The organism is Duodenibacillus massiliensis, assembly GCF_900128485.1.
In the GTDB taxonomy this organism is placed as follows: domain Bacteria; phylum Pseudomonadota; class Gammaproteobacteria; order Burkholderiales; family Burkholderiaceae_F; genus Duodenibacillus; species Duodenibacillus massiliensis.
Window position 1 is genome coordinate 139,281 of sequence record NZ_LT635859.1, and the last position, 57,523, is coordinate 196,803.

48 protein-coding genes, 4 tRNA genes, 2 rRNA genes and 1 other annotated feature (2 of these 55 only partly in view) are annotated in these 57,523 nt (G+C 58.0%); of the genes, 14 read left to right on the plus strand and 40 right to left on the minus strand.

Annotation, left to right across the window (positions count from 1 at the left end; all coding sequences use genetic code 11):
- Positions 1-2,514, plus strand: the 3' portion of a protein-coding gene (locus tag BQ7486_RS03620; protein ID WP_074009010.1) for a [protein-PII] uridylyltransferase. The gene continues 51 nt to the left of window position 1, outside the view; the window shows 2,514 of its 2,565 coding nt (coding positions 52-2,565); its start codon lies beyond the left edge, outside the window; the stop codon is at positions 2,512-2,514.
- Between the two features lie 58 nt (positions 2,515-2,572).
- Here BQ7486_RS03620 and BQ7486_RS03625 read toward each other — a convergent pair whose 3' ends face one another.
- The 6 genes from BQ7486_RS03625 to BQ7486_RS03650 all read right to left on the minus strand — a co-directional run bounded on the left by BQ7486_RS03625 (position 2,573) and on the right by BQ7486_RS03650 (position 8,694).
- A complete protein-coding gene (locus tag BQ7486_RS03625) occupies positions 2,573-3,889 on the minus strand; it encodes a citrate synthase (protein WP_022373088.1) in 1,317 nt (438 codons plus the stop codon).
- A gap of 337 nt (positions 3,890-4,226) precedes the next feature.
- A 5S ribosomal RNA gene (rrf, locus tag BQ7486_RS03630) occupies positions 4,227-4,341 on the minus strand.
- 158 nt (positions 4,342-4,499) lie between these two features.
- Positions 4,500-5,836: a sequence feature (23S ribosomal RNA rRNA prediction is too short), on the minus strand.
- A 265-nt stretch (positions 5,837-6,101) separates the two neighbouring features.
- Positions 6,102-6,177: transfer RNA gene (locus BQ7486_RS03635), tRNA-Ala, on the minus strand.
- Between the two features lie 21 nt (positions 6,178-6,198).
- Positions 6,199-6,275 (minus strand) — tRNA-Ile (locus BQ7486_RS03640).
- Positions 6,276-6,361: 86 nt separating this feature from the next.
- A 16S ribosomal RNA gene (locus tag BQ7486_RS03645) occupies positions 6,362-7,895 on the minus strand.
- Positions 7,896-8,247: 352 nt separating this feature from the next.
- The gene (locus BQ7486_RS03650; RefSeq protein WP_022373690.1) at positions 8,248-8,694 is read right to left on the minus strand and encodes a DUF1178 family protein; all 447 of its coding nucleotides are present in this window, start codon (positions 8,692-8,694) and stop codon (positions 8,248-8,250) included.
- 345 nt (positions 8,695-9,039) lie between these two features.
- Between BQ7486_RS03650 and BQ7486_RS03655 the strand changes: the two genes are divergently transcribed.
- On the plus strand, positions 9,040-9,501 hold the full coding sequence (locus BQ7486_RS03655) for an META domain-containing protein (RefSeq protein WP_074009011.1): 462 nt from the start codon (positions 9,040-9,042) through the stop codon (positions 9,499-9,501).
- A gap of 55 nt (positions 9,502-9,556) precedes the next feature.
- Here BQ7486_RS03655 and polA read toward each other — a convergent pair whose 3' ends face one another.
- A complete protein-coding gene (gene polA, locus BQ7486_RS03660; protein WP_074009012.1) occupies positions 9,557-12,307 on the minus strand; it encodes a DNA polymerase I in 2,751 nt (916 codons plus the stop codon).
- A gap of 230 nt (positions 12,308-12,537) precedes the next feature.
- Between polA and BQ7486_RS03665 the strand changes: the two genes are divergently transcribed.
- The 3 genes from BQ7486_RS03665 (at position 12,538) to BQ7486_RS03675 (ending at position 14,850) form a co-directional block, all read left to right on the plus strand.
- Positions 12,538-12,966: a hypothetical protein gene (locus BQ7486_RS03665; RefSeq protein ID WP_074009013.1), complete on the plus strand. Its 429-nt coding sequence runs from the start codon at positions 12,538-12,540 to the stop codon at positions 12,964-12,966.
- A 22-nt stretch (positions 12,967-12,988) separates the two neighbouring features.
- Positions 12,989-13,966, plus strand: a complete 978-nt coding sequence (locus BQ7486_RS03670) for a homoserine kinase (RefSeq protein WP_074009014.1) — start codon at positions 12,989-12,991, stop codon at positions 13,964-13,966.
- Between the two features lie 62 nt (positions 13,967-14,028).
- Entirely contained in the window at positions 14,029-14,850 is an 822-nt protein-coding gene (locus BQ7486_RS03675) for a BPSS1780 family membrane protein (protein WP_074009015.1), read from the plus strand.
- On the opposite strand, the gene rfbB is transcribed toward BQ7486_RS03675, so the two are convergent.
- Genes rfbB through BQ7486_RS03690 form a run of 3 tightly spaced genes read right to left on the minus strand, consistent with a single transcriptional unit; the run spans position 14,820 to position 17,111 of the window.
- The gene (gene rfbB, locus BQ7486_RS03680; RefSeq protein ID WP_074009016.1) at positions 14,820-15,830 is read right to left on the minus strand and encodes a dTDP-glucose 4,6-dehydratase; all 1,011 of its coding nucleotides are present in this window, start codon (positions 15,828-15,830) and stop codon (positions 14,820-14,822) included. The two genes, BQ7486_RS03675 and rfbB, sit on opposite strands and share 31 nt — an antisense overlap.
- Positions 15,831-15,840: 10 nt before the next feature.
- Positions 15,841-16,533, minus strand: a complete 693-nt coding sequence (locus BQ7486_RS03685; protein WP_074009017.1) for a SagB/ThcOx family dehydrogenase — start codon at positions 16,531-16,533, stop codon at positions 15,841-15,843.
- Between the two features lie 11 nt (positions 16,534-16,544).
- Positions 16,545-17,111, minus strand: a complete 567-nt coding sequence (locus BQ7486_RS03690; protein ID WP_022373698.1) for a nitroreductase family protein — start codon at positions 17,109-17,111, stop codon at positions 16,545-16,547.
- Positions 17,112-17,260: 149 nt separating this feature from the next.
- On the opposite strand from BQ7486_RS03690, the gene rfbC reads away from it, so the two are divergent.
- Positions 17,261-17,815 carry a dTDP-4-dehydrorhamnose 3,5-epimerase gene (rfbC, locus tag BQ7486_RS03695; protein ID WP_074009018.1) on the plus strand — a complete coding sequence of 185 codons (555 nt, stop codon included), beginning with the start codon at positions 17,261-17,263 and terminating at the stop codon, positions 17,813-17,815.
- Here the strand turns inward: rfbC and proC are convergent.
- On the minus strand, positions 17,812-18,618 hold the full coding sequence (gene proC, locus BQ7486_RS03700) for a pyrroline-5-carboxylate reductase (RefSeq protein ID WP_074009233.1): 807 nt from the start codon (positions 18,616-18,618) through the stop codon (positions 17,812-17,814). The two genes, rfbC and proC, sit on opposite strands and share 4 nt — an antisense overlap.
- Before the next feature lie 139 nt (positions 18,619-18,757).
- Between proC and BQ7486_RS03705 the strand changes: the two genes are divergently transcribed.
- Positions 18,758-19,612, plus strand: coding sequence for a sulfurtransferase (locus tag BQ7486_RS03705; RefSeq protein ID WP_022373700.1), 855 nt, complete (start codon positions 18,758-18,760; stop codon positions 19,610-19,612).
- A gap of 6 nt (positions 19,613-19,618) precedes the next feature.
- Here BQ7486_RS03705 and dusA read toward each other — a convergent pair whose 3' ends face one another.
- From dusA to BQ7486_RS12095, 11 genes are all read right to left on the minus strand, one after another.
- On the minus strand, positions 19,619-20,656 hold the full coding sequence (gene dusA / locus BQ7486_RS03710; protein WP_074009019.1) for a tRNA dihydrouridine(20/20a) synthase DusA: 1,038 nt from the start codon (positions 20,654-20,656) through the stop codon (positions 19,619-19,621).
- Between the two features lie 32 nt (positions 20,657-20,688).
- Positions 20,689-21,093 (minus strand): YchJ family protein, encoded by a 405-nt coding sequence (locus BQ7486_RS03715; protein ID WP_074009020.1) that lies wholly within the window; start codon positions 21,091-21,093, stop codon positions 20,689-20,691.
- A gap of 9 nt (positions 21,094-21,102) precedes the next feature.
- On the minus strand, positions 21,103-22,950 hold the full coding sequence (gene typA / locus BQ7486_RS03720; protein ID WP_022373703.1) for a translational GTPase TypA: 1,848 nt from the start codon (positions 22,948-22,950) through the stop codon (positions 21,103-21,105).
- A 29-nt stretch (positions 22,951-22,979) separates the two neighbouring features.
- Positions 22,980-23,894: a tRNA pseudouridine(55) synthase TruB gene (gene truB, locus BQ7486_RS03725; protein ID WP_022373704.1), complete on the minus strand. Its 915-nt coding sequence runs from the start codon at positions 23,892-23,894 to the stop codon at positions 22,980-22,982.
- A 10-nt stretch (positions 23,895-23,904) separates the two neighbouring features.
- Complete coding sequence (gene rbfA / locus BQ7486_RS03730; RefSeq protein ID WP_074009021.1) at positions 23,905-24,294, minus strand: 30S ribosome-binding factor RbfA; 390 nt, start codon at positions 24,292-24,294, stop codon at positions 23,905-23,907.
- Between the two features lie 11 nt (positions 24,295-24,305).
- On the minus strand, positions 24,306-27,266 hold the full coding sequence (gene infB, locus BQ7486_RS03735) for a translation initiation factor IF-2 (protein WP_074009022.1): 2,961 nt from the start codon (positions 27,264-27,266) through the stop codon (positions 24,306-24,308).
- A gap of 125 nt (positions 27,267-27,391) precedes the next feature.
- Positions 27,392-28,876: a transcription termination factor NusA gene (gene nusA / locus BQ7486_RS03740; protein ID WP_074009023.1), complete on the minus strand. Its 1,485-nt coding sequence runs from the start codon at positions 28,874-28,876 to the stop codon at positions 27,392-27,394.
- Complete coding sequence (rimP, locus tag BQ7486_RS03745) at positions 28,876-29,448, minus strand: ribosome maturation factor RimP (RefSeq protein ID WP_022373708.1); 573 nt, start codon at positions 29,446-29,448, stop codon at positions 28,876-28,878. The genes nusA and rimP overlap by 1 nt, the downstream gene beginning before the upstream one ends.
- 369 nt (positions 29,449-29,817) lie before the next feature.
- Complete coding sequence (rluB, locus tag BQ7486_RS03750; protein WP_074009024.1) at positions 29,818-31,608, minus strand: 23S rRNA pseudouridine(2605) synthase RluB; 1,791 nt, start codon at positions 31,606-31,608, stop codon at positions 29,818-29,820.
- Entirely contained in the window at positions 31,601-32,245 is a 645-nt protein-coding gene (gene scpB / locus BQ7486_RS03755; protein WP_235836722.1) for an SMC-Scp complex subunit ScpB, read from the minus strand. The genes rluB and scpB overlap by 8 nt, the downstream gene beginning before the upstream one ends.
- 331 nt (positions 32,246-32,576) lie before the next feature.
- On the minus strand, positions 32,577-33,422 hold the full coding sequence (locus BQ7486_RS12095) for a hypothetical protein (RefSeq protein WP_074009026.1): 846 nt from the start codon (positions 33,420-33,422) through the stop codon (positions 32,577-32,579).
- A gap of 516 nt (positions 33,423-33,938) precedes the next feature.
- Between BQ7486_RS12095 and BQ7486_RS03765 the strand changes: the two genes are divergently transcribed.
- Positions 33,939-34,029, plus strand: a tRNA-Ser gene (locus tag BQ7486_RS03765).
- 603 nt (positions 34,030-34,632) lie between these two features.
- Here BQ7486_RS03765 and BQ7486_RS03770 read toward each other — a convergent pair.
- Positions 34,633-35,067, minus strand: a complete 435-nt coding sequence (locus BQ7486_RS03770) for a hypothetical protein (protein WP_074009027.1) — start codon at positions 35,065-35,067, stop codon at positions 34,633-34,635.
- A gap of 245 nt (positions 35,068-35,312) precedes the next feature.
- Between BQ7486_RS03770 and BQ7486_RS03775 the strand changes: the two genes are divergently transcribed.
- From BQ7486_RS03775 to BQ7486_RS03790, 4 genes are all read left to right on the plus strand, one after another.
- On the plus strand, positions 35,313-35,549 hold the full coding sequence (locus BQ7486_RS03775; protein WP_074009028.1) for a terminase small subunit-like protein: 237 nt from the start codon (positions 35,313-35,315) through the stop codon (positions 35,547-35,549).
- 79 nt (positions 35,550-35,628) lie between these two features.
- The gene (locus BQ7486_RS11890; RefSeq protein ID WP_154666306.1) at positions 35,629-35,781 is read left to right on the plus strand and encodes a hypothetical protein; all 153 of its coding nucleotides are present in this window, start codon (positions 35,629-35,631) and stop codon (positions 35,779-35,781) included.
- 3 nt (positions 35,782-35,784) lie between these two features.
- A complete protein-coding gene (locus BQ7486_RS03785) occupies positions 35,785-36,873 on the plus strand; it encodes a PBSX family phage terminase large subunit (RefSeq protein ID WP_204206987.1) in 1,089 nt (362 codons plus the stop codon).
- 146 nt (positions 36,874-37,019) lie between these two features.
- A complete protein-coding gene (locus BQ7486_RS03790) occupies positions 37,020-37,475 on the plus strand; it encodes an anti-CBASS protein Acb1 family protein (RefSeq protein ID WP_074009030.1) in 456 nt (151 codons plus the stop codon).
- A 19-nt stretch (positions 37,476-37,494) separates the two neighbouring features.
- Here the strand turns inward: BQ7486_RS03790 and rlmB are convergent, their stop codons facing one another.
- Both rlmB and BQ7486_RS03800 read right to left on the minus strand, forming a co-directional pair.
- Entirely contained in the window at positions 37,495-38,238 is a 744-nt protein-coding gene (rlmB, locus tag BQ7486_RS03795; protein ID WP_074009031.1) for a 23S rRNA (guanosine(2251)-2'-O)-methyltransferase RlmB, read from the minus strand.
- A gap of 14 nt (positions 38,239-38,252) precedes the next feature.
- Positions 38,253-40,760 (minus strand): ribonuclease R family protein, encoded by a 2,508-nt coding sequence (locus BQ7486_RS03800; RefSeq protein ID WP_074009032.1) that lies wholly within the window; start codon positions 40,758-40,760, stop codon positions 38,253-38,255.
- A gap of 57 nt (positions 40,761-40,817) precedes the next feature.
- Here BQ7486_RS03800 and BQ7486_RS03805 point away from each other — a divergent pair.
- Together BQ7486_RS03805 and BQ7486_RS03810 are read left to right on the plus strand one after the other, a co-directional pair.
- A tRNA-Leu gene (locus tag BQ7486_RS03805) sits at positions 40,818-40,902 on the plus strand.
- A 249-nt stretch (positions 40,903-41,151) separates the two neighbouring features.
- The gene (locus tag BQ7486_RS03810; RefSeq protein WP_074009033.1) at positions 41,152-42,765 is read left to right on the plus strand and encodes a vWA domain-containing protein; all 1,614 of its coding nucleotides are present in this window, start codon (positions 41,152-41,154) and stop codon (positions 42,763-42,765) included.
- 62 nt (positions 42,766-42,827) lie between these two features.
- On the opposite strand, the gene BQ7486_RS03815 is transcribed toward BQ7486_RS03810, so the two are convergent.
- From BQ7486_RS03815 to ndk, 15 genes are all read right to left on the minus strand, one after another.
- A complete protein-coding gene (locus tag BQ7486_RS03815; RefSeq protein ID WP_022373715.1) occupies positions 42,828-43,352 on the minus strand; it encodes a phosphoribosyltransferase in 525 nt (174 codons plus the stop codon).
- 105 nt (positions 43,353-43,457) lie between these two features.
- Entirely contained in the window at positions 43,458-44,750 is a 1,293-nt protein-coding gene (locus BQ7486_RS03820) for an adenylosuccinate synthase (protein ID WP_074009034.1), read from the minus strand.
- Positions 44,751-44,762: 12 nt separating this feature from the next.
- Positions 44,763-45,944 (minus strand): ATP phosphoribosyltransferase regulatory subunit, encoded by a 1,182-nt coding sequence (locus BQ7486_RS03825; RefSeq protein WP_074009035.1) that lies wholly within the window; start codon positions 45,942-45,944, stop codon positions 44,763-44,765.
- A gap of 1 nt (position 45,945) precedes the next feature.
- The gene (locus BQ7486_RS03830; RefSeq protein ID WP_074009036.1) at positions 45,946-46,137 is read right to left on the minus strand and encodes a DUF2065 domain-containing protein; all 192 of its coding nucleotides are present in this window, start codon (positions 46,135-46,137) and stop codon (positions 45,946-45,948) included.
- Between the two features lie 27 nt (positions 46,138-46,164).
- Positions 46,165-47,040: a protease modulator HflC gene (gene hflC, locus BQ7486_RS03835; RefSeq protein ID WP_022373719.1), complete on the minus strand. Its 876-nt coding sequence runs from the start codon at positions 47,038-47,040 to the stop codon at positions 46,165-46,167.
- Positions 47,041-47,058: 18 nt separating this feature from the next.
- Positions 47,059-48,549, minus strand: a complete 1,491-nt coding sequence (gene hflK, locus BQ7486_RS03840) for an FtsH protease activity modulator HflK (RefSeq protein ID WP_074009037.1) — start codon at positions 48,547-48,549, stop codon at positions 47,059-47,061.
- Positions 48,550-48,630: 81 nt separating this feature from the next.
- Entirely contained in the window at positions 48,631-49,842 is a 1,212-nt protein-coding gene (hflX, locus tag BQ7486_RS03845; RefSeq protein WP_074009038.1) for a GTPase HflX, read from the minus strand.
- A 1-nt stretch (position 49,843) separates the two neighbouring features.
- A complete protein-coding gene (hfq, locus tag BQ7486_RS03850; protein ID WP_022373722.1) occupies positions 49,844-50,083 on the minus strand; it encodes an RNA chaperone Hfq in 240 nt (79 codons plus the stop codon).
- Positions 50,084-50,328: 245 nt separating this feature from the next.
- Entirely contained in the window at positions 50,329-51,669 is a 1,341-nt protein-coding gene (gene der / locus BQ7486_RS03855) for a ribosome biogenesis GTPase Der (RefSeq protein WP_074009234.1), read from the minus strand.
- 30 nt (positions 51,670-51,699) lie between these two features.
- Positions 51,700-52,833 (minus strand): outer membrane protein assembly factor BamB, encoded by a 1,134-nt coding sequence (bamB, locus tag BQ7486_RS03860; RefSeq protein WP_143183033.1) that lies wholly within the window; start codon positions 52,831-52,833, stop codon positions 51,700-51,702.
- Between the two features lie 45 nt (positions 52,834-52,878).
- Positions 52,879-53,520 (minus strand): YfgM family protein, encoded by a 642-nt coding sequence (locus BQ7486_RS03865; protein ID WP_022373725.1) that lies wholly within the window; start codon positions 53,518-53,520, stop codon positions 52,879-52,881.
- Between the two features lie 60 nt (positions 53,521-53,580).
- Complete coding sequence (hisS, locus tag BQ7486_RS03870; RefSeq protein ID WP_074009039.1) at positions 53,581-54,861, minus strand: histidine--tRNA ligase; 1,281 nt, start codon at positions 54,859-54,861, stop codon at positions 53,581-53,583.
- 13 nt (positions 54,862-54,874) lie between these two features.
- Positions 54,875-56,116, minus strand: a complete 1,242-nt coding sequence (ispG, locus tag BQ7486_RS03875; RefSeq protein WP_074009040.1) for a flavodoxin-dependent (E)-4-hydroxy-3-methylbut-2-enyl-diphosphate synthase — start codon at positions 56,114-56,116, stop codon at positions 54,875-54,877.
- 17 nt (positions 56,117-56,133) lie between these two features.
- A complete protein-coding gene (gene rlmN, locus BQ7486_RS03880) occupies positions 56,134-57,297 on the minus strand; it encodes a dual-specificity RNA methyltransferase RlmN (protein ID WP_074009041.1) in 1,164 nt (387 codons plus the stop codon).
- An 18-nt stretch (positions 57,298-57,315) separates the two neighbouring features.
- Positions 57,316-57,523, minus strand: the end of a protein-coding gene (ndk, locus tag BQ7486_RS03885; protein ID WP_074009236.1) for a nucleoside-diphosphate kinase. Its footprint extends 218 nt past the window's final position; the window shows 208 of its 426 coding nt (coding positions 219-426); the start codon falls outside the window, past its right edge — the gene reads right to left on this strand; the stop codon is at positions 57,316-57,318.

The window sequence follows — 57,523 nt, forward strand, 5'->3', positions numbered from 1 at the left end:
CTCGGCGAGCAGTTTTTAAAAAACGGACGCGTCTCCGCCTATCTCAAATGCCACACAACGATCATTGACCGTTATGTGGCCGAGTGCGCGCAGAAGGCGGGCCTCACCGACGCCTGCGCCGTTGTCGCCGTCGGGGGCTACGGGCGCGCGGAAATGTTTCCCTTTTCCGATATCGACGTCCTCGTTTTAATGCCCGAAGGGCACGATGCGGCCACAGACCTTGCAACGGAACACTTCGTCACCGAACTCTGGAACCTGGGGCTTACGGTGGGAAGCGTTGTGCGTACACCCCGGGAAATGCGCGAAGAGGCTAAGGGCGATATATCCGTTGCAACCGCCTTTCTTGAAGCGCGGTTTCTCTTTGGTAACCGCGCGCTTTTTGACGAAGTGAACTCCGCTTTTCTCAAGGAGCTTGACGCGCGGGCGTTTTTCCGCAGCAAGATGCTTGAGATGCGGCAGCGGCACTTAAGAAGCGAAGACAGCCCATACGCGCTCGAACCCAACATCAAGGAAAGCCCCGGGGGCTTACGTGACCTTCAGGTCTTTTTGTGGTGCGCGAAAGCTGCGGGCTGGGGCGCCAACTGGCGGCAGCTTGCAGCCGCGGGCCTTATCACCGAAACCGAAAGCTACCATCTCGGGCAGTGCCAGCACTTTTTAAATGCCCTGAGAATCCGGCTGCATCTTCTCGCCAACCGTCACGAAGACCGGCTCGTGTTTGACGTGCAGACGCAGCTTGCGGTAAGCGCAGGCTACAAAGACACTGCGGGTTTGAGCGCAAGCGAAGAGCTCATGAAGCGCTACTACCTCAACGCCAAAAACACGGTGCAGTTAAACGCGGTGCTGCTGCAGGCAATTTCCGACAAGCTCTTTGACCGCGGGGAAATGAAGGCCGTTGCAATCGACAGCGTCTTTACCGCGCGCGGCATTTATCTTGACATTGTCTCGGAAGACGCTTTTTACGGCGATCCCCGCAATATCCTCAAAGCCTTTTACGTCTACGCGCAGCACCGGGAATTAAAGGCGATGTCAACGCGGCTGTTGCGTGCGCTCTGGCACTCCCGCTACAAAATCGATGCGGCCTTCAGAAACGACCCCGAAAACAAGGCGCTCTTTATTTCAATTCTGAAGCTGCACTACGGGCCGTACCACTGCCTCAAAAACATGAACACCTGGGGCATTTTGGGGCGGTTTCTCCCGGTCTTCCGGCGCATCGTGGGGCAGATGCAGCATGACCTCTTTCACGCCTATACGGTGGACCAGCACACTCTGCTCGTCGTCAAGAACTTAAGGCGCTTTGCCCACTCCTCCTACGCGCATGAATTTCCGCTCTGCTCCCAGGCAGTAAGCGAACTCCCCGAGCCCTGGCGGCTTACGGTTGCGGGGCTTTTTCACGACATCGCCAAGGGCCGCGGGGGAAATCATTCCGAACTCGGCGCAAAAGAAGCGGAGAGCTTCGGCGTGAGCTTTGGGCTGACGCCCGAAGACACCGACTTTATCGTCTTTCTCGTGCGTGAGCACCTCACGATGAGCCACACGGCGCAAAAAGAAGACATCAGCGATCCGGAGGTGGTGCAGCGCTTTGCGGCGCTTGTGAAGACCCCGGACCGGTTAAACGCGCTTTTTGCGCTTACGGTTGCTGACATCCGCGCCACGGGCCCCAAGGTTTGGAACGCCTGGAAGGAGCAGCTATTGGAGGACCTTTACCGCAGCACGATGCGGGTTCTCTCGGGTGAAGCCAGGGACTCAAGCCGCGCCACGGTCTTTGCCCGGCGGCGCGATGAGGCCTGCCGGCTGGTGGACGCCGAAGGCATTCCCGCCTTCGTGCGCGACGCCTTCTGGAAGGAATTAAACATCGTTTACTTCCTGCGCCACAGCCCCGAAGACATTGCCTGGCACGCCAAGGAACTGGCCTGGGCACCGAGCCTTCCCTACCCCGTGGTGCGCTCGCGGGTTGCACAAAACGGTGCAGGCATTGAAGTGCTCGTTTACGTCAAGGACCAGGAAAACCTTTTTGCGCGCGTGGTCTCCTACTTTGAGCAGCAGGGCCTCTCGGTTCTTGACGCCCGCATTCACACCACGGCCCACGGCTGGGCGCTGGATACGTTTCTTGTGCAGGACCGCAGAAACCGCAGCGACATCGACTTTTTCGTGAGCCAGCTGCAGGTGAGCCTTGCGAAGGTCATAGCAGATGCCAAGCCCCTGCCGGGACCCAAGACCGGGAAACTCTCGCGCAGGGGCCGCAACTTCCCTGCGCCCCCCTACGTCTCAATTGAACGCGATGAATCCAACCACGGCTGGATTCTGCAGATTGCCGGCAACGACCGCCTGGGGCTGCTCTTTGCCATCGCGGTTGTCTTAAGCCGGAACGGCGTAAGTCTTGCGACCGCCAAGATCGCTACGTTAGGAGAGCGCGTTGAAGACGTCTTTCTCATTAACGGCCGGGTGCTTGAAAACGAAGAGGCCTTAATCCGCATCGAAAACGAACTCATCGATGCGCTCAATAACGCCAAATAGCAAAAAGGCAGAGATCAGAAAAATCTCTGCCTTTTTCGTTACCGGTTAAACCTGCCGGTTACTTACGGTCCGCAAGATCCGGAACGTCGCGTTCCGTCGCACCCGTAAAGAGCTGACGCGGACGGCCGATACGGTAAGCCGGATCGTCAATCATCTCATTCATCTGGGCGAACCACCCCACGGTGCGGGCGAGCGCAAAGATAGCGGTAAAGAGCGGCACCGGAATACCCAAAGCCTTCTGCACGATACCGGAGTAGAAGTCCACGTTCGGGTAGAGGTGACGCGAGATGAAGTAATCGTCTTCCAGAGCAATCTTTTCAAGCTTCATCGCGAGGTTAAAGATCGGATCGTTGTGAAGGCCCAGTTCATCGAGCACCTCGTGGCAGGTTTCACGCATGAGCTTGGCGCGCGGGTCGTAGTTCTTGTAGACGCGGTGCCCGAAGCCCATGAGGCGCACGCCGGAGCTCTTATCCTTCACCTTATTAATGAAGTCACCGATCTTTTCCACACCGCCTTCGGCCTGGATCTTATAGAGCATGTTAAGCGCCGCTTCGTTGGCGCCGCCGTGCGAGGGCCCCCAGAGGCACGCCACGCCGGCCGCAATCGCCGCAAAGGGGCTTGTGCCGGAACTTGCGCACAGACGCACGGTCGAAGTGGAAGCGTTCTGTTCGTGATCGGCATGCAGAATAAAGATGCGGTCAATGGCGCGCGTCATCACATCGTTACCTTCGTATTCCTCACAGGGAATGGCAAACATCATGCGCATGAAGTTGGCGGAATAGGAAAGACCGTTCTTCGGATAGACGTACGGCTCGCCGATCGAGTACTTGTAGGCCATGGCGACCAAAGTCGGCATTTTGGCAATCATCTGCACGGCAGCCATACGGCGCTGGTCATCGTCCAGAAGGTTGCTGCTCTTCGGGTAGAACGCGCTCATAGCGCCCACCAGGCCCGTTAAAACAGCCATCGGGTGCGCGTCACGGCGGAAACCGCGAAGGAAGAACTGCATCTGCTCGTGAATCATCGTGTGATGCATCACGAGGTCGTTGAATTCAGCCTTCTGATCGGCGTTGGGGAGTTCCCCGTTTAAAAGCAGATAGCAGACTTCCAGGAAGTCGCACTTTTTGGCGAGCTGCTCAATGGGATAGCCGCGGTACAGGAGTTTGCCGGCATTACCGTCAATGTAGGTAATCGAACTGCGGCAGGCGGCGGTAGCCATAAATCCCGGATCGTAGGTGAACTTGCCGGTCTGCTTGTAAAGAGTCGAAATATCGATTGCATCAGGGCCGACACTGCCCGTCAGAACGGGAAGAGTTACGGACGGTGTACCGTCAGAGAACTCAAGTTTGACGGACTTATCACTGACCTCTGCCATGGACTGTTTCCTCCAAATAAATAGCGTGGGGCATTCCGGTGAACGCGCCCCGTTTCACCAAACAATAGAGATATCGGCCGCAAACGCAAGAGCCTTTTGAAGCTCGTTACGAATTTAGAAAGAATCTTCTAAGCGTTATCCCGATAAAAAAGTGACGATCTCCGGGGCATGGGAGGAAAGCTGTAGGAAGGTCTGCAACACTTTTGAGTGACCGGCACAAGACAAAAATACACCGTAACCTCTGGACTTGCTGCGGGGAAAATCCGAAGAAGGAAAAAGTGCCAGGCAAAGAAAAACCCCCGAGACCGTTTTGATCCCGAGGGTTTTAAATGGTAAAGCCCGGCAGTGTCCTACTTTCACTGGAAATACAACCAACTATCATCGGCCCAGAAGCGTTTCACTGTCCTGTTCGGAATGGGAAGGAGTGGTACCGCCACGGTATGGCCGCCGGGCAAAGCCTGTTGTCTCAGAAGTTCATCAATTGAACTCCCGTGACGAAGTCTTTGCAAAAAGAAGTAAGCGTCGGAACGCGATTATTTGCATTCACTGCGCTTCAAAATCCATTGTCCGTTTCTCAACTGCCTTACATTAGGCTAGGCAGCACGGTTATAGGATCAAGCCTCACGAGCAATTAGTATCAGTCAGCTCAACGCCTCACAGCGCTTGCACTCCTGACCTATCAACGTCCTGGTCTCGAACGACTCTTCTGGGAGGTCTAGCCTCCGGGAAGACTTATCTTCAGGCAAGTTTCCCGCTTAGATGCTTTCAGCGGTTATCTCTTCCGCACATAGCTACCCGGCTGTGCCACTGGCGTGACAACCGGTACACCAGAGGTGCGTCCACTCCGGTCCTCTCGTACTAGGAGCAGCCCCCGTCAATCTTCCAGCGCCCGCGGCAGATAGGGACCAAACTGTCTCACGACGTTTTAAACCCAGCTCACGTACCTCTTTAAATGGCGAACAGCCATACCCTTGGGACCGGCTACAGCCCCAGGATGAGATGAGCCGACATCGAGGTGCCAAACACCGCCGTCGATATGAACTCTTGGGCGGTATCAGCCTGTTATCCCCAGAGTACCTTTTATCCGTTGAGCGATGGCCCTTCCATTCAGTGCCACCGGATCACTATGACCTGCTTTCGCATCTGCTCGACTTGTCGGTCTCGCAGTCAAGCACGCTTGCGCCATTGCACTATCAGCACGATTTCCGACCGTACCTAGCGTACCTTTGTACTCCTCCGTTACCCTTTAGGAGGAGACCGCCCCAGTCAAACTGCCTACCATGCACGGTCCCGGAACAGGTTTACTGTCCGCGGTTAGAACCTCAAACAAATCAGGGCGGTATTTCAACGTCGGCTCCCCAAAGACTGGCGTCCTCGGTTCTCTGCCTCCCGCCTATCCTACACAGATCGGTTCAAAGTCCAATGCAAAGCTGCAGTAAAGGTTCATGGGGTCTTTCCGTCTAGCCGCGGGGAGATTGCATCATCACAAACATTTCAACTTCACTGAGTCTCGGGAGGAGACAGTGTGGCCATCATTATGCCATTCGTGCAGGTCGGAACTTACCCGACAAGGAATTTCGCTACCTTAGGACCGTTATAGTTACGGCCGCCGTTTACCGGGACTTCGATCAGGAGCTCTCACCCCATCACTTAATCTTCCGGCACCGGGCAGGCATCNAACTAGGCTGCTGCGGTTTCGCTCGCCGCTACTGCCGCAATCTCGGTTGATTTCTTTTCCTGCAGTTACTTAGATGTTTCAGTTCACTGCGTTCGCTTCACAAACCTATGTATTCAGTTTGTGATACCGGTTACCCGGTGAGTTTCCTCATTCGGACATCTGCGGATCAAAGTCTTTTTGCCGACTCCCCGCAGCTTTTCGCAGGCTTACACGTCCTTCATCGCCTATGATCGCCAAGGCATCCACCACATACACTTAGTCACTTGATCCTATAACCCTGCAGCCTTTTGCCCGCAGAGTATTCACGTGACTGATTTCGTAACGTGCTGTTCTCTTGGTTAATTCGTTGAGATTCTCGTTCAATGAAGATTTGAAACTCAGTTCAAATGCAATCACATCCCGTTTCAGCGTCTCATCAACGCTGAAATTGAACGCTTTACTTCTTTTTCCAAATTTTTAAAGAGCTCGGCGCATCTTCGTACTGAAGACACTCCGTTTAAAAACTCTCATACAAGAGCTTTTGAACTGAATGTCTGGTGGAGACAAACGGGATCGAACCGTTGACCCCCTGCTTGCAAAGCAGGTGCTCTCCCAGCTGAGCTATGCCCCCGCGTGTTTCATGCACTGCGTTTGGTGGGTCTTGATGGACTCGAACCATCGACCCCCGCCTTATCAAGACGATGCTCTAACCAGCTGAGCTAAAGACCCAACCGCATTACAACTTCAACAGACTCAACCGATAAGTGTGGGAACTTCTTTCTTGTGCTGCAGTCCCTTTCGGAAACTTTCTCTAGAAAGGAGGTGATCCAGTCGCACCTTCCGGTACGACTACCTTGTTACGACTTCACCCCAGTCATGAAACCCACCGTGGGCGCCGCCTTCCTTGCGGTTGGGCAAACGTCTTCTGGTGAACCCCACTCCCATGGTGTGACGGGCGGTGTGTACAAGACCCGGGAACGTATTCACCGCGGCATGCTGATCCGCGATTACTAGCGATTCCGACTTCATGCAGTCGAGTTGCAGACTGCAATCCGGACTACGATCGGTTTTCTGGGATTGGCTTCACCTCGCGGCTTCGCTGCCCTCTGTTCCGACCATTGTATGACGTGTGAGGCCCCAGCCATAAGGGCCATGAGGACTTGACGTCATCCCCACCTTCCTCCGGTTTGTCACCGGCAGTCTCATCAGAGTGCCCTTTCGTAGCAACTGATGACAAGGGTTGCGCTCGTTGCGGGACTTAACCCAACATCTCACGACACGAGCTGACGACAGCCATGCAGCACCTGTGCTCAGGTTCCCTTGCGGGCACTGCCTCATCTCCGAGGCATTCCTGACATGTCAAGGCTGGGTAAGGTTTTTCGCGTTGCATCGAATTAATCCACATCATCCACCGCTTGTGCGGGTCCCCGTCAATTCCTTTGAGTTTTAATCTTGCGACCGTACTCCCCAGGCGGTCTGCTTCACGCGTTGGCTTCGTTACTGAGAATTAAATTCCCAACAACCAGCAGACATCGTTTAGGGCGTGGACTACCAGGGTATCTAATCCTGTTTGCTCCCCACGCTTTCGTGCATGAGCGTCAGTTGCGTCCCAGGGGGCTGCCTTCGCCATCGGTGTTCTTCCACATATCTACGCATTTCACTGCTACACGTGGAATTCCACCCCCCTCTGACGTACTCCAGTCGGACAGTCACAAATGCAGTTCCCAGGTTAAGCCCGGGGATTTCACATCTGTCTTACCCAACCGCCTGCGCACGCTTTACGCCCAGTAATTCCGATTAACGCTTGCACCCTACGTATTACCGCGGCTGCTGGCACGTAGTTAGCCGGTGCTTATTCTTCAGGTACCGTCAGCACTCCGGCATATTACTCCGGAGCTTTTCGTCCCTGACAAAAGCGGTTTACAACCCGAAGGCCTTCTTCCCGCACGCGGCATGGCTGGATCAGGGTTGCCCCCATTGTCCAAAATTCCCCACTGCTGCCTCCCGTAGGAGTCTGGACCGTGTCTCAGTTCCAGTGTGGCTGGTCGTCCTCTCAGACCAGCTATTGATCGTCGCCTTGGTGAGCCTTTACCTCCCCAACTAGCTAATCAATCATCGGCCGCTCCGTCTGCGCCGGGCCTTGCGGTCCCCGGCTTTCACCCTCAGGTCTCATGCGGTATTAGCCATCCTTTCGGACGGTTGTCCCCCACAAACGGACACGTTCCGATGTATTACTCACCCGTTCGCCACTCGCCATCAGAGAGCAAGCTCTCCATGCTGCCGTTCGACTTGCATGTGTAAGGCATGCCGCCAGCGTTCAATCTGAGCCAGGATCAAACTCTTCACTTGAATCCTGCTTTTTGGTCGTACTCAAATCACTCGCAGAAACTGACTGAGATAAATCTCAATCATTTCTTTGGCTTAAAGTCTGAGTACTTCCGATTTTTTTGCGTTTCCATGAAGAAACTGCATTTTTCAGAAGCACCCACACTTATCGGTTCGTCTGTTTCAGATTTTTAAAGAGCATTTGTTGCCGTTTCGTCGGCGACAAGGTTGCGTATATTACACAACCGTTTTTCGTTTTGCAGGTCCGTCGGAAATTTTTTTTGTTTTCTTTCGGCTTTGCGCCTTCGTCTTAACGGCGAAGGGTGCGCATTATGAGCGTGCGTAAAAACGCTGTCAATAACTTACGGGAAAACACCTAATTCAAAGTCTTCCCGGCAGACTCCGGCAGCGGCACCACGCCGATCCCTTCTTCGACGAGCTCCCGGGCTTCCTTTCTTGTGCACATGCCTTTGATGAGGCGCTGCGGCATGGCGCCGCGGTACATGGCCCGGGCCTGACGCGGAAAATCCTCCCCCACGTCAACCGCAGACTCCGCGGCTTTCCGGACGCCTGCAAAAAAGCGTTCGGCAGCCTCGCGTACGACACTCTCTTGAGCAGAAACTGTTCTGTCGGCGTCTTCTGAAGCAGAAACGTCAGCTCCGATGTGCGCGGCCGTGGGCATGCGCTTAACATCGCTTGTTTCGCAGTACGGACAGACAACAAGGCCGCGCGCGAGCTGCCCGTCGCAGTCTTCAAGGCTCGAAAACCACGCTTCAAAACGGTGGCCGTGTGTGCAGCTCATGTCAAAAATCTTGATGCTCATTGCTTGTCTTTCCCGTATACCTCACGCATTGTAGACGGACCGATACCTCATTTTTCATCTGGAAACAAGCGTCAGCGAAATGTATCCGCAGCCGCCCGTCTATTGCCAACTGCAACAGGAACCGCCCGCGGTTAACAAACTGTTGCGTTCACTGACAGTCGGTTTCAGCAGGCGGGCTCTCCGTCCTATAAAGTGCGTCTCCGAGGAAAGGACAAATCCTCGAGTGATTCTCCTTTGGTTACTTTTTCCGGCAGAAGTTCTTCGAGCTTCTGCCGTTTTTTTTCGCGTCGGGCCCGCTGCGCGATACACTCACGGGCAAGAACTTTTTTGAGAAGGAACCGCCAAGTGTCCAATTTTCCGCGTCTTATTCTCGGACTTTCCGCCGCAGGCCTGATTCTTGCGGGCTGCAGCTCGTTTCCTGCCATGACTGACAAAGACAATACGGCCGCAGCTGCCGGCGAGGCTCTTCAGCTCACCGACACGAGCTGGATGATGAAACTGCCGAAAAACTCCCAGTGCGATGTGCCGCCGATGATTGAGTTCGGCGAAAAACAAGCCTCCGGCGACATGGGCTGTAACCGCTTTACTGCCTCTTACAGCGTTGACGGCACCAAAATTCAGTTTGACCAGGTCGCAGCCACCCTGCGCATGTGCGGCCCGGAATACATGAAGCTTGAAGACCAGATGCAAAATCTTCTCAATGCCGCGCGTTCGGCCAAGCAGACAAAAACCGCCCTCACCTTCTTTGATGAAGACGGCAAAGAAATCCTGACGCTTGTACCTGAAGAAGCCGGCGCCTGCGAATAAAGAGCTCTTTTAAGTCAAACGCCGACGGTTGGCCCGCCGGCGTTTTTCTTTGGGATTAATGCGCCGCTTCCCAGTTGTCGGCCACCCCGACCTGCGCGATCAAAGGCACCGAAAGCGAAGCCACAGAAGCCATCAGCCGCGGAAGCGCTTCAGACACGGCCGCCACTTCTTTTTCCGGCACCTCAAGCACAAGTTCATCGTGCACCTGCAGAACCATGCGGCTTTCCAGCTTATTTTCGGCAAGCCACCGGCTCACCGCAGTCATCGCCATCTTGATGAGGTCGGCTGCCGTTCCCTGCATCGGGGCGTTAATGGCCGCGCGCTCTGCCGCGGCACGCATCTGCGCGCGGGCACTGCGGATATCGGGCAGCCACAGCCTTCTGCCGAAAGCGGTCTCAACAAACCCGTCGCGGTGAGCGGCCAGGCGCGTCTCTTCCATGTACTTGGCGACTTTGGGATAGCGGGCAAAGTACTGCTCGATATAGTTGGCGGCCACAGACCGCGCCACGCCGAGGTTTTGCGCAAGCCCGAAGGCGCTCATACCGTAAATGAGACCGAAATTGATGACTTTAGCCATGCGGCGCTCGTCCGCGGTCACATTTTCGGGCGCCACGCCGAAGACTTCCGCCGCGGTCGCCCGGTGAATGTCTTCCCCGTTACGGAAGGCTTTAAGAAGCCCTTCGTCACCGGAAATATGCGCCATGATTCTCAATTCAATCTGCGAGTAGTCGGCCGAAATAATCCGGGAGCCCGCGGGCGCCACAAAGGCCTCACGGATTTTGCGGCCCTCAGGAGACCTCACCGGAATATTCTGCAGATTGGGGTCCGAACTTGCGAGGCGCCCGGTGACGGCCGTTGCCTGACCGAATGTCGTGTGAATCCGGCCGTCGGCGGGATCTGCCATCAGCGGGAGCTTATCCGTGTAGGTGCCCTTGAGTTTCGTGAGACGCCGGTAGTCCAGAATGAGTTTGGGCAGCGGATAATCAAGCGCCAGTTCAGTGAGAACTTCTTCGTCCGTCGAAGGCGTTCCCGAGGCCGTCTTTTTCTTCACCGGAAGCCCGAGCTTATTAAAGAGGACGTCGGCAAGCTGCTTGGGACTTGCGGGATTAAAGGAGTCGCCCGCCAATTCCTGAATCTTGGCTTCAATCCCCTCGATTTCTTCGCCCATCGCAGAAGACAATGCCTTGAGTTTTGCGATGTCAACGTCTACGCCCGTGCGCTCCATTTCCCCCAAGACCGCACAGACCGGCAGTTCAATGGTTTCATAAATGCGCGTGAGGCCGGCGTCCGCGGCCATCCGGGACTTCATGACGGCAGCAGCCGTTCTCAGACACGCCGCTGCCGTCGTGAGAAACGCCCCGACAGCGGCTGCGGGCATTTGAGACACCTTCTTTTTCTGCGCGCCTTTACCCAGGAAATCCTCTTCCGAGGGAAGCGCCACGGCACAGTAGCGGGCCGCAAGTTTCTGCAAATCGTGCTTTAAATGCGCTTCAAGGACGTAACTCATGAGCATCGCATCACCCGAAGCAGCACATTCGGTAATGCCGAAGTTTCTTAACACGTGGCGCGCGTACTTGAGGTCATGCATGACTTTCGGCGCGTCCGACGCAAACCAGGGCGCAAGGCGCTTTATGTCGTGAGCGGCGAGGTTTTTGCCTTCTTCGTGCGTCACCGGCAGGTAATAGCGCTCCAAAGGCGTTACCGCGAGACCGATCCCAACCGTCACATCATGCAGGGGATTCATACGGTCGGTTAAAAGCGTCACCGCAACCGGCGGCTCCTGAGGCTCAATACGGGTAAGACGCGCGATGAGTGCATTGAGTTTTTCCGCGTCATCCACGGTTTCAAAACTTCCCGCCTGCGAGGGATCCACCGCCACCGCATCCGCCGTGTCTGCGGGCGCCGCAAAGAGATCCGTCTGAACCGGAGCACCCGTTGCCGCAGCCGCTGCCTTTGATTTGGGTTTGCCGGTTTTTGCCGCTCCCGCGCGCATCTCCCAGCGCGTGAAAAAGGCGGTGAGTTTTTCTTCGTCCACCGCACCTGCCACGAGCTCTTCGGGCTTAGACGGCAGTTCCACGGCACAATTAATCGTCACAAGCTTTCGGGCCGTTTCCAGAAACGGCAGCCCCGCGCGGAGGTTTTCGCCGATCTTGCCCTTCACTTCCCCGGCGTGCGCAACGAGGTTGTCAAGGCTCCCCCACTCGTTAATCCATTTGGCGGCGGTCACCGGTCCGCACTTATTGATCCCGGGGACGTTGTCGACTTTGTCACCCATGAGCGCCAGGTAGTCGATGATCCGGTCCGGAGCCACACCGTACTTGGCCTTGACGCCCTCAGCGTCCAAAACCTGGCGCGTCATGGTGTTCACAAGCCGGATACGTCCGTCCACAAGCTGCGCGAGATCCTTGTCGCCGGTCGCAATAAACACGTCCCAGCTGAGAGCGTCCGCGCGTTTGGCGTAAGTTGCGAGCACATCGTCGGCTTCAACGCCTGCGATCTGAATCAGGGGCCAGCCGGACAACCGAACCATTTCCATGATGGGCTCAATCTGCACCCGCAGGTCATCGGGCATCGGCGGGCGGTTGGCTTTGTAATCGGCAAAAATCGCGTGGCGGAAGTTTTTCCCGGGCGCGTCAAAAATGCAGGCTTTGTAGTCAGGCTGAACAAGAGAAGCCACATTCTTGAGCATCCCGTTAAAGCCCTTGATGGCGCCCGTGGGCTCCCCGTTACTCGTCATCAGAGGGGGCAGCGCATGGTAGGCGCGGAACAGATAGTTGGATCCGTCGACAAGCAGAAGTCTGGGCATGGTTCACTAGAATAATAGGTTTGTCCGCGCGATTTTAAAGCGCGCCCGCCTCTGTCCGAAAACGCAATTCGCGCGCTTTCAGGAAAAATGCGTGTTCTATTGAGCCCGTGCATGATGCGGCAGGGCCCGCGAGTGCATAATAGATCTAACGAAATGACCGGCCGCGGCGTTAAGCCCGAAGCGGCCCCTTAAAGCAATACCGGCGGCACAGGTCCGCCAAAGGAAGTGCCATGCGCCTCACACTTTTCACTGCACTGATGCTTGCGGCAGTCCCCGCTCTTGCCGCGCCCCTTGATGCGCCGCCCGCCTTTACCGGTAAAGCCGTTGAAGCGCAGCCGGTAACGGAGCCCGCAGCCAAAGCCCCTGCGGCCGACGGCTATAACGATCTTGCCCCCACCGAGGAAGACATGCGCCGCGCGCGGGCCGAGCGGCGTCACCAGTATTCGAGCCAGCCCGAACCCTATATTTCGCCCCGGGGCACCAAGATTGAGGAGCTCCATGACCAAAACAACCGTCTCACGGAGGTCCGTGTGACCCCGGGCACCACGGAAATTCCCTACACGATGAAAAACCGCAGCGACCGTCCGATTGACAACCGTCCGGGCGCTGATCCCCGCAGCACGCTCGATACGCCGAAATTCATTCAGTTCGGCTGGTAGCAACCAACCTAATTTTTGTCCTATGGCTGTTTTTACAACAATTACCGAAGCCGATGCACAGGAAATCCTGCGGCACTTCAGCATCGGCCCTCTGACCAGTCTGAAGCCCATCGCAAGCGGCATTGAAAACACCAACTATTTTCTCGATACGCCGCAGGGACACTGGGTCCTGACCGTCTTTGAAAAGCTCACCCCCGATGAGCTCCCCTTTTATCTGGAGTTCTGCGAGCACTTAGCGGGAAAAGGCTGCCGCGTGGCCTGTCCGGTGCGAACCTCTTACGGCAATCTTTTTGACTTCGTTCACGGCAAGCCCTACAGCATCGCCAACCGGCTTGAGGGTACGGACGTGCGCACGATGGGCGTGGCGGAGTGCCGCTCGATGGGACGGCTTCTTGCGCAGATGCATATCGCGGCCCGGGACTTTCACCGCTTCCAGGAAAACCTGCGGGGTCTGAGCTGGTGGCAGGAGACGGTTCCCAAGCTCAGGGACGTGGTAAGCGATGAGATCTACACGATGCTTACCAAAGAGCTCGCGTTTCTGGAAACGCAGGTGACGCTTCCCGCCTACCGCAGGCTTCCTGTGACCGCCTGCCACTGCGACCTCTTCCGTAACAATGCGTTAATCATGAACGCGGGAACGGATGCGGCTGAAGTTTCCGGCGTCTTTGACTTTTACTTTGCGGGCTGCATGCCCTGGCTCTACGACCTTGCGGTGACCGTGAACGACTGGTGCGTGGATGAGGCGACCGGACACTTCAATCCCGTGACGCTTAAAGCCTTTATGGACGCGTATAACGCCGTGCGGCCCCTCACGGCCGACGAAAAGGCAATGTGGCGCACGTGCTTAAGGGGTGCCGCAATCCGCTTCTGGATCAGCCGCCTCTACGACTTTTATAAGCCGAGAAAAGCGAGCCTCTTAAAGCCCCACGATCCGACGCACTTTCAGAGAGTGTTACACAATCGGCAGACGTGTGAGCTCTATTGGCCCGCGTCAAACTGATAAGCTACGATCAAAGAGCCGGAGACACTCTCTCCGGCCGTTTTTTTCTGTCCACTTTTTCAATGAACGACACCAATCACTCCAGACATCTCGGGCCCGCGGCGGGCTGGCTTTGGTTTCAGGCGGGGCTCGCGGCCGTGCGGCGCGAACCCCTGTCACTCGCGGTCGTCGCGATTTTTTACATGTCGACGATGGCCATTCTCTCGATCCTGCCTGTGGTGGGGTCGCTTGCGGCATCGCTTTTTATGCCCTTCGGGACCGTCTTTCTCGGGCGTGCGGTCAAGGTGACCATGCAGGGAAAGCAACCCGGGTTTGCGCTTTTGGCGGAAATCTTTCGTGATGCCCGCCACCGCCGGGCACTTTTTAACGTGGGCCTGGTGTTTGCCGTGGCGCTGTCGCTCACAAACCTCGTTTTTGACTGGCTTGCCGCCGATGCCGTTGCGCAGTGGGGGTCGCTTGAAAACGGGCGACTTGACTGGTCAACGGTCTCGCAGCACATCCCCTACGACGCCATGATTGCCGCGGCCGTCATCTACATTCCGGCACTGATGGCGACGTGGTTTGCGCCGCTTCTTGTCTCTGAAAAATCGATGAGCGCCGGAAAAGCCCTTTTTTATTCCTTTTTCGGGTGCCTCAGAAACATCCTTGCCGTGATTGTTCTCGGGGTCGTTCTTTCGGTCGCAATCGGCGTTGCCGCAGCGCTTCTCGTCTTTCTTATTTCCTTTCTGGAACTCACGGGCTCAGAAATGTTTCTCATAACGCCCTTTGCCTTTATCGCGTCCACGATCACGTACGCGTGCTACTGGCCGATGTATCAGACGCTTTTTGAAGCCGTAGGTAACCGTGACCTCAGTCAGACGGCCGCAAACCAGCCCGATCTCTGAGCGTACCAGGTGACGGTGGCCTTAAAGGCCTCAGCAAAATCCGCCGACGCTCTCCAGCCGAGCTCCCGGCGGATTTTTTCTGCCGTAAGTGCATAGCGCCTGTCGTGCCCCGGGCGGTCCGTGACAAACCTGATCTGACCGGCGTAAGAGCCGGAAGCCTTCGGGCGCAGCGCGTCAAGCGTTCGGCAGATAAGACGAACGAGCGTAAGGTTGTCGACCTCGTGACAGGCGCCCACGTTATAAACCTCACCCAAGCGGCCGCGCGAGAGCACTGCATCAATGGCGGCTGCATGATCTTCAACGTAAATCCAGTCTCGGATGTTGCTGCCGTCGCCGTAGACCGGAAGGGGTTTTCCTGCAAGTGCCCGCCCGATCATCAGAGGAATCAGTTTTTCCGGATACTGATACGGCCCGTAATTATTGGATGAGCAGGTTGTGAGAACAGGCAGCCCGTAGGTTTCAAACCAGGCCCGCACAGCATGCCCGGCCGCGGCCTTGGAGGCGGAGTACGGCGAATTGGGCCGCCAGGGCGTCGCCTCGGTAAAAGGCGCTTCGCCCGGATTCAGTGACCCGTAGACCTCATCGGTACTCACGTAGAGAAACCGAAAGGCCGCCCGCTTTTCTTCAGAGAGTTTTTCCCAGTAATTCTGAGCGGCGGTTAAAAGCGTGACGGTCCCTTGGACATTGACGTCAAAAAAGAGTGCCGGGCCCGTGATCGACCGGTCCACGTGGCTTTCGGCGGCCATGTGAATGACCGCGTCGGGCTGAAAGCGCGCAAAGAGGTCACAGAGCAGCGCGGCATCGCGGATGTCACCCTTTACAAAGTGATAATCGTCACGCGCCTCAAGACTTTTAAGCGCCGCGGGGCGCGCGGCGTAGGTAAGGGCATCGAGGTTCACGAGGGGGCCGCCCGAGAGCCTGAAGTGCCTCAGGATATAGTTCACCCCCACAAAGCCCGCACCGCCCGTAACGAGAATCACCGCACTCTCCTTAAAGCGCCAGATCCAGAAGCGACTTCGGTTTATACCCGATCGTCTGGATGCAGACCGGGGTCTGGTGTTTGGCAAGGTCCAGGGTCTCAGAGACCTTATCCGGGTCAAAGGTCATGCGCACAAGGCAATTCAAGGTGAGCGCCGCACAGGCCATATAGACGGCCTGCACCTTCACACCGACGTCGAGAATCCGCGCGCGTTCAAGCGCCACATCGGCTTTTTCCGAAAGTTCCGGCTTATCGACGTAACGGATGACGTTTTTGGCCATTTCCGTCACAAAATTTGTGGCGCGGTCGTTTGAAGCTACATAGACAATATGCACCGGCGCGTTTTTCACAAGGGGCTGCCACAGGCACAGGTCCTTACGACGGTCGTGGTCCTTCACAAAAACGAGGGCCGAATTCTTTGCATCCCAGAGCCACACGCCGTTTGCCTTTACGACGTAAAGATCAATTTCCTGCCAGTTCATCGCTGAGGGCGTCGTGCGGCGCCCGTCTTTGCGGTTGATGCCGTCAGCGGCCCAAAGAACTGCGGCGAGGTCCTCGTCGCTTACCGTCTCATCGGAAAAATCGCGGCTTGTGCGGCGCTTTTCAAAGACTTCAGTTAAAGGCATCGTCATCACGCGGGGCGCGGCCAGACGGCGCATCGGCGGCTGCGGCGCCGCGGGCTTTTTGCGCTTTAAGGAGACCATACGGATTTCCTTTACGCGGCAAAGCCGAGCGTGACGCAAAGAAGGGGCGTTGCGTCCTCGCCCAAGGCCCGCGTCAGTTTCTCTGCGTCAAAGGAGCCGCGCACAACGCTTCCCAATCCCACCGCCACACAGGCAAGCTGCGCGGCCATTCCACAAAAGCCCGCATCGTACTTCACGTAGTCTTCAATACCCGCCGCCTTTTTGTTGTCCGCGGCAATCACGAGCGTCACGGGCGCGGTTTTCACAAAGTCCTGATCGGTGGTGGAATCCGCACGGGCGTCGCCCGCGTGCGTGCAGACAAGTGCGTTTTTCACGGGGTCATAGCGCCAGACGCCTTCACTGTCCAAAACGTACGCCGTCATTTCCCGCCTGTCCATCGTTGTGGGAACCGTGAGCTTTCCTTCAGCTGACGACGTCCCGCACGTGCACCAGAGCACGTGCGCGAGAATCGAAGCGTCCACTTTCTGATCGGAAAATTCCCGCACGGAACGGCGCTGGCCGACCGCGGCAATCAGTTTCATGTCCGCTGCAATCGGTGCCGGAAGTTCCCGCACGTCCCCTCTTTTGAGTGTCTGCATTTGTCGTGTCCTTCGCTGCGGCACCGGCAAAAGCACGGTGCCCTGTAAATGTTGCGGCAATTTTAGCGGTCTGCCGTGCCTTGCTCCTTGTCTTAAGATTATGCGGCGTACCGCGTTTACCCATATGCGTTTTTCGGATTTTCTCTGCCATGCCGCCCGTCGTTGCCGCCACGCTGTTTCCCGATGTTTTTGTCCTTGAGCCTGCGCGCTTTAAAGACAACCGCGGCGAATTTCTAGAAGTCTTTAACGCAGAAGACTTTGAAGTGGTGTTGGGGCTCACGCCCGCATTTGTGCAGGATAACGTCAGCGTAAGCCGCAAAAACACCGTGCGGGGCCTACATTGGCAGGCTGCCCCTCACGGACAGGGAAAACTTGTGACCTGCGCGACCGGCACCGTCTTTGACGTAATTGTCGATATCCGCCCCGAGTCGCCTGCGTTTCTTACGGCACGCACCGTGGTGCTCTCGGGCGAAAACCGCCGGGTACTCTGGATTCCCGCGGGCTACGCCCACGGCTTTGCAGCGCTTGAAGACAACACAACGGTTTTCTACAAAGTGACGCACAAACGGGTCCCGGCGGCCGAGCGCACGGCGCTTTGGTGCGATCCGGCGCTCGGTATCCAATGGCCGGTTGCGGCAGCCGATTCGGTCATGTCTGAAAAAGACCGCCGGGCCGCACCGCTTAGAACCGTTCTCGGGCTTTAAGAGAACATTTCGCTCATTTCTTTGGAGCGCGCCGCACAGGCCTTGACGGCCGCCTCCACCGTGCCGCGAAAATCGTGCGCTTCAAAGGCTTCGATGGCCTTGGCGGTGGTGCCGCCCTTACTTGTGACGTTCGCCCTTAACTGCGCAAAGTCTTCGCCGGACTTGCGCGCAAGTGCCGCGGCACCCTCAACGGTGGATAACGCCATTTCGTGCGCATCAGCCGGTGTCGCTCCGCCCTTCACGAGCGCATCCGCCAGGGCTTCCATAAAAAGAAAAACGTAGGCGGGGCCGGAACCCGGGCCCGAAGTCACAAGGTGCAGGCCGTCTTCGTGAGTAAGGTCCTTTACCTCACCCACGCTCTCCAAAACGGCATGCGCGGCTTTTCTTGCGTCTTCATCAACGTCAGAAGGCACATAAAGGCCGGAAAAGCCCTTTAACACCATGGCAGGCGTGTTGGGAATGGCACGCACGATGCGTTTGTGGTTAAGCCACGCTCTGAGAACCTCGAGCTTAACGCCCGCGGCAACGGAAAGCACAAGCGCCTTTTCGCTCACAAAGGGTTTGAGCGTTTCACAGCAATCCTTGAGCTTCTGAGGCTTCACGGCAAGCACCACAACGTCCGCCTTTTTAAGCCACTCTCCCGCCCCCTCAAACCCCACGGCACCGTAAAGCGCATGGAGTTTTTCGCGCTTTTCCGGATGCGGGTCACTTACCCAGATCGTTTCACCGTTGACGCCCTTGGCATGCATGCCGGCAATCATGGCGCCCGCCATGTTTCCGCCACCGATAAACGCAGTATTCACTTCGTGCTCTCCCGAAAGGTTGTTGTATGGCTGGTCATTGTAGGACGCCCGCCGGGAAAAACTGCGTACACTTAACGCATCATCAGCGCCCACAGACACTTCCCGTGCGCACCGTCTCCTTTTTTGAGGAAATGACATCATGTCCGAATCACCGCTTATTTCGGTTAAAGAGCTCGAGGCCAAACTCTCTGACGACAATCTTCTCATTCTTGACGTGCGCGCAAGCCTCACGGACCCGGCTGAGGGCCGCAGACTCTATGAGGCGGGCCACATTCCCGGCGCGCGCTTTACCGACTTGGAAAACGATGTCTCTGGCTGCCGCTCGGGCACCAACGGCCGGCATCCGCTGCCGGATTCCGGGCGCTTCTGCGTCAATATGCGGCGTCTCGGCTTAAATCCCGCAAGCCGCGTGGTGGTCTATGACCAGGGGGATTGCAACTTCGCGGCGCGCCTGTGGTTCACCCTGCGGTGGGTGGGCTTTAAGCACGTGCGGGTTTTGGACGGCGGCTGGGCCACCTGGGAAAAGGCAGGGATGGCGGTGCAGACCGAAGAGCCCGCGTGGGAACAAGGCACCTACCGCGCCACCGCGCCCTTAGAGCGCGTCTTTGACGATGATTTTGTCGAAAAGAACCTCGCCGAGCACGGGCCCTATGTGCTCGTTGACGCCCGCTCGCACGAGCGCTTTATCGGGCAAAACGAAACGATGGATCCCGTCGCAGGCCACATTCCCGGGGCGTTGAACCGCCCGTCAGCGGAAAACATCGGCGAGAACGGGCTTTTTAAGGCGCCCGAGATACTCAAAAAAGAATTTGAAGCCGTGCTTGCGGGCCGCGCAACTGAGAACGTCATCAACTACTGCGGTTCCGGCGTCACCGCCTGCTGCAATCACCTAGCGATGCGCGTGGCGGGCTTAAGGGACGCGGGCGTTTATGTCGGAAGCTGGTCTGAGTGGGTCGCAGACGAAAACCGTCCGGTTGCAACGGGCGACAACTGACCGGCCTTAAAACTCATCATCATCAAAACGCGTGTTTGTGAGATCAGGCTCCCGCCACCCGGCCCGCGCATAGGCCTCATGAAGCACCTCGGTGCCGAAGGCCTTGTAAGCCGCGGGGTCTGATAACGTCCGCCGGTATGCTTTGGCACCGGCAAGCCCGTTTAAAAGCCCGAGCATATGCCGCGTCGTTCCGCGTAACGCAAGGGGATCCGCGGGCACCTTTTCCTTGAGATAGGCCGTCATCCGGTCGATGATTTCGGAGCGCGTCACGGCCCGCACCGTTTCGTCTCCGAAAAGCCGGGCGTCGACGTCCGTTAAAATCCACGGATTCTGATAGGCCTCACGCCCCACCATCACGCCGTCACAGCCTGCGGCAATGATTTCTTCGGCGGTTTCAAGGGTTTTCACGGCACCGTTTACGCAGATCACGGCCTCAGGAAAATCTTTTTTGAGCGCATAGGCGTAGTCGCGCTTTAAGGGCGGCACCTCACGGTTTTCCTTGGGGGAAAGGCCCTTGAGCCACGCCGCGCGCGTATGCACGATAAAGACGCGGCAACCCGCGTCAAAAAGCGTGCCCACAAAGTCACGCACAAAACCGTACGAATCCTCTTTATCGACGCCGATGCGGTGCTTGACGGTGACGTCGATATCGACGGCGTCACGCATCGCCTTAAAGCAGTCAGCGACGAGCTTGGGTTCGAGCATGAGGCACGCGCCGAAACTGCCCCGCTGCACGCGCTCAGAGGGACAGCCGCAGTTAAGGTTCACTTCGTCGTAGCCGCGTTCGGCAACCCACTTTGCGGCCTGCGCGAGTTCCGCGGGGTCACTGCCCCCCAACTGACAGGCAACGGGGTGTTCAACCTCTGAAAACCGCAGCAGCCGGTCACGGTTACCGTGCACGAGCGCGGGTGAGGTAATCATCTCCGTGTAAAGCCTTGTGTGACGCGAGAGCGACCGGTGAAACACGCGGCAGTGCGTGTCCGTCCAGTCAAGCATCGGGGCAACACAAAAGCGCCAGCGGCGGGAAAAATCGGCGTCAGGCATAAGCTTTACGAAGAAAAAGGAAAGACTAACGGTCAGGACTTGTCGGGAAACGTCCCGTCAACATAAACCCACACGCCGTCCCGCTTTTCAAAGCGGGAAATCTCGTGCATGCGGAAAGCCCCTTCACGGGTGCGGCCGCGGGCCACAAATTCCACGGTTCCTTCCGTGGGCGTCTGAAGCGCCGCGTTTTTGACGGTCAGCCCGAGCCACTTCACTTTATCAGCCCCCTCCATGGGGTCTGCAGGGTATGTCTCAGGCGCCCAGGTAGCGCGGATCCAATTTTCACGCCCGAGAACATAGGCACTGTAGCGTGAGCGCATGAGTTCTTCGGGCGTCTCAGGGGTTTGGCCCCCGTCAAGAAAACGCCCGCAGCAGGCGGCAAAGTCCTTGCCGCTGCCGCAGGGGCACAGTGTGTCGGGCGTTGTCTTTTTAGTCATGACGGCAAATTAAAGCGTCATTTCATCGCGTTCGGCACGCGAAGCACGGCGGCGTTCGAATTCCTTGAGCCAGCGCTTTCTCAGGCGGATGGTCTTCGGGGTGATTTCCACGAGTTCGTCGTCGTTAATGAATTCCACGGCGCTTTCAAGCGTGAGCTGCACCGGCGGAACCAGGCGGATCGCTTCATCGGTGCCGGAAGCACGGATGTTGGTGAGCTGCTTGCAGCGGATGGGATTCACAACGATGTCGTTTTCACGGGAATGTTCGCCGATGATCATGCCTTCGTAGAGGGCATCACCGGGGCTTACGAACAGACGGCCGCGCTCCTGAATCTTCCAGAGCGCATAGGCAACGGCGTTACCGTCATCCTGGCTGATGATCGCGCCCGAGCGGCGTTCACCGACCTCACCCTGCTTGATGGGACCGTAGTCGTCAAAGACGTGGCTCATGATGCCCGTGCCGCGGCACATCGTCATGAACATCGACTGAAAGCCGATGAGGCCTCGGGCCGGAATACGGTATTCCAGACGCACACGGCCCTTACCGTCGGGCTGCATATCCTGCAGATCGCCCTTGCGGCGGCCGAGTTCTTCCATGACGGCGCCCTGATGCTCTTCTTCGACGTCCACCGTGAGAAGCTCATAGGGTTCCTGCTTTTCGCCGTTAACCATTTTGAGCAGTACGCGCGGACGGCCCACAGCAAGTTCGTAGCCTTCGCGGCGCATGTTTTCAAGCAGGATCGTGAGGTGCAGTTCACCGCGTCCGCACACTTCCCAGACCGTTTCGTCCGCAGTCGGCCGCAGACGCATGGCGACGTTACTCTTCAATTCACGTTCCAGACGTTCACGGATCTGACGCGAGGTGACGAACTTACCTTCGCGGCCCGCCAGGGGCGAGGTGTTCACCATGAAGTTCATGGTAAGCGTCGGTTCGTCGACTTTAAGCATCGGAAGGGCTTCAGGGGCCGCGGGGTCGGTGATCGTCGTACCGATGTTGAGGTCTTCAATACCGTTCACGAGCACGATGTCGCCTGCCTGCGCGAAGTCCACAACCTTACGGTCAAGACCTTCAAACTGCAGAATCTGATTGACCTTGGCGGGCTTTGGGGTGTCCTCCGGCCCGTTCATGATCACAACGTTCTGACCGGCTTTGAGAATACCGCGGTGCACACGGCCGATACCGATTTTGCCCACGTAGCTCGAGTAATCCAGAGAGCAGATCTGAAGCTGCAGGGGCGCTTCGGTGTTGTCCTCACGCACGGGGACGTACTTAATCACCGTGTCAAAGATCGCGCGCATGTTGCCGATCTTTTTGAGTTCTTCGACGTTGTCGGTGTAACCGGCGTAGCCCTCAAGGGCCGAGGCGTAAATCACCGGGAAGTCGAGCTGATCTTCGGTGGCGCCGAGTTTGTCAAAGAGGTCAAAGGTCTGGTTCACAACCCACTCGGGGCGGGCACCGGGGCGGTCAACCTTGTTGATGACGACGATGGGCTTAAGGCCCGCTGCGAGGGCCTTGCGCGTCACAAAGCGGGTCTGCGGCATCGGGCCGTCCACCGCGTCCACGAGAAGCAGCACGCCGTCAACCATCGAGAGCACACGCTCGACTTCACCGCCGAAGTCCGCGTGCCCCGGGGTATCGATGATATTGATGTGCACGCCTTCGTATTCGACGGCGCAGTTTTTCGCCAGAATCGTGATGCCGCGTTCCTTTTCGATGTCACCGCTGTCCATCACGCGCTCATCGACCTGCTGGTTGCTGCGGAAGGTTCCCGCGCACTGCAGCAACTTGTCAACCATCGTGGTCTTACCGTGGTCAACGTGAGCAATGATTGCAATATTGCGAATAGCTCTTGTCATTTTGTGTGTCTTCCCGAGTTCGTCCCGCTTCAGGACGGGTCATTGTCTGTGTTTCTGATTAATCGGTACGGGTGAATGACGCCGCGTGCGTCGACCTTCACCACGCCCAGTAACTTCATTTCAGGCCCGTAGGCCCGTGCCTCACCGCGCACGGCACTTTTTAATGCCAGACGCTGTCCGTTTCTCAGACGCTCGGCGCCTGCGGCATCAAGCGTCACCGAGGGCAGCGTCTGCAGCAGAAAATCCGCTCCCTTTAAAAGCGCGCGGCGTTCTTCAATTGTCTGATTCTTGTCGTCAACCGCCGCAAACGGCACGGCGTCGGCGATTTTTAAGTCTCCCACTTCGGTGCGGCGCAGGGCCGTCAGATGCGCGTAGCAGCCGAGCCTGCGGCCGATATCGTCGGCCAAAACCCGGATGTAGGTGCCCTTCGTCACACGCACGTCAATGACGGCCTTATCCCCCTCAAAGGCCAGAAGCGTGAGGCTTTTAACCTCAACCTTACGGGGCTTACGCTCCACTTCAATACCCTTGCGGGCGAGATCATAAAGGTTTTTTCCGCCGTGCTTGACGGCTGAGTACATCGGAGGCACCTGTTCGATGACGCCAGTGAATTCCCCGAGAACCTTTACGAGTTCGTCTTTTGTCGGACGTTTGCTGCTGGTTTCCGTCACCGCACCGGTTTTATCCATCGTATCGGTGGCGGCGCCGAACGTGAGCTCAGCCTCATAGCGCTTGTCGGCGTGCAGCAGGTCTGAGGAATACTTTGTGGCGTTTCCGAACGCAAGCGGCAGCAGGCCGCTTGCCATCGGGTCAAGCGTTCCGGTGTGCCCCGCTTTTTTGGCGTTAATGAGCCTGCGGGTAAGCTGCAGGGCCCAGTTTGAGCTCATCCCTGCAGGCTTATCCAGAAGCATCACGCCGTCAATATCGTCACCCTTTGCGCCCATCGCCGCCTCTTTATTCGGTCTTGCCTTCAGAGGCTTCGCTGCGCCGGGTTTCCTGCATTGCCTCTTCAATCACACGGTCCATGGCAAAACCGCGCGCCACACTTTCGTCCAAAACAAAGTGAAGCGTCGGTACCGTATGGATCGTGAGCTTTTTATAGATGAGGCTTCTTAACATCCCCGCGGCCGCATTCAGACCCTCGCGGCACTTTTCCTCGTCGCACCCGATGGTGGTGAAGAAAAGTTTCGCGTGCGCGTAGTCCGGTGTGATCTCACAACCCGTGATCGTCACCAGTCCCACGCGCGGATCGCGCACGTTCTGCGGAATGAGTTCGGCAATGTCGCGCGCGATCTGGTCGGCGACCCTCAGCGCTCTGCCCGGCTTTTTTGCTTTAACAGCCATCAGTATCCACCTCAGAGCGTACGGGCGACTTCGGTGACTTCGAAGATTTCAAGCTGGTCGCCCACCTTGATGTCGTCGTAGCCCTTAAGCGACAGACCGCATTCGTTGCCGGCCTGCACTTCGCGCACATCGTCCTTGAAGTGTTTCAGAGACGCAAGCTCCCCGGTCCAGATGACGACGTTGTCGCGCAAGAGGCGCGCGGACGCGTTTCTGCGCACCACGCCTTCCATGACGCGGCAGCCGGCAATAAGGCCCACCTTCGGAACGCGGATCGTCTGACGGATTTCGAGCATACCGATCACCGTCTCGCGCTTTTCCGGCGAGAGCATGCCGCTCATGGCCGCCTTCACATCATCGACGGCGTCGTAGATGATGTTGTAGTAGCGCATGTCAATGCCGTCCTGCTCCGCGAGCTTACGGGCCGCAGCATCAGCGCGCACGTTAAAGCCGATGATGACGGCTTTGGAGGCTGCAGCAAGGTTGACGTCGGTTTCGGAAATACCGCCCACGGCACTGTGGACAACCTGAACGCGCACTTCGTCGGTGGAAAGCTTCGTCAAAGCGTGCACCAAGGCTTCCTGAGAACCCTGAACGTCGGCCTTGATGATCAGAGACAGCGTCTTTACTTCCCCGTTATTTTCGCCGGAGAAGAGGTTTTCAAGTTTTGCGGCCTGCTGACGCGCAAGCTTCACGTCACGGTACTTGCCCTGACGGAAGAGCGCGACTTCGCGGGCCTTGCGTTCGTCCGGAACCACAATGAGTTCGTCGCCTGCGGCCGGGACGTCGGAGAGACCCTGAATTTCCACAGGAATCGAGGGACCGGCGCTCTGCACCTGCTTGCCGAGTTCGTTCACCATGGCGCGCACGCGGCCGAAGGCCTGGCCCGCCAGAACAATGTCGCCCTTCTTTAAAAGGCCGGACTGAACGAGAACGGAAGCGACGGGGCCGCGGCCCTTATCCAGTCGGCTTTCAATGACGATACCCTTGGCGTTACCCTGATCCGGGGCTTTCAATTCAAGCATTTCTGCCTGCAGCAGAACGTTTTCAAGGAGTTCATCCACGCCCTTACCGGTCTTGGCGGACACCGGGCAGAACGGCACGTCGCCGCCGAAACTTTCAGGAATCACTTCGTTCTGAACGAGTTCGTTTGTAACGCGCTCAACGTTGGCTTCGGGTTTATCGATCTTGTTGATCGCAACGACCATCGGAACGCCGGCAGCGCGGGCATGCGCAATGGCTTCCTTGGTCTGGGGCATCACGCCGTCGTCGGCTGCGACCACCAGAATCACGATATCGGTTGCCTGCGCACCGCGGGCACGCATGGCGGTAAAGGCTTCATGCCCCGGGGTATCCAAGAACGTGACGATGCCGCGCGGCGTTTTCACATGATACGCACCGATGTGCTGCGTGATGCCGCCCGCTTCACCCGCGGCAACCTTGGCACGGCGGATGTAGTCCAAAAGCGACGTCTTACCGTGGTCAACGTGACCCATGATCGTGACGACCGGGGGACGGGGCACGGCGGGGTACTGCTCGGCACCCTCTTCGATTTCACCCAAGAGCGCTTCCGGATCGTCGGCCTTGGCGGCAATCGCCTTGTGGCCCATTTCTTCAACGAGAATCATGGCCGTATCCTGATCAAGCATCTGATTGATGGTGACCATCTGGCCCATCTTCATCAGAACCTTGATGACTTCGGTGGCCTTAACGCTCATCTTGTGCGCGAGATCGGCAACGGAAATCGTCTCAGGCACGCTCACCTCACGCACCACGGGTTCCGCGGGCATCTGCTGCACGCTTTGCTCGTGATGGTGCTGCTTGCGGCTGCGGCCTCTCCAGTTGTCATCTCCCGAGTCATCGCCGCCGCGGGTCTTGATCGTGCGGCGCTTCTGACCTTCGTCATTCCAGCCGCGGTCGTTGTTGCGTTCGCCCTTGCGGCCCTTGCCGCCCTTTTTGGGCTCGTCGTTGCGGTCACCGGAAGCCGCCTTTGCGGGCTTGGCTTCGGTCTTTTTCTTCGCTTCAGCCGGCTTGGCGACAGCGGCCGTTTTTTCCGCATCCTTGCGGTCGTTCTTATCGCCGCGGTCGGCCTTTGCCTTTAAAACGGTCTTGGGCTTAGAAAGCATCTCGCGGATTGCCGCGGCTTCTTCCAAGGCCTTTTTGCGGGCCGCGTCACGACGGGCCCGTTCTTCAGCCGAAACCGCAGTTTCTTCTTTTTCCGCGGCCTTCGGGGCCACGCGCTGAGCGGCAGCCTGTGCACGGCGCTTTAATTCCTGATCGAGCTTTTCGCGCTCGGCCTTTTCCCGCTCCGCCTTTTCACGGGCGGCCTTGGCGGCAGCCTCTTCACGAGCCTTGCGGCGTGCGGCCTCTTCGGCAGCGCGCTCGGCAGCCGCGGCTTCGCGGGCCTTTTCTTCGGCGGCGGCCTTTTCGGCGGCAGCCTGCTCGGCAGCTTCCCTGGCGGCTTTTTCAGCAGCAGCCTTCTGAGCCTGCTGAGCCTTGGCTTCTTGAGCGGCCTTGGCGGCTTTTTCCGCTTCCGCGGCCTTCACGGCTTCCGCGGCCTTTGCGGCGTCGTTTTCGGCCTGCGCTGCCTGCGCCTGCTTTTCTTCCAGAGCGCGGCGTGCGGCGGCTTCGGTTTCCGCGCGCGCAGCGGCAATGGCGCGGGCTCGCTCATCGTCCTGACGGGGCGACTTCACGAAGACGCGGCGGCGGCGCACTTCCACTTCAATCGTGTGCGCTCCGCCCTGGCCGTCCTTCTGACGGATGGTGGAGGTTTCGCGGCGCTTCACAGTGATCTTGCTGGGACGGTCGGGCACGCGTTCGCTTCTGAGGCTGTCCAAAAGCCGGCGCTTGTCGGCTTCGCTTAATTCGTCGGTCTCGCCCGTCTTTTCAATGCCCGCGGCTTTGAGCTGTGCGAGCAGCGTCTGAGCGGGGATCTTCATTTCCCGGGCAAGATCGATAACCGTATTGTTTGCCATATTCTTTTCTTACTCCTGCCGCTGACCGCACCGCAACCGCGGTTGTTTCCGGTGCCTGCCGCCCGATTGACTCACCGGGCGGCTCACGGCCGTTTTCCTTATCGTTAATCGAACTTGTCCCGGACTCACTCGGCCCAGGAAGCACGTGCCGCCATGATGAGTTTGCTGGCGGCTTCTTCATCAAGCCCCGTCTTTTCGACGAGTTCTTCGGTATCCAGATCACCGAGCTCATCGGCGGTCTTCACACCCGCGCCCACGAGCTTACTTGCAAGGTCATTGTCCATGCCTTCAAGCGCAAAGAGCGAGGGGTCGGCCTGACGGAGGTTCTCCTCACGCTTTAAGGCGCGGGCCAGAAGCACCGTACGGGCCTTTTCGCGCACTTCGGGGAGCTCTTCATCGCTAAAGAGCCCGAGGCCCGCGATTTCCTGTTCAGGCACGTAGGCAAGTTCCTCGAGGCTGTAGATGCCGTCCTCAAAGAGCGCGCGGGCCGTGTCTTCGGAAATACCGAGTTCGCTCACGAATTCCCCGGTCGCAGCCTGCATTTCGTCTTCACGCTTCTTGTCGGCTTCTTCTGCCGTCATGATGTTGATCTGCCAGCCGGTGAGTTCGCTCGCCAGACGCACGTTCTGACCGCCCTTACCGATCGCAACGGCGAGGTTGTCTTCGTCGACCGTCACATCCATGCTGTTGGCGTCTTCGTCGGCCAAAACCTTACTCACTTTCGCGGGCTTTAAGGCTTCCACAATGTACTGCACGGGGTTTTCGTCCCAGCGCACAACGTCGATGTGTTCGCCGGCGAGCTCGTTGGTGACGGCGGTGACGCGCGAACCGTGAATACCGATGCAGGTACCTACCGGGTCAATACGCTTGTCGCGACTCATCACCGCGATCTTGGCGCGCATGCCGGGATCACGGGAAGAAGACTTGATTTCCACGACGCCTTCTTCGATTTCCGGCACTTCAAGCTCAAAGAGTTTGTTCAAAAACTGCGGGCAGGCACGCGACAGAATCACCTGACGGCCCTTGGTGTTTTCTTCGACCTTGAGCACAAAGGCACGCACGCGGTCACCGTTACGGAGGTTTTCGCGCGGAATCATTTCGCTGCGGGGCAGAAGCGCTTCAAGGCGGCCGATTTCAACAATGGCGCCGTCCTTCATCACGCGCTTGATCTGGCCGTTGATGATCTGCTCGTCGCGGGCGAGGAATTCCTTGAGGATCTGTTCGCGTTCGGCGTCCCTCAAACGCTGCAGAATGACCTGCTTGGCGTCCTGGGCAAAGCGGCGGCCGGAGCTGTTGATGTTTTCAATCGGCTTTTCGATGTAGTCGCCCACCTTGATCTCAGGATAGTCGTCGATCACGTCGGAGAGCATCTCCTCGCGGTCGGGCTGCTGCAGGCCTTCGTCGCCGCTCACCACAACCCAGCGGCGCTTGGCGGTCCAGTCACCGGTGCCGCGGTCAACGCTCACCACCACATCGGCGTCTTCACCCGGGAACTGCGCCTTTTTCACGGCGCTTGCCAGAGCCGTTTCAAGCACGCCGAACACGGCAGACTTTTCAACATTCTTTTCGTTGGCCAGTACATCGACCATCTCGAGCATATCTCGGCTCATTATTTTTTCCCTCTAAAATCGAGCTCAGCAATCAGATTGGCGCGGTCCACGTCAACCAGGTCAAATTCCACAACCACAGGCGCCGCTGCAGGCGTCTTCGCGGCCTTTTTCTTATCCCGCACAGCCTGCGAGGGCGTACGGGCGATATGAAGTTCCTCAAAGCTGAAGCGCACGCGGGCTTCACTGCCCTCGCCCTCAACGGCAAGGATCTTTCCGTCAAGTTTGCGGCGGCCGGCTTCAGGAAAGCCTTCGGCGTGCATGGGCTCGTAAAGTTCCACGTGCGCGGGCGACCCCACAAAACGCTTCCAGTCACGGGCGCGCTTTAAGGGGCGCTCCACGCCGGGGCTGCTTACTTCCAGGCGCTCGTAGTCGACGCCCTCAACGGTAAAAAGATGCGTGATCTGGTCGCTCACGGCTTCACAGTCGTCCACGGAAATACCGCCTTCGCGGTCCGTGTCGATCGTGATGCGCACAAGCCCCCTGGCGAGTCGCTCGAAGTCGACAAACTCGTAGCCGAGGCCCGTGACCGTGCTCTCGATCAGTTCAGTGATTTGCGCTGTGCTCTTAGGCATTGATGCGAATCTTGTGCGGGGGGATTCCCCGAAAAAACCAAAAAAAAAATGGGCACACTGCCCATCCCTGTTCCTTTCCCGAAGAAAGGGGCCTCACGACAAAACTGCCTGCCGTCAGACCTGAGTGAGTAAAGCCCGCAAAAACCGTTTCACCGGGAAACGCCTCTTTGCGCCGCCGCGCGTCCCCTTAACGGGGCCACGTGCCGGACCGCTCAGCTTCTGAAAACCGAGCGGCGCTTTGTGAAGACCGCCGCGGCCGCATGAAAAATGCGCCCCGACGTCTCCGTGCGGGGCGCATTATACGGATTTTTGTTGTTTTTTCAACAGCGAAGCGCTGTTTTTCCGTGTTTTTCAGCCAACGCTTTCCGGTTAACCGCGGTTACGGAAATTGCGCCTTCCGCCCTGATGCTGGCCGGAGCGGTTGCCGCCGCGGTTTTTGTACTGCGACTGCGGCTGATCGCCGTAGGCCGAGGGGCGCCCCGCAAAGCCGCGGGAATAAACGTTCTGCGCACCGTCGAGACGGCCGCTCGCTATATAGTCCACGGTACTGGTCATCGAATCGGGCTGCCAGCTTTTTCCCTTATTGCGGGGTTTGCCGCCGAAGGGTTTCTTTTTAAAGCCCCCGTTATTAAGGGGTTTGCCGCCCTTGGGTTTATTTCCCTTATGAAAGGGCTTGGCGCCCTGCTTGGGATTGGCCGTTGCGCCCTGCGCCTCAAGGTCGCTTACCCAGGCCTTCACCCAGTCGCCCGCAAGTTCTCGCGTAGCGCCCTTGGCAAGGTCCTTCGGCAACTGCACTGCGCCGTAACGCACGCGGATCAAGCGGCTCACCGTCAATCCCACCGCTTCAAACATGCGGCGCACTTCACGGTTGCGGCCTTCATTGATGCGCACAAGGTACCAGTGGTTGAGCCCTTCGCCGCCCTTGTCGGTCAACTCAGAAAATGCCGCGGGCCCGTCTTCGAGCTCCACGCCCGACAAAAGCGCCTCACGGCCTTCTTCAGTGAGTGTTCCCGCGGTGCGCACCGCGTATTCGCGTTCAATCGCGTAGCGCGGATGCATCAGTCGGTTGGCAAGATCACCGCTGTTGGTAAAAAGCAGCAGCCCCTCGGTATTAAAGTCCAGACGCCCCACCGCAATCCAGCGGCCGTGGCTGATCTTGGGAAGGTTGTCAAACACCGTGGGACGTCCCTGGGGATCGTCCATACTGACAATCTGACCGGTGGGCTTATGGTAGACAAGCACTCGCGGCACGCGCTTGCCGCCGCCTGCGCTTTCGGCCTTTTTCACAATACGGCCGTTCACGCGCACGATGTCGGCGGGAAGCACACGCTGTCCGAGATGGGCGGGTTCGCCGTTCACAGAAATCCGGCCCTCAAGAATTAACTGCTCCATGTCGCGGCGGCTTCCGAGACCGCAGTCGGCGAGAACCTTCTGCAGTTTTTCACTCTGCGCAATGAGCGCTTTTTTTGCCGCTGCCTTACCGCGCTTAAAAACGCGGGGGTCAAAGACATTGTCGGCCATCATGCCGCGGGTAAGCGTCTCTTCGTCAGAAGCGGCCGGCATTTGAAGGGCCTCAGCCGGAAGTTCAGCCTGAGGATCGTCCTCAGAAACCGCCTGGGGCGCTGCGGCCGCCGGGGAGACTTCCTCTTCAGAGGGCACGTCAGCAACCGCAACAGTTTTCTCCGTCTCCGTCACCGCCGCCTTTGTGCGGGGCTTACGGGTGCCGGTTGACGCAGCCTTTCGGAGCTTGCGGGCAACGGGCTTAACTTCCTCAGCCGCAACCGCTTCGGCGGCAGCCTCAGAAGGCGCGGCATCAGCCGGTGCTCCCCCGGCAGTCTCCGCCGCTGCGGTCTCTGTCTTCTTACGGCGCACCGTGCGCTTTTTGGCGGCGGGCTTAACCTCTGCCGTTTCCGCCTCTGCCGGCACAGCTTCCGGGGCGTCCTTATCCGCTTCAGCCGCCTTCGTTTCCGCCGTCTTTTTCACGGACTTTCGGACCGTGCGCTTTTTGGGCGCGTTTTCAGGGGCCGCTTCGGGCACCCCGGCTTTTTTCACGGCCGTACGGCGGCGCCTCACGGGTTTTGCGGAGGCTTCGTCCGCTTCGGGCGTAACAGCCGCGGATGCGGCTTCAGAAACTTCGACTGACTTTTTAGATTCAGGCATCTTTTTTACCTTCGTCGGCTAAAAGCGGTTTCTCTTCGGCAAGCGGCAGTTCAGGCGTCTTTTGTTCGTCCGCCTTTTTATTCTTGTCCGAAAAGTCCAGTTCAAATTCTTCGACTTTGGGTTCTTCGCCCTGTAAGGGCGGCAACTGATCAAGGCTTTTTAAGCCGAGATCATTTAAAAACTGTGCGGTTGTGGCAAAAAGTGCCGGACGCCCCGGCGACTCTCTGTGGCCAATCACTTCAATCCAGCCGCGCTCTTCGAGCTGTCTCAAAGAATTGGGGTTCACGGTCACACCGCGGATTTCTTCAATATCACCGCGCGTGGCAGGCTGCCGGTAGGCAATGATCGCAAGCGTTTCCATCACCGCACGCGTGTACTTCGGCGCCTTTTCTTCAGAAAGCCTGACGAGATACTCGCCGACCTCCGGTGCACTCTGAAAACGCCAGCCCTCCGCCGTTTCAAGAAGGCGCAAGCCCCTGTCCTGCCAGAAAAGGGCAAGCTTACCCACCTCCGTCAGGATTCTGTCCTGCGTATAGCGGTTTTCAAACAAGCGGGCGAGCTCAGCCGTGCTGAGCGGCCTGGGGCTCGTCAGAAGCGCAGCTTCGATCACAAGCCCGGGATTATTTGCCGGATTCACGAAAACAAACGGTTGAGACTGCGCCGGGCGCAGTGTTTGCTCACAAAAAAGGAAAGTGTGCGGAAAAATCTCAAGGGTTCCGCCGGATTTCGGCCTCATGCCGCAAGCACAGTGCGGTTTTCCCCACAGCGGGGACGCAAAGCTGTGCATGACGGGAGCAGACTCTGCCGCCCGGCCGGCCCGACGTTTCTTTCAACGCAGGCGGACAGATTGTAGAGCAAAGGCGGCGTTACGCCAAACAGCGCGGCAGCATGCGGCCTGCCAAAAAGAAACCGGAGAAAAAGGCGCGTCTTTCTCCGGCTTTTCGTGTTAACTCAAGGAGAACACGGAGTTACTTTTTCGCAGCGGCCTTCTTGGCTGCGGGCTTTTTGGCAGCAGGCTTAGCGGCTTTCACGGAAGCCTTCTTGGCGGGGGCCTTGGCTGCGGGTTTTGCGGCGGGCTTAGCCTCTGCTTTCTTGGCGGGAGCCTTTACGGCCGGCTTCTTGGCGGTCTCAGCCTTTTTGGCAGGAGCCTTTAACGCCGTTTTGGCTGCGGGCTTCTTTGCAGGAGCCGCTTTCTTGGCGGCGGGTTTTGCAGCAGGCGCTTTCTTCACCTCTGCCTTCTTGGCGGCCGGTTTGGCAGCAGGCTTTGTCGCGGGCTTTTTCGCGGCCTTTGCCGCTGCCGCCTTCACAGTCTTCGCGGCGGGCTTGGCAGCGGCTTTTTTGGCCGGGGTCTTGGCGGGGGCCTTCTTTGCGGCGGCCTTAGCTGCGGGCTTTACTGCAGCCTTCTTTGCCGGGGCCTTCACAGCCTTTTTCGCAGCGGGCTTTTCGGCTTCTTCTTTCTTGGGAGCAGATTTCGCGGCAGCCTTTTTCACCGGAGCTTTCTTCGCCGGGGCAGCTTCCTTGGCTGCGGGCTTTTTGGCGGCAGCTGCCGGCTTTGCGGCTTTCTTCGCGGCGGGCTTTTTCGCGCCGGTTACTTCCGCAACGACGTCAGCGACCTTGGCCGTTGCTTCCTGTGCAAGCACCGCACCGGCTTCGAGCATCTGACGGGCCGTGTCGTAGATTTCCTGCGTAAGGATTGTGCCGACCTTACCGCCGGCACCTTCGGCCTGTGCCTGGAACTTCGTCACGGCCGCGCTCAACGTCGCGTATGCCTGCTTAAAACCTTCAAAACTTTTGTCCGAAATCTGGATCGACATAGCCCATCCCCACGGGAAATTGTTGTAACGCTTTCAACATTAACACTGAAAAGCAAAAAACATACAAAGAAAAGGGACAGAATTTCCTTTTTCAATCAACGGCGTGACTAAAGGGCAACACCAAAGCAAAAGCTAAAAAGCGCTGTCTCCGCTCCCGCGGCACTTTGCGCCGCTACAATGGGGCGCTGCAGGTGTTCTCAGCACTCACGCTGAAGATGGTTTGATTTCTTTATTTTCCCTTCTTTTATCAATTGAGTATTAGTCATCCGACTTACACCGGCAGCGTAACCGGGCTTTTGCTCGAGAGGGCTGCCTCCGAATTCCAAACAGGTAACTGATGGTATCGTGGGTTCGAATCCCTCCTTCCCGCCGAATCCTGGTTCTGAAACAACCGGACTCTTGCCTCCTGCATCGGTCTCCCTGCGCAAAGACCACCCCCTCCGAAAACGGCGTTTCTCTTTTCGCCGCTCTTTTGCTATCATGCGCGCTCTGTCCTCTTTGGGACAACCACTGTGCGGAAGGGTGGCAGAGTGGTCGAATGCGCCGGACTCGAAATCCGGTATACGGTTATACCGTATCGAGGGTTCGAATCCCTCCCCTTCCGCCATGCACAGCACGCTAAGGCTCGCGACTCGCGGGCCTTTGTTTTATGCGCCTTCCGCGCCTTTTCCAACACCGGCGCACCTTCCAACGATTTCCCGATCTGTTTCGTCGTGTGTCATCGTGTCTCATAATCTCCCATAAAATAGACCTCGAATCCCAGTATTCCCCACGCGTTTGGGGAAACTTTTCCCACACTTTCCCCAAAAGTCAAAAAAGTGTGGGAAACCAAAACGCGTGGGAAACAGCGTCAGGAGCGCTCTTTTTGTGGGAAACCGTCCGGAGACACAATGAAATCAACCATTCCGAACCTTTGCATAAAGACGTCCAAGGGCAGGCAGTATTACGTCGCCCAGGTGACGATTGACGGCAAGCGCATCGACCGCAGGCTAGGGTTAAATACCCCTGTTAGCGAGCCAACAAGCTCAACCGCAAACCCGCGCTAGACACAAAAATCCACACACACCCGCGGTGGGTAATGCGGTTGCAAAATTTGAAGCTGTGTGATCAGTTGAGCGAGTAAAAGGTGCCCAAAAGGCACCTTTGGCATACCTGAAAGAAACAGCAAAAGAAAAGCCCGATCCACCAAGGAAGCGGGCTTTTTTGTTGGTCACGGCTCCTTTTCAAGCGTCAGCGACAATCGGAACCCGAGCTTGCTCATGGCCTCTTCTATCGCCTCTATGCTGGCCTTGTCTTTGGACAGATCAACATACCGCTGAGCCTGAGTCTGTGTGATGTTGTTCATGCGGGCGATGTCTGCGACCCGGTAACGGTTTTCGACCATGTAGTTCCAGAACAGAATTTTCGCCTGCACGCGAGCCGGGATGTAAACCGGCGTCTCCCCGTCCTGAAGCGGGCTAGGCAGCGGGATGGCGCGGCGCTTCTGACGGTACAGAAGCTCCATCACTCCCGGGACGCACTGAGCGGCCGCCGTGACAGCTCCTTCCAGTGTCGGATCCTCGTAAGTGCATTCAGGAAGATCGCGGCAGGTGACAACGAAAACATCCCGATCAGGGGACTTGACAACTTTGATGCCGTAATACATATACTTCTCCTTGGACAGTGAGGTTTGTGGATGCCTCCCGCTTTGGCTTTGGCTTTAGCTTGATTCTGATCTTGAGCCTGATAAACACGAGATTTAAATCAGCTTCGGCCGTTATGCCTTTTACTTTCAGATCCACATATCTCACCTCCTTTATGAGATAGTATTATACATAAAGGGCTTAAAAAGCAAAGCAAATAATGTAAAATGTAGGTCGGTTTATCTGGCCTTTTTTATTGGGCTACGCAATGGCAACCGCAAAGAAGAAACCGGCCGCAAAGCGTAAGACCGGACGGCCCACCAAGTACACGAAAGAGCTCGCAGACAAGCTCTGCGAGCTGCTTGCCGAAGGCAAGTCGATCAACCAGATCAGCAAGATGAGGGGAATGCCCCATCGAAGCACGGTCTGGGGATGGCAGGACGAGCATCCCGAGTTTTTCGACAAGACAGCGCGGGCGCGCGCGAGGTGCGGACGTCTACGATGAGAGACGGCGTCAGAGCGCCACCCGTCTCATCGACATTGTGGAGGCCGCAGTCAAGTCGGGCATCGAAATCCCTAAAGGCGTGGTCGAAGGTCTGAACGTCGCCATGAGAAAAGACGCCCGCAGTGCCGCGAACCTCAACCCGCAACGCTTCTCAGAGAAGCAGAAGATCGACGTCAATTCGACGGTGATACAGCCTCAGACAGTGACCATCGTCAACGACCTCAAAGAGTGAAGCATGGCAGCAGCCGGACGAAAAAACGTTTTAAGCGAGGTCGTCGGCAAGGGTTATCGGGACTTCTGGAACAGCCGGAGGCGCTACCTGGTATGCAAAGGCTCGCGCGGCTCGAAGAAATCGAAGACAACCGCCCTGAGGTTGATCGTCAACCTCATGAGCCACCCGGAGGCGAATGCCCTTGTGATCCGGCGCTACGCCCGATCTCTCCGCGACTCGTGCTTTGCTGACCTTGAGTGGGCCATTCACCGACTCGGCTTTGACAGCGACTGGCGCGCGACTGCGAGCCCGCTTGAGATCGTCCGGATCAGCACCGGGCAGAAGATCCTTTTCCGGGGCCTCGACGACGGCCAGAAGGTGACGTCCGTCACGGTGGCCCAAGGCGTGCTCTGCTGGGTGTGGTGCGAAGAAGCCTCTCAGCTTGAGAGCGAAGCCGAATTTAATAAGCTCGATCTCAGCATCCGCGTCCAAGTGCCGGCGGGTCTGTGGAAAGAGATCGTCCTGACGCTCAACCCTTGGAGCGAGACGTGGTGGGGAAAACGCCGCTTTTTTGACAAGCCGAACCCCGAGGTGACGGCGCTCACGACCACGTACCTCTGCAATGAGTTTTTAGACGACAAGGACTGGGCGCTTTTTGAGGACCTCCGGGTCAACTTCCCTAGACGCTACCGGATCGAAGGTCTGGGCGAATGGGATATCGCGGAGGGCTTGATCTATCCGGATGCGAAGATCGTGAGCTTTGACCGCGAGGCCATGAAGAGCCGGCGCGACCTTAAAGCCTTTTACGGCGTGGACTTCGGCTTCACCGACCCGACTGCGTTTGTGGGCGGCTTCTACGATCCGGCCCCAAAGACCGTTTTTTTGGCCTGGGAGATTTACGAGCGCGGGCTCACGAATCAAGCGCTTGCCGCCCGGATCAAAGGCTTCGGCCTCAGACGCGAGAAGGTCACCTGCAACAGCGCAGAACCGAAAAGCATCGAGGAGCTGAGGTCTGCCGGCATCAACGCGGTGCCGGCCACGAAGGAACAAGACAGCGTCCGCTACGGCATTCAGTGGCTCCAAGGCGTGCACATCGTGGTGCATCCGGACTGAGTGAACGTGGCGCACGAGATTCAGAACTACGCTTGGGCCAAGGACAAGGACGGACGTCCAACCGACAAGCCCGAGCACGATTTCAGCCACAGTATGGACAGCCTGCGCTACGGCGTTGAGCCGTTGTTAACAGGAGCTAGCTCAGTATGGGAGCGAAAGATGTTTTAAACCGATTTCTCGGTCACGTGACCGCCAAGCGCGACAACGCGGCGAGCTTCATGACGTCCCTGCCCGGGGCGCCCGGCTCCACAATGGAGTCGCGCCAGCCGCTCTCGCAGGATCAGCTCGAAAAGCTCTACCGGACGAACTGGATCGCCCGCAAGGTCTGTGACCTCTACGCCGCCGACATGGTCTCGGCGGGCGTTGAGTGGGACATCGATGCCGACACGACCGAACTTCTTGAGAAGGCGTTTCGGCGTCTGCAGGTGTGGGGTGCGCTTGAGCAAGCGGTTAAGCTCGCGCGCCTTTACGGTGGGTCGATCATTCTGATGGGGACGGCCGCGCCGGACCCGACGAGCCGCTCAACACGGGCGAAGCCCTCCTCGGCCTGCGGGTCTTTGACCGCTACGAAGCAAAGCCGCCCCCGAAGGGACGGCCCGTAAGCCCGGCAACGCTCAGGCGTTATTTTGCCTGCGTTCTCTGCCGCACGGTCTCAAACAGGCAGATGCCGCTTGCCACCGAGACGTTGAGACTTTCCACGGTCCCCAGCATCGGGATTTTCGCAAGCTCATCGCACCTCTTGCGGGTGAGCTGTCGGAGCCCCTCGCCTTCGGCGCCGAGCACCCAGGCAAAGGCGCGCTTCTGGTCAAAGTCATAAATCGACTTTTCCGCTTCTCCGGCCGTTCCCACCACCAGTACGCCCGCTTCCCGAAGTTCCACAATGCTTGCGGCAAGGTTGGTGACGCTTACAACGGGCACTGTTTCCCAGGCGCCTGCGGCAGCTTTGGCCGCTGCCGGCGAAAAAGAGGCCGAGCGGTCCTTGGGCGCCACAACCGCCTGCACACCCGCGGCGTCCGCGACACGCAGGCAGGCGCCGAAGTTACGGGGATCGGTGACGCCGTCAAGAATCAGAAGCAGTGTCTTATCGGTGATGCTGTCAAGCAGCTCATCAAAGGTGAGCGTATTGACGATTTCGTCCGCGAGAGCCACCACACCCTGATGCGGCAGATCGGGCGCAAGGCCGTCGAGCCTTCTGGCATCGGCCTGTACAACCTTGATGCCGGACTTATTGAGCCGCGCGCAGCACTCATGCATGCGCTTGTCGCGGCGCTGCGCGTCCACATAAACCACCTTCACACTCTCGGGCTTTAATCTCACCCGGGCATTAACGGCATGAAAACCTGCCAGAACGACCTGCTTACTCATGATTTTTTCTCGCTTTATTTAGCTACGGTTTTGTTTTTGTTCTTATTCTTTTTCTTGCGTTTTTTACGGGGCTTGGGAAAGTCCTCGTCAAAGTCGAAGTCTTCCCGAAAGCTTGACCAGTCGTCTCCGTCGTCGTCATCGTCGTCGAAATCCCAGTCGTCAAACCGACGGCGCCCGAATCCGCGCGAACCAAAGCCCTCTCTTTCCCCGGTATAGATCGTAAAGTCCACGCGCAGTGTTTCGGTGTCTGCGCTTTCGACCGTGGCCTTCACGCGTTTACCGATATAAAACTTCTCGCGCCCGCTGCGCCCGGTCATGGTGTTTTCCGAGGCATCAAACTCGTAGTAGTCGGGGCCGATCTTTGAGACGTGCACGAAGCCTTCGACGTAAGGATCATCAAGCGTCACATAAAGCCCTGCGGCAATAACGCCCGTGACGGTCCCTTCAAAGGACTTTCCGCAAAACTGCGAAATGTAGCGGCATTTAAGCCAGCTGACAACTTCGCGCGAAGCATCATCGGCACGGCGCTCGGCCGCAGAGCAGATGAGCCCCAACTCACGCCAGGCTTCAAGCTGCTTTACCTGGCGCGCAGCAACCGGTGTCTCACGGTTTTGGGCGCGCTCTGCGTTTTCCCGCGTGAGTTTGCGGCCGTTAAAGCCGTCCATGAGCCGCGTGAAATCCCCTTCAAAGACGGGCGAATACTTGCGGCGCGACAAAAGCGCACGGATCGTGCGGTGCACGAGAAGGTCCGGATAGCGGCGAATGGGCGACGTAAAGTGCGTGTAGGCAGGGTAATTGAGACCGTAGTGTCCGCAGTTGTCGGGACTGTAGACCGCGCGCTGCATGGAGCGCAGCATGGCGGCCTGCACGACGTCGCTCACCGGGCTCTCCTTAAGGCTTGCAAGCACCTTTTCAAAGTCAGCCGCCCCGGGTTTATCGCCGCCCCCGAGCCTCAGATGCATCGAGGAAAGCGTCGCACGTAATGCCGCAAGCTTATCGGCGGCCGGCGGCTCATGAATCCGGAATAAGGACATCGCCTTTTTGCGGCCGATAAAGTCCGCGGCACAGACGTTGGCCGCGAGCATGCACTCTTCAATGAGGCGGTGCGCGTCGTTATGGTCTCTACGGTGAATGGCTTTAATGAGGCCCTTTTCGTCGAGATCAAACTGCGTTTCCGTCGTCTCAAAGTCAATTGCACCGCGTCTGACGCGCGCGGCACGAAAGGCCTTATAAAGGTCGTAAAGCGCCTTAATATCTTCAAGGCTTCCGCCGCGGCCGATGAGATCGTCACTTTTTCCCTGCAGTGCCGCCCACACGGCGGTGTAGGTAAGCCTTGCGTGCGAGTGAATGAGTGCCGGATAAAACTGATAAGCCGACACCAGACCGTCCGTACCCACCATCATGTCGCAGACCAAAACCGCGCGGTCTACGCCGGGATTTAAGGAACACAACCCGTTACTTAACTTCTCGGGGAGCATCGGTATGACGCAGCTCGGAAAGTAGACACTCGTGGCGCGGTTTAAGGCTTCTTTATTAAGGGCCGAACCTTCAGTGACATAGTGACTGACGTCGGCAATTGCGACCAAAAGGCGCCAGCCCGATTTCTCCGGCGTACACCACACCGCATCGTCAAAGTCTCGGGAGTCTTCGCCGTCAATCGTCATAAAGCCGATGTCGCGCAGATCGATGCGCTCATCGGCCTCTTCGGCACCGGGGTCTGAGGGCAGAGCCTCGGCTTCCTTAACGACCGCCTCAGAAAAAATGTGCGGCAGATCGTATTTGGCAAGCGCCACCTCAAGCTCACCCGAAGACGTGTCCGCGTCTTCAATCACCTTCACCACGTGTCCGGTGGGTGTGCCGGTAAAACCCAGCGGTCGCGGATCGGTTTCAACCTGGATTTTTACGTCCCTGCCGCCCGGCACCTGCCAGGGTTTGTCCAGATCGATGGAAGCCATGGTGAAAAAACGGCTCACCGGTCTCAGGGACTTCAAGGCTTTTTTCCTGAGGTCCAGATAGTCCAGGGGGCAGATATAACGTCTTGCGGGCTGCTCAAGAAGGGCGGCAATCCAAACGGTATCCGTGCGTCCGTCAGCCTCACAGGCAAGTACCCTGTCGCCCGGCAGCATGTTCTCGCAAACGTCAAGGAGCGTCTCGCAGTCCACTCGCTCACCTCGGTCATTTTCAATGAGCACGTGGTCAGAAACGTTGCTCACCGTTGCGGTAAACCAGCGCCAGCCTTCTTTGCGGAAAAACTGATTCTTTTCCCGGTCGTAGCCCACAAAGGGCATGTCCATGTACCAGAGACCGTCTTTTTCAGTTGCAAATGTCTTAAGCGACTCGGCCTCAAACCCGGTCGTGCGGCTCATGTCCGCCAGAGTCACCCCGTCTTTTGCCTGCCAGAGCACAAAGCAGATACGCGAGACAATCAGAGCCTCATCGCTGCTGCCGCGTTGCTTGCGGGGTTTGATGATTTCGAGCCCGGCCGCCAGCGGCGTTTTCTTTTTCGTTTTTGTCTGAGCCATTCGTTTTTAATTTGACAATCGGAAAATCTTCGGCATAATACGCGTCTCAGGATTTTTGCCCAAGTGGCGAAATTGGTAGACGCACTGTGTTCAGGTCGCAGCGCCGTGAGGCATGCTGGTTCGAGTCCAGTCTTGGGCACCAAATCTCAAAAATCCTGTTCCGAATGAACCCTTGGCAACAAGGGTTTTTTCGTATCCGGCGTTTGTATCGACCCAAAAGCGCGGCTGCCGGTTTTTAAAGCCCTCAGCCGATTCCGTCAACCCCGACCTTTCTCACACGTAGCGCAGGTTAACACACATCGCTCTGCGTGTCTGTTTCATTAACCCGGGGCCGCGGGTACGTATGTCACCCTGAAGCCCCCTGACAGAGCCCGGCTCAGGATTGGCTTATATGCCGCAGATTTTCCGTGATCCCGATGCAACGCCCGAGGAGCGCCGCGCAGGCGTTGTTGAGGCTTTAAAGAGCATACTCGGGCGCTACGACGTCACGTTTTCTTTTTCGGAAAGCCCTAAGACCGACGGTAAAACCGTCTGGCTCGGAAACCTCGATCCCGATGATGAAAGCTTTGAAACCTTTGCGCTCGGCCACGGCATCCACGAGATGATGCACGTCACGCAGACGGATATGAGCGCTTTTGCCGCCAAAGAGAAAACGGAACTCACCGCCGGGCTTATCAACGTCCTGGAAGACGTCCGCATCGACACCTACGGCATGCGGCTTAACCGCCTCTACGGCGTCTGGCGCAATTGTCTCGCGGAAAAACTTGAGGAAAACGGGCGTCTGGCGGCCGCTTCCTACAAGGACCTGCCGCCCGCAGCACTTTTCTGCACGTGGCTTCATGCCGAACTCATGGCCCGGGAAAAGATGGACTGGGCCGTGAAGTTCAAAGACCTTCTGAGGGCGGAAGTCGCAAAGCACCTGCCGTCCGCGCTTCTTGACCGCGTTCTCAATGAGGCGCAGGACGCAGGAAATCTTGCCGACACCGCCGCCGTCATGGCGCTTGCCGAGAGCATTGAAAAGACGGTGCGCGCTGAACTCACTGCGGCCCCGCAGGCAACTCAGGAAGGTGCCGCACAAAACCCCGCCAAGGCGCGGTTTACCAAAACACTGCTTACTGCACAGCACACCGGAAGCGGCCACACGCACTGTCTGGAAGGCGCAGCCTCTGAGGAGCCCGCGCGCGGCAGTCTGCCGCATGTGCAGGAGGCGCTTTACCGCGTGGCAGACCCCGACGCCGTTGAACCGGACGTGGATACCCCCGAGGAAAAGAAGCTTTTCACGGAAAGCTTTTACGGAAAATTTGAAGAAATTGAAAAGCTCAGAGACGCGTTTGAAGCGCTTTTTGCCGGGCCCGCGGAAAACGATGACACGGACGCCGCTTCGGACGGTGACGACCTCACCGAGGACGCGCCCGTTGACATCCTTTTAAAAGAACCCCGGCTTTTTGCCAAACGGGGAACGCCCGTAAAAAAGCCCTCGGGACACCTCATGATGCTTTTGGACCGCTCCGGTTCCATGGGTGTGGAGCGACTCTCCTCGGCCAAAGCGGCCGTCGCCCTCATTTACCGGTCCGCAAAAAAGGTGAACGGCATCACCGTCACTGCCGCAGCCTTTCCCGGCCCCAACAAAACGGACATTCTGCCGTTGACGGCTGACGCAGCCGTCACTGCCGAAGACTTTATCCGGCGCTTTGCACCGCTTTCCTCCTGGGGCGCAACGCCGATTGCTGAAGCGATTGACTGGGCCCGCGACCAGATGGACGCCGTGGAGAGCGAGAGAAAACTCCTTCTTATCATCACCGACGGCGACTTCCCTGAGGATTTCTTCATCCCTCACGAGAAAACGCTCACCGGGCACGGCATTGAATTGGCGGTCTTAGCAATTGCGAGCGACACCGAACCCGAAGGGATCAACGCCCTTGTGGTTGAAGAGGATGCCGCGATTGCCGACACACTCATTGCGCTTATTAAAAACACCGACTTCTCGCGGGAACTCACGCAGTAGACAAACAGCAAAAAGCCCTGCCGACGATCTCGAACAGGGCTTTTTTTCAACCGAGCAACCGGTCAGAGCGCGTCGCCGAACTTGGCGCGGCAGTTGGCGAGGTGCTTTTCAATGCCGATGTCGTCGTAGCACTCAAAGGGCTGATGAATCCAGGGGCTGTCGGTGTACTGAACGACCGAGTAGTCCGGATGAAACACCGAGCAGGCCTTCACCCAAATGACGGCCACACGGATTTCGGTGATCTGCGGGTAGTTGCGCTTTAAGTGTTCCACCACCTTTTTAATCGTGGCGCCCGAGTCACAGAGGTCGTCGACCAAAAGAAGCTTTCCCTTTAACTCCGACACGCCCGTGATGTACTTGGCGATATCGAGATCCCCCTGCACGGTACCTGCGGCTTCACGGTAGGAACTCGTCGTCATGATCGCCAGGGGCTTACTGTAGACGCGGCTGAAGATGTCGCCGGGGCGCATGCCGCCGCGGGCCAGACACAGAAGCGAGTCAAACTCCCAGCCGCTTGCGCCCACACGGGCGACAAGACGTTCGCAGAGATCGCGGTATTGGTTCCAGTCAATATGATCGTGTTGCATAGTGCGTGCAGTCAAAAGAAAACAGGCGGCCCGCTATTGAAAAACAGGCGGTTCGACCAAAATCAGAACCGCCTGTGCGAGTCGTAACTTAGTATTTTAGCTGAGTTACGCGAACGGGTTATCCAAGAGAATCGTCTGGCTTCTGTCGGGGCCCGTGGAAACAAGGGCAATCGGGCAGCCGGCGACTTCGGAGAGGCGCTTCAGATACCGGCGGGCCGATTCAGGGAGATCCTCCCAGCGCGTCACGCCGAACGTGCTTTCCTTCCAGCCCGGGAATTCTTCGTAAACCGGTTCGCAGCGGGCGGCAGCGTCAGCGCCGTAAGGCATGAGATCAACTTCCTGGCCGTCAACCTTGTAACCCACGGCAAGCTTTACCTTCTCCATACCGTCAAAGACGTCAAGCTTCATGACGGCAAGCCCCGTGAGACCGTTAATCTGCACGGCGCGGCGCAGTGCGGCACCGTCAAACCAGCCGCAGCGGCGCGGACGCCCCGTCACGGCACCGAATTCGTTGCCCTTCTTGCGGAGTTCTTCTCCGACGGCGTCCTCAAGTTCCGTCGGGAAGGGGCCGCTGCCCACACGGGTGCAGTAGGCCTTGGTGATGCCCAAAATGTAGTTGAGACGCTGAGGACCGACGCCCGCACCTGCGCTTGCCGAACCCGCCACCGTATTGGACGACGTTACGAAGGGATAGGTCCCGTGATCGATGTCAAGCATCGAACCCTGGGCGCCCTCAAAGAGGAACTGCTTACCGGCGTCCATGGCGCGGTTCAGTTCCGCGGAGACGTCTTTGACCATCGGAGCGAGACGGTCGGCGTAGGAAAGCGCGTCATCGATCACCTTCTGGGGATCAAGCGCTTCGGCCTTGAGGTAATTTTTCAGAACGAAGTTGTGCAGTTCGAGAATCGAACGAACACGCTCGGCAAACACGGCCGGCTGATAGAGGTCAGCGACACGCACGCTGCGGCGCGCGACCTTGTCTTCATAGGCCGGACCGATGCCGCGGCCCGTAGTGCCGATTTTCTTAGCCCCAAGAGCCGCTTCACGCGCGTGATCGAGCGCAATATGGTACGGCATGATGAGCGGGCAGTTACCCGAGACATGCAAGCGGGGTTCGGCATCCACGCCGTGGCTCTTTAATTCATCGATTTCACGGAAGAAAGCTTCCGGGCTCAGAACAACACCGTTACCGAGGTAGCACTGAGACGTCGGATGCATGATGCCCGAGGGAATCAGACGCAAAATGGTCTTGTTGCCGTTGATGACAAGCGTATGGCCTGCGTTATGGCCGCCGTTAAAGCGAACAACGCCGTCCACCTTTTCGGTAAGCCAGTCGACAATCTTACCCTTACCCTCGTCACCCCACTGGGCGCCGACCACCACGACGTTCTTTGACATATTCAGTTGCTCCTAACGGCGGGGCTTGATGACCCTGAGCTCAACCGAGCCCTCACCCCGCACGAGTTCGTGCGTTAAAGTAAAACGTTCGGCCGCCGCCAAGGGGCTCTCCCCGGGCAACAGCGAAATCACAATTTTGCCGCAAGCGCGCAGTTTTTCAACCTCGCGCCGGTAGTCCTTGTCCGTAACCGTTGCATCCGCGAGCACCGCTTCGGGCCGAATGTCCTTTTCCGAGGCATTCAAAACGGCGGAAAGCTCCCGCAGATACACGGTAAAACCGCAGGCCGGCCGCGGCCGGCCGAACGCCAGACCGACTCCATCATAGCGCCCGCCTCTCAAAACCGCCTGAGCATATTGCGGTATGTTCACCGAGAAGGTGGCGCCGGTGAGGTACTGATAGCCGTGCACGTCACAGAAGTCAAAACTCACTTCGTCCGCGCCGCACGTTTTCCCGAGTTCCCGTGCTTCGGCCAGGGCCTTTTGCACGGCCCCGGAGGCGGGCAGCAGTTTCTCGAGTTCATCAATGACGGAAGCGTCCCCGAAGTGCGTCAGAAGCGCAGAAAGCGCCGCGTGCGTCGCGGGCTTTAAAGTTGCGGCCGCACTTTCCAGAGCCGTCGGATCCTTCATACGGAGCGCGCGTAAAATCGCATGCAGTTCTTCTTCGTTTAACGCACGGTCAGCGGCTAAAAGCGCGCGGACAATCGCGGTGTGACCGATATCGACGTGGACCTTTTCCACCCCCAAAAGCCGCAGCGTCTTCACAGCAAGCCGGATCATGTAGCGGTCGGCTTCTTCGCCCGAGCAGCCGAAAAGTTCGGCCCCGGCCACAAAGGGTTCGCGGGACGCAAGCGGATGCAGAGGCCTGGCGTGCAGGCAGGTTGCGGCGTAGCAGAGGCGGCTCACCCCGGTGCTGTTCAGAATATGCGCGTCAATGCGCGCAATCTGCGGCGTGATGTCGGCTCTTAAGCCCACCATGCGGCCGTTGGCCTGGTCCATGAACTTAAAGGTGTTGTTGTCAAGGTCGCTGCCGCTTCCCGTCAAAAGAGACGAGACAAACTCAATCATCGGCGGCTCAACCTGCTCAAAGCCGTGAGACGCGAAAAGATCCAGACACGTCCTGCGCATTTTTTCGAGCACACGCATCTGCTGCGGCAGGATGTCTGCCATGTTGTCGGGCAAAAGCCAGGTAGCCATTTCAAGTAATCTCCGTCACGGTCCAGATGACTGTGAGTGCCGCCGCAAGAATCACCAGAGCAACGCGCCGCACAAACGCCTCATCGGCCTTTGAAAGTTCCGCTAGCGACCGCTTCCATAAGTGCGGAGCAATCACCGGAAAAAGGCTTTCAAAGACCGCGGCAAACGCAAGCGCCAGAACGATGACTTTCATGGGGTCGGCAACGGACGGTCGGTACCGTTACTTATTGTTTTTGTCGTTTTTGAAGTAACGGAAGAATTCACCGTTGGTGTCGGTGACCATCACGTCACCCTTTTTGCCGAAAGCTTCACGGTAGGCTTCAACACTGCGGTAAAAGCGCGCGAATTCCGGATCCCGGCCGAAGGCTTCGGCGTAGATGCGGTTGGCTTCGGCGTCCCCCGCGCCCTTAATCTTCTGGGCGTCACGGTAGGCCTGCGCAAGAATCACTTCACGCTGACGGTCGGCGTCGGCCCGGATCTTTTCGGCTTCCGCGGCACCCGTGGAGCGTTCTTCGCTGGCCACACGCTTACGTTCGGCTTCCATGCGGCGGTAGACGGACTCGGAAATTTCCGGCGTAAAGTCCACGCGCTTTAAGCGCACGTCAACGATTTCGATACCGACGTCCTTGACGCGGGCCTGCAGGCCCGTGCTGATGTCACGCATCGCCTGCTCGCGGCCGCGGGAGGTGATTTCGTTCACGGTACGGCGGTTCACGGTCTGGTTTAAGACGTCGCGCAAAAGGGCGGAGACACGGTCTTCGGCGGCGCGTTCACTGCCCTGAAAGGACACCCAGTAAAGGCGCGGATCGCCAATACGCCACTTCACGAAGCTGTCGATGAGAAGGTTCTTTTTTTCGCTTGTCTGCACGAGGTCGGCCTGCGGCGTGTCAAGCGACAAAATGCGCTTATCAAGGTAAACCACGTTCTGCAGGGGCGCAGGCAGCTTCACGTACAGGCCCGGTTCAGCCTGAATGTGCTTAAGTTCCCCGAGGCCGAAGACAAGTGCGTACTCACGCTCGCCCACGGTATAAAGGCACAGACGCGCAAGGCCCGCGATCACGGCAACGGCCACCACGAGTGTTGTCAGTTTTTTCACTTTTCTCTCTCCCTACTCTCAGCGGCCGCGCAGACGCAGCATTTCACGCGGATCGATATCGCGGACAACCGGCTGCTGCACTGCAGCGGGTGCCTGCACGGCGGGCGTCGTTGTACTCTGAGGCGCGGTATCCGTCACCTTGGCTTCCGACGCGGACTTTTCCATGAGCTTATCCAAAGGCAGATAGAGCAGATTGTTGTTGGTTTTGGTGTCAACGAGGATCTTGGAGGAGTTGGCGTAGAGCTCCTTCATGATGTCGACGTAGAGGCGGTCACGGGTCACCTCAGGCGCCTTTTCGTACTGCGCGAGAATCTTCTTGAAGCGCTCGGCGTCACCGCGGGCGGCCTCGGTCACGCGGGCCTTGTAGCCTTCGGCTTCTTGGTTGAGGCGCGAAGCCATACCGCGGGCCTTCGGGATGACGCCGTTGGCGTAGGCTTCACCTTCGTTGATCTGGCGCTCACGGTCCTGGCCGGCTTTGACCGCATCGTTAAAGGCAGCCTGCACCTGTTCCGGGGGCTGAGCGTTCTGGATCGCGACGCTCATCACCTCGATACCCGTGTTGTAGCGGTCAAGCATTGACTGCATGCCCGTTTTCACGCTCTCGGCAATTTCCTGCTTGCTTTCAAAAAGGACCGAATCCATGGTCTTGCGGCCCACGACTTCGCGCATGGCGCTTTCGGCGGCATGCACCACGGACTGATCAGGGTCACGGGTCTTAAAGAGGTAGTCCTTGGCGGCATTCGGGCGGATACGGTACTGCACGTTAAACTGCACGTCGACGATGTTTTCATCGTCGGTAAGCATCAGCGCTTCCCGTAAGCGGCTCGTCGTTCCGCGGATACCGATCTCAGCCTTTCGGACGCTTGAGACGTCCACGATTTCGGCCTCCTGAATGGGCCAGGGCATGCGCCAGTTAAAACCGGCGGAGGCGTCCTTGGTGTACTTGCCGAAGGTCGTCACGACACCCACCTGCCCTTCAGGGACGATGTAAAAGCCGCTTGCGGCCCACGCGACGACCGCAACGCAGGCAAGTACGGCAATGCCGCCCAAACCGAAACCCACGCCGTCGGGCACCTTCGGGAAACGCGAACGGTTGCCGCGGCCTGAGGGCGGGTTATTCGACGGGGGTTCGTCCCCGCCGTTATCGGGCCTGAAGTCGTTTAACCCGCGGTCATCAAAATTTTTTTCCTGCGGGTTTCTGCCGCGGTTAGCCTGCCCGCGACCGCCCAAAAGGCCGCCCAAGGCACGGTTAAAGTCATCCCAGAGCTGATCAAGGTCCGCGGCGCCGTTTTGCTGCTGCCGGGGGCGGCTGTTATTGTCGGCGCGCGGCTCTTCAGCGCGCGGCATATCCCCGCGCGGCGCCTCGGCCTGAGGCGCACCGGTCCGGGGCGCATCGCTTCCTGCGGGCTGCGTGTTTTCCGCCTCATTTTTGGGCGTCTCGCCTCCGGTCTGCTCCGGTTTTGTCTGATCGTCGCCGGTACGGCCCCAGCGGGGGTCATTAAGGGACATATCAATTCCTCTCTGAGTTTATATTCAATCAGCGGGTCTGCCGGCACAACGCGTCTCCCCGGTGCCGTCAGCTTCCGCACATCAGTTTTTCGGGTCCGAAAGGTTGTCGTTGCCGTCCAAAATTTCCGCCGCCTCGCGCTCCCAGTCTTCGGGTTCCCGGGGCAACGATTTGTTTTCCTCGGCCCAGACGTGCTTAAACTCTGCCACGGCATGACGCAGATCGTCAATGCCCTCGCCCGTTAAGGCGCTCACCGTCACGGACTTCACCGTGCCGTCGTCGCGCCTGACAATCCCGGGCGTCATCCCCGAACGGTCGATTTTATTAAAGACTGTGATGACGGGGACGGTGTCGGCCTCAATTTCACGTAAAACTTCGTTAACCGAAGCAATCTGCTCGTCTTTGACGGCCGAGCTTGAATCAACGACGTGTAAGAGAAGATCAGCATGCACCGTCTCATCAAGCGTTGACTTAAAGGCGTTCACAAGCTGATGCGGAAGCCCCCGGATAAAGCCCACGGTGTCGCTTGCGACAATCCAGTCTTCGCCCTCAAGCCAGCAGCGTCTTGCCGTTGTATCAAGCGTGGCAAAAAGCTGATCGGCCGCATAGGTTTCCGCGCGCGTCAAACGGTTAAAAAGCGTGGACTTTCCGGCATTGGTGTAGCCCACAAGGCTCACCGTCATCGTTTCGCCTTCGCTGCGGGATTTGCGCTGCGTGTCACGCTGCTTCTGCAGTTTTTTGAGCTGATCCCTGAGTTGCTTCACGCGGTTGGAAAGCAGACGCCTGTCCAACTCAATCTGCTTTTCACCGGGGCCGCCGGTCTTACCGAGGCCGCCTCTCTGGCGCTCCAGGTGCGTCCACCCGCGCACAAGGCGCGTGGCGAGGTGCTCAAGGCGCGCCAGCTCCACCTGCAGGCGCCCTTCCTTACTTTTGGCGCGCCGGCGGAAAATTTCAAGAATGAGTTCGGTTCTGTCCATCACCGCTATGCCGCAGGCCTGCGCGATGTTGCGCTCCTGGGCGGCCGAGAGCGCCGCATCAAAGACGACGATGCTGGCTTTTGCTGCCTGCGCGAGATTTTTGATCTCTTCGATTTTGCCGCTTCCTAAAAACGTTGCGGCATCGGGTTTGTCGCGGCGGGCGGCAAGAAAACCTGCGGGGACAAGACCGTCGGAGCGCACGAGTTCCGCGAGCTCATCGCCCGCATCAGCCCAGACGGTGCGGCCGATGGCGACCGTGACAAGAAACGCGCGGGTAGGTTCGGCCTCCCGCGCGCTTTCATAACGAAACTTGGTCAAATTACTCTTCCGGAATACTCGGCATGTTGACGGCGCGGGTCGGAACGACCGTGCTGATGGCGTGCTTGTAGACCATCTGCGTGACGGTGTTGCGTAAAAGCACCACGTACTGATCAAAGCTTTCCACCTGCCCCTGAAGCTTTATTCCGTTCACGAGGTAAATGGAAACCGGAATATGTTCCTTCCTGAGGATGTTGAGAAACGGGTCTTGTAACAGCTGCCCTTTGTTGATCGTGCTCATGTTTTTTCTTCTCCGGCACGGGTTTAACGACCGCGCCTTGGCAATAGTTTTTGTTGTTGGTGCCTCGGGCATACGCCCAGAAAGAAACGGCAAAGGTCTGAAAATCCCCTTTGCCGGCTTACTTTCTGTCTGCGGACGTACGTGTCCGGGGAACGGATTGGGTTATCTTATCATCACTTCAGACGGCCGGTTGCGGTGAAACCACACGCCGGCCGGAAAAAATGTACGCATTTGTCACGCAAAGACTACTTTTTGCCGTCTTCCGCGTAAGGATTGCGGCCCGTGCGGAATTCAATCCTCAAGGGTGTCCCCGCGAGATCGAACTTCTCCCGGAAAAAACCTTCGAGGTAACGGCGGTAACTGTCGCTGACGGCCTGCAGGCTGTTGCCGTGCACCACAACCACCGGCGGATTCATGCCGCCCTGGTGCGCGTAGCGCATCTTCGGACGGATGCGGCCGTCGCGGGGCGGCTGCTGAATGCTCACGGCTTCAAGCAGCGCTCGCGTCAGTTTCGGGGTCGGGAGTTTCGCAAACGCCGCCTTATGCGCGTCCACCACCGCCTTCATGAGATGGTTCAGTCCGTTACGCTTTAAGGCCGAAATGTGAATAAAGCGCGCCCAGCGCAGGAAGTTGAACTTTCGTTCGATATCGACGTCCACCATCGAGCGCTTGTAGGAATCCACGCCGTCCCACTTGTTGATGGCCACCACCAAAGCGCGCCCTGCCTCCATTGCGTAACCGGCGATATGCGCGTCGTTCGCGGACACGCCGTCCATCGCGTCAATCACCAGCACCACGACGTTACTTTGCTCGATGGCCTGCAGCGTTTTGATGACGGAAAACTTTTCAACAGCTTCAAAAACACGGCCCTTTTTGCGCAGACCCGCCGTATCGACGAGCTCAAAAGGCCTGCCGTCATACTCAAACTCGGTTTTAATCGCGTCGCGCGTCGTGCCCGGCATATCGTAGGCAATGAGGCGCTCTTCCCCCAAAAGGGCGTTGATGAGCGTGGACTTACCGACATTGGGGCGACCTGCTACCGTCACCTTGATGCGCTTAGGGGCGTCAGGATCGGTCTCTTCTTCGTCCTGAGCGTTCACGAAGGGCTCAAGCACGGTCTGCAAGAGGCCTGAGACCCCCTGCCCGTGCGCGGCGGAAATCCGCCAGGGGTCTCCGAGACCCAATTCGTGAAATTCCGCGACGTGGCTGTCGTCCAAGCCCTCAGACTTATTGACTGCGAGGAAAATCGGGCGGCCCGCGCTTCTTAAGTGCCGTGCGATGCGCTCATCGTGCGGCGTGAGCCCGCTTCTTGCGTCACAGACAAAGATCACGACGTCGGCTTCGGCAATCGCTGCTTCGGCTTGTCCGGCCATCTCCCGCACGATGCCTTCGCTTCTTACAGGTTCAAAGCCGCCCGTATCGACAACGATATAAGCGCAGGGCCCGACCTTACCCTGACCGTACTGACGGTCACGCGTAAGGCCCGGAAAATCCGCCACGATCGCGTCACGCGTTCTGGTGAGGCGGTTAAAAAGCGTGGATTTACCGACGTTGGGCCGTCCGACAAGTGCTACGACTGGAAGCATCACGTCACCCGTTTGTGTTTTTGTTTCGTGTTATTCGGAAAGCGTCAGCGCGGCAATTTCGCCATCGGCCGTCTGCACGAGCACGCGGCCTTCGCCCAACGCCAAGGGCGCCACATTCACGGCGCCGGAGACCGTGGTGCGGCCCACGATTTCGCCCGTTGCCTGGTCAAGGGCGTGAATCACACCGTCGTAGTCACCGACCAGAATGACCTTATTCATGGGAACCGGCGCCGAGGGCGTACGCCACTTCAGATCCTTGTTGGTCCACACGGGCTTGCCGGTTTCGTAGTCAAAGGCCTGAATGTCGCCCTGAGCGGTCACAACGTAGACGTTATGCCCGTCACTTACCGGGCCCGTGACGGCGTCAACGGGCTGCGACCAGAGAAGCCTGCCGTTTTGAGAACTCATGCAGACGATATTGCCCTGAAACGCCGCCGCGCACATCATGCGGCCGTCCACAAAGGGCGAGCCCACGACGTCGACAAGCCGCTCGACTTCGGTGATGCCCTTGGGCTGCGCAATCACCGCATCGAAAACCATCTTCCCCTGGGCGTCCAGTGCAAGAAGCCTGCCGTTAGCCTGCCCGACGAGGATTCCGGCCGGGGAAAACTTCATCTGAGCCGCAGTGCGCACGGTAAGCGCCGGAACCTGCGACTGATAGCGCCAGCGGCGCTCGCCGGTTGCCGCATCAAAGGCAGTGACACGGGTGTCGGCGGTGCGCACGACGACAAAACCGGAGCCCACCAGGGGCGGCACGCTCATTTCGCCTGAGAGCTTTACCTGCCAGAGTTTCTTACCGGTTTCATCAAAGACTTCGAGTTCACCCGAGGCGGTACCCACGGCCACAAGACGCCCGTCGGTGCCCACACCCGCGGTGATTTCGCTTTCAGTCTCCGTCTCCCAGAGCTTTTTGCCGGTTGCCGGATCCAGGAGGTAAACACTTCTGTCGCCGGCAGCATAGATGCCGCGCTCGGTGACCGCAGGCGTTAAAAGCCCGGTAAGCGACTCACCCACGCCCGCCGTCCAGTCTTCCTTAATCTGCACGAGTTCGCGGTAGTCCTGCAGTTCCGCCGGTTCATGCGGGTCCGGAGAGCCGCAGCCAGACAAAACAAGTGCCGCCGCGGCAGCTGCCGCCCAAAGTGAAAGCGTACGTTTGATTTTCACGGTAAGGTTTCCTTTTACGGAAGTGTTGGGTTTGACGTCTGTCCGTTACTTTGTCTCAACGGGCAGCGACTGCAGTTTGATGTTAAGAAGCGGCGTGACGGTACCGTCAAAGGCGTCGGCCTTGAGGGCCTTTTCCCAGGCGGCCTTGGCTTCGCCGTAGCGCTTTAAGGCAAAGTAGACGTCTCCGAGACGGTCGTTAAAACTCACGGCATCGGCTTCCAGGGGCTTAGCTGCTGTTAAAACGGAAAGCGCCGCATCGGCCTTTCCGGCATCAAGTTCAATGCCTGCAAGACGCACGCGCGCCGCGGTTTCGTATTCCGGACGGCCGCTTTCGTTAATGATCCAGTTTAAGGCCTGACGCGCCTCATCGGGCTTTTTCTGCCGCTGGGCTTCGGCGGCACGGTAAAAACCGGCAAGACCGGCAAAGACGTTGCCGGGATACTCCTTCATAAGGCCGTCGGCAATGGAAACAACGTTTTTGGCGTCGCCCTGCACGAAGGCGTTCTGCAGCTGCACGTAGGCGATCGTCGCCTTAGAGCCCTGATAACGCTGATACCAGTTCCAGCCGTTCCAGGCGGCAAAGGCAAGGCACCCCACGGTAATCACGGAGAGAACGGCTGTTCCCCACTTTTCCCACCAGGCTTTCAGTTGGTCAAGGGACTCTTGTTCTTCCAAATCGTATGCCATTTTTCAGTGTGTCCTTTGTTGTCTTTGCAAAAATTCCGATGACAGAGGGCTGAAAACAAATCAACCCTTGACAATCCGTTCAATCACTTCAGCTTCAGGCTGCGTCACCTGGTCCTCAAAAACCTGTTCGCCCGCAGTGTTTCTCAAGTGCTTCAAAGTGAGCTTACCTTCAGCGACTTCGCCTTCGCCCGCAATCACGCACCACTGCGCAAGCGACTGGTCTGCGCGCTTCATCTGCGTCTTAAAGGCGGTGCTGCCGGCGTGCACAACAACTCTGAGGCCCTTGTCGCGGAGCATCTCACCCAGGGCGACAGCCTTGCGTTCAGCCTCTCCCTCGTGGTGCACGATGTAGACGTCGCAGTCCGCGGCCTTCATCTCGCCCTTCACTTCCTTCATGAGTTCGATGACGCGTTCGGCGCCGATTGCAAAACCGGCTGCGGGCGTGGGTCTCCCCCCGAGCATTTCGATCAGAGGATCGTAGCGGCCGCCGCCGCAGATCGTACCCTGGGAGCCGAGCTTATCAGTAATCCACTCAAAAACGGTGTGGTTGTAGTAATCGAGCCCGCGCACAAGACGGGGGTTCACGGTGTAGCTGATCCCGAGGGCGGAAACACCGTCCTCAAGTTTTTTCAGAAACGCCAGGGACTTTTCACCGAGAAAATCAAGTAACTTCGGCGCGGCGTTCACCATCTCCTGCATGTCCGGATTTTTTGTATCCAGAATTCTCAGGGGGTTTGTGAGAAGCCGTCTCTTTGCGTCTTCGTCCAAAATATCGGCGTTTTGCTGAAAGTACGCAATGAGCGCCTCGCGGTGCTTGGCGCGCTCTTCGAGTTCGCCCAGGGTATTGAGTTCGAGGCGCGCTTCAATTCCGAGCGCTTTCCAGAGACGCGCGATCATCGCGAGAAGCTCGACATCGATGTCGGGACCGGCAAAACCGAGGGCTTCGCAGCCGAACTGATGGAACTGCCGGTAGCGGCCGCGCTGCGGGCGCTCGTGCCGGAACATCGGCCCGAAGTACCAGAGGCGCTGCGGGGCGTTGTAGGTGAGGCTGTGCTCAATGGCGCAGCGCACGACGGCGCTCGTATTTTCCGGACGCAGGGTGAGTTTTTCGCCGTTCATGCTGTCTTCAAAGGAATACATTTCCTTTTCGACAATATCGGTCACTTCCCCGATACCGCGGGTAAAAAGCGCCGTCTGCTCAAGAATCGGCGTGCGGATCTGACGAAAACCGTAGAGCGACGCCGTACGGCGGGCCGTATCGGTGAAAAACTCCCAGACAGCGCTTTCTTCGGGGAGCATGTCGGGCATCCCCTTGATGCCGGCGATCTTAATCTTTGCCATTTTGCTCTTTCCTTTAATTCTTTTTGCCGGACCAGCGCTTCTCGACGTAGTCCTCAATCATCTGTTTAAATTCCCCGGTCATTGCGTCGCCCTTAAGGCCCGCAACCTTGGCGCCGTCCACAAAGACCTGCGCAACCGGCGACTCCCCGCGGCCGGGCAGGCTGATGCCGATGTCGGCTTCCTGGCTTTCGCCCGGGCCGTTCACAATGCAGCCCATCACCGCCACCTTCATCATTTCGCACCCCGGGCGCGTCTTGCGCCACTCGGGCATGCGGCTTCTTAAAAAATCTTCCGTTTCCTGTGCGAGCTGCTGAAAAAGCGTGCTCGAGGTGCGCCCGCACCCGGGGCACGATGTCACCTGCGGGGCAAAGTGGCGCATGCCCATCGACTGCAGAAGCTGCTGCGCGACAATCACTTCCTGCTCTCGCGCCTTACCCGGTTCCGGGGTAATGGAAATGCGGATCGTGTCACCGATCCCTTCGGCAAGCAAAACCGCAAGCGCCGCGGTACTGGCGACCACGCCCTTGGTGCCGATACCGGCTTCGGTAAGTCCCAGATGCAGCGCCCAGTTGCCGCGCTTGCTTAACGCGCGGTAAACCGTGATGAGCTCGGTGACGTCGCTTACCTTCGCGGAAAGCACGATGTGGTCAGCAGGGAGCCCGATTTTTTCAGCAGCCTCAGCGCTTTGCACGGCGCTTTCCACCATTGCGTCCAAAAGCACTTCCTGCGGCGTTTTGGGGTTGGCGAGCGCGCGGTTGGCGTCCATCATGCGGGCGAGAAGCTCTTTATCGATGCTGCCGCCGTTAACGCCAATCCGAACCGGCTTATCGTAGCGGCAGGCCGTTTCCACCATCACCGCAAAATTGTTGCCGTGGTTTTCTCCCTTACCGACGTTACCGGGGTTGATGCGGTACTTGGAAAGGGCCTTGGCACACTCAGGGACTTCGGTTAAAAGCTTGTGGCCGTTATAGTGAAAGTCCCCCACAAGCGGCACAAAGCAGCCGCAGGCATCGAGCCGCTCGCGGATCGCGGCCACGGCCTTGGCGGCCGCCGGGGTATTGACCGTGAGACGCACGAGTTCAGAGCCGGTTGCGGCAAGCCGCACCGTCTGGCACACCGTGGCGTCAATGTCTTCGGTCGCGGTATTGGTCATGGACTGCACGACCACGGGGTGACCGCCCCCGATCACCACGACGTTATCCGCATTTCTGACGCTTACCGCATGCGTTGCACGGCGTTCTTTGTAAACGCTCATCGTTTCAACCGTTACTCTCAGTGTGAGGCCGCCGCATCTTTGACAAGAAGATCATGGGCCTCTTCCTTTTGCTGCACGAGGCGAATCGCACGGCGCGTGCGGTCGCGCACTTCGCCTGCCAACTGCCCGCAGGCTGCGGCAATATCGTCGCCGCGCGTTTTGCGCACCGTCGTGACAATACCCGCGTCGTTCAAAATCTTTGCAAAAGCCAGAACCTTCTCGCGCTCAGGCTGCTTTAAGTCCGAGTCCGGGAAGGGATTAAAGGGAATGAGATTAAATTTGCAGGGCACGGTCTTCACAAGCTTCACCAAAGCCCTTGCCTGCTCGGGCGCGTCGTTGATGCCGCCCAAAAGCAGATACTCAAACGTGATGAAGTCCCGAGGCGCCACCTTCAGATAGCGCCGGCAGGCCGCAAGAAGCTCCTCGAGCGGGTGCTTCTTATTGACGGGCATGAGCTTATCGCGCAGCGCATCGTCGGGCGCATGCAGACTCACCGCAAGCGCCACGGGCACCGCTTCGCCCAACTTATCCATCTGGCGCACAAGGCCCGAGGTGGAAACCGTCACGCGGCGGCGCGAAAGTCCGTAGCCGTTGTCGTCCAGAAAAATTCTCAGGGCCGGAATGACGTTATCGAGGTTTTGCAGGGGCTCGCCCATCCCCATCAGCACAACATTGCTGATCACGCGGTCGTTGGGGTCGGTGATGCCGGCTTCGCGCCTTAATTCCCGCTCAGCGGTCCAAAGCTGCCCCACAATTTCACCGGTCGTGAGGTTGCGGTTAAAGCCCTGCTTACCCGTGGAGCAGAAAAGGCACCCCATGGCGCAGCCCGCCTGCGTTGAAATACAGAGCGTTCCGCGGTCGTCTTCCGGGATAAACACCGCCTCGACGGCGTTGCCGTTACCCACATCAAAGAGCCATTTGCGCGTGCCGTCGGCGCTTTTGTGTTCCCTAATGATCGATGGCGCTTTGATGTAGGCCAGGTCCTTCAACCTGGCCCGGAACTCTTTGGCAAGGTTGGTCATGGCATCAAAATCATCGCAGCAGTAGCGGTGAATCCAGCGCGCAAGCTGCGTCGCACGGAAAGGCTTCTGGCCGATTGAGGCGCACCAGGCACGGATGCCTTCGGCGTCAAGGTCCAGAAGATTAATTTTTTCCTGCTGACTGCTCTCAGTTGTCGTCATGACCGTCCTGTGTCCTTCTTAGCGCTTGCAGATCGCAAGGGTCGGGAAGAAGTAAGCGATTTCCACAGCCGCCGTTTCCGGAGCGTCGGAGCCGTGCACGGCGTTGGCGTCGATGCTTTCGGCGAAGTCAGCGCGAATCGTCCCCTTTTCGGCCTTCTTCGGATCCGTGGCGCCCATGAGTTCACGGTTCTTGGCGATGGCGTTTTCACCTTCGAGAACCTGAATC

What these genes read in the sequence shown, in the direction of transcription:
- BQ7486_RS03675 (WP_074009015.1), top strand. Translation starts at nt 14,029, where the DNA reads ATGAACGACACCAATCACTCCAGACATCTCGGGCCCGCGGCGGGCTGG.
- BQ7486_RS03790 (WP_074009030.1), top strand. Translation starts at nt 37,020, where the DNA reads ATGGGAGCGAAAGATGTTTTAAACCGATTTCTCGGTCACGTGACCGCC.
- BQ7486_RS03815 (WP_022373715.1), bottom strand. Translation starts at nt 43,352, where the DNA reads ATGCAACACGATCATATTGACTGGAACCAATACCGCGATCTCTGCGAA.
- rlmB (WP_074009031.1), bottom strand. Translation starts at nt 38,238, where the DNA reads ATGAGTAAGCAGGTCGTTCTGGCAGGTTTTCATGCCGTTAATGCCCGG.
- hfq (WP_022373722.1), bottom strand. Translation starts at nt 50,083, where the DNA reads ATGAGCACGATCAACAAAGGGCAGCTGTTACAAGACCCGTTTCTCAAC.
- rlmN (WP_074009041.1), bottom strand. Translation starts at nt 57,297, where the DNA reads ATGACGACAACTGAGAGCAGTCAGCAGGAAAAAATTAATCTTCTGGAC.
- BQ7486_RS03830 (WP_074009036.1), bottom strand. Translation starts at nt 46,137, where the DNA reads ATGAAAGTCATCGTTCTGGCGCTTGCGTTTGCCGCGGTCTTTGAAAGC.
- BQ7486_RS03625 (WP_022373088.1), bottom strand. Translation starts at nt 3,889, where the DNA reads ATGGCAGAGGTCAGTGATAAGTCCGTCAAACTTGAGTTCTCTGACGGT.
- BQ7486_RS12095 (WP_074009026.1), bottom strand. Translation starts at nt 33,422, where the DNA reads ATGTCGATCCAGATTTCGGACAAAAGTTTTGAAGGTTTTAAGCAGGCA.
- BQ7486_RS03690 (WP_022373698.1), bottom strand. Translation starts at nt 17,111, where the DNA reads ATGCAGACACTCAAAAGAGGGGACGTGCGGGAACTTCCGGCACCGATT.
- typA (WP_022373703.1), bottom strand. Translation starts at nt 22,950, where the DNA reads ATGACAAGAGCTATTCGCAATATTGCAATCATTGCTCACGTTGACCAC.
- rluB (WP_074009024.1), bottom strand. Translation starts at nt 31,608, where the DNA reads ATGCCTGAATCTAAAAAGTCAGTCGAAGTTTCTGAAGCCGCATCCGCG.
- BQ7486_RS03820 (WP_074009034.1), bottom strand. Translation starts at nt 44,750, where the DNA reads ATGTCAAAGAACGTCGTGGTGGTCGGCGCCCAGTGGGGTGACGAGGGT.
- BQ7486_RS03785 (WP_204206987.1), top strand. Translation starts at nt 35,785, where the DNA reads ATGGCAGCAGCCGGACGAAAAAACGTTTTAAGCGAGGTCGTCGGCAAG.
- BQ7486_RS03685 (WP_074009017.1), bottom strand. Translation starts at nt 16,533, where the DNA reads ATGGTCTCCTTAAAGCGCAAAAAGCCCGCGGCGCCGCAGCCGCCGATG.
- BQ7486_RS03650 (WP_022373690.1), bottom strand. Translation starts at nt 8,694, where the DNA reads ATGAGCATCAAGATTTTTGACATGAGCTGCACACACGGCCACCGTTTT.
- BQ7486_RS03665 (WP_074009013.1), top strand. Translation starts at nt 12,538, where the DNA reads ATGCGCCTCACACTTTTCACTGCACTGATGCTTGCGGCAGTCCCCGCT.
- BQ7486_RS03715 (WP_074009020.1), bottom strand. Translation starts at nt 21,093, where the DNA reads ATGACTAAAAAGACAACGCCCGACACACTGTGCCCCTGCGGCAGCGGC.
- BQ7486_RS03865 (WP_022373725.1), bottom strand. Translation starts at nt 53,520, where the DNA reads ATGGCATACGATTTGGAAGAACAAGAGTCCCTTGACCAACTGAAAGCC.
- BQ7486_RS03800 (WP_074009032.1), bottom strand. Translation starts at nt 40,760, where the DNA reads ATGGCTCAGACAAAAACGAAAAAGAAAACGCCGCTGGCGGCCGGGCTC.
- der (WP_074009234.1), bottom strand. Translation starts at nt 51,669, where the DNA reads ATGCTTCCAGTCGTAGCACTTGTCGGACGGCCCAACGTCGGTAAATCC.
- BQ7486_RS03705 (WP_022373700.1), top strand. Translation starts at nt 18,758, where the DNA reads ATGTCCGAATCACCGCTTATTTCGGTTAAAGAGCTCGAGGCCAAACTC.
- dusA (WP_074009019.1), bottom strand. Translation starts at nt 20,656, where the DNA reads ATGCCTGACGCCGATTTTTCCCGCCGCTGGCGCTTTTGTGTTGCCCCG.
- ispG (WP_074009040.1), bottom strand. Translation starts at nt 56,116, where the DNA reads ATGAGCGTTTACAAAGAACGCCGTGCAACGCATGCGGTAAGCGTCAGA.
- truB (WP_022373704.1), bottom strand. Translation starts at nt 23,894, where the DNA reads ATGGGCGCAAAGGGTGACGATATTGACGGCGTGATGCTTCTGGATAAG.
- rimP (WP_022373708.1), bottom strand. Translation starts at nt 29,448, where the DNA reads ATGCCTAAGAGCACAGCGCAAATCACTGAACTGATCGAGAGCACGGTC.
- polA (WP_074009012.1), bottom strand. Translation starts at nt 12,307, where the DNA reads ATGCCCAGACTTCTGCTTGTCGACGGATCCAACTATCTGTTCCGCGCC.
- rbfA (WP_074009021.1), bottom strand. Translation starts at nt 24,294, where the DNA reads ATGGCTGTTAAAGCAAAAAAGCCGGGCAGAGCGCTGAGGGTCGCCGAC.
- BQ7486_RS03775 (WP_074009028.1), top strand. Translation starts at nt 35,313, where the DNA reads ATGGCAACCGCAAAGAAGAAACCGGCCGCAAAGCGTAAGACCGGACGG.
- hflK (WP_074009037.1), bottom strand. Translation starts at nt 48,549, where the DNA reads ATGTCCCTTAATGACCCCCGCTGGGGCCGTACCGGCGACGATCAGACA.
- hisS (WP_074009039.1), bottom strand. Translation starts at nt 54,861, where the DNA reads ATGGCAAAGATTAAGATCGCCGGCATCAAGGGGATGCCCGACATGCTC.
- BQ7486_RS03770 (WP_074009027.1), bottom strand. Translation starts at nt 35,067, where the DNA reads ATGTATTACGGCATCAAAGTTGTCAAGTCCCCTGATCGGGATGTTTTC.
- BQ7486_RS03810 (WP_074009033.1), top strand. Translation starts at nt 41,152, where the DNA reads ATGCCGCAGATTTTCCGTGATCCCGATGCAACGCCCGAGGAGCGCCGC.
- rfbC (WP_074009018.1), top strand. Translation starts at nt 17,261, where the DNA reads ATGCCGCCCGTCGTTGCCGCCACGCTGTTTCCCGATGTTTTTGTCCTT.
- infB (WP_074009022.1), bottom strand. Translation starts at nt 27,266, where the DNA reads ATGGCAAACAATACGGTTATCGATCTTGCCCGGGAAATGAAGATCCCC.
- BQ7486_RS03670 (WP_074009014.1), top strand. Translation starts at nt 12,989, where the DNA reads ATGGCTGTTTTTACAACAATTACCGAAGCCGATGCACAGGAAATCCTG.
- BQ7486_RS03825 (WP_074009035.1), bottom strand. Translation starts at nt 45,944, where the DNA reads ATGGCTACCTGGCTTTTGCCCGACAACATGGCAGACATCCTGCCGCAG.
- nusA (WP_074009023.1), bottom strand. Translation starts at nt 28,876, where the DNA reads ATGAGCCGAGATATGCTCGAGATGGTCGATGTACTGGCCAACGAAAAG.